General features: G+C 67.1%; 47 protein-coding genes, 2 tRNA genes and 1 other RNA gene (2 of these 50 cut by a window edge). 20 read left to right on the top strand and 30 right to left on the bottom strand.

The features are described 5' to 3' along the window. On the top strand, positions 1–1152 hold the 3' portion of the coding sequence (gene sepH, locus ABD115_RS06515) for a septation protein SepH (protein WP_343959408.1). The gene continues 267 nt to the left of window position 1, outside the view; the window shows 1152 of its 1419 coding nt (coding positions 268–1419); its start codon lies beyond the left edge, outside the window; it ends in the stop codon at positions 1150–1152. Here sepH and ABD115_RS06510 read toward each other — a convergent pair. After that, on the bottom strand, positions 1149–2408 hold the full coding sequence (locus ABD115_RS06510) for an alkaline phosphatase family protein (protein WP_343959405.1): 1260 nt from the start codon (positions 2406–2408) through the stop codon (positions 1149–1151). The genes sepH and ABD115_RS06510 overlap by 4 nt on opposite strands. A 9-nt stretch (positions 2409–2417) precedes the next feature. Here ABD115_RS06510 and ABD115_RS06505 point away from each other — a divergent pair, with 9 nt between their 5' ends. Next, complete coding sequence (locus ABD115_RS06505; RefSeq protein ID WP_343959403.1) at positions 2418–4889, top strand: DNA gyrase/topoisomerase IV subunit A; 2472 nt, start codon at positions 2418–2420, stop codon at positions 4887–4889. Positions 4890–5009: 120 nt separating this feature from the next. Here ABD115_RS06505 and ABD115_RS06500 read toward each other — a convergent pair whose 3' ends face one another. From ABD115_RS06500 to ABD115_RS06490, 3 genes are all read right to left on the bottom strand, one after another. Next, positions 5010–5933, bottom strand: a complete 924-nt coding sequence (locus tag ABD115_RS06500; protein WP_343959401.1) for an ankyrin repeat domain-containing protein — start codon at positions 5931–5933, stop codon at positions 5010–5012. 793 nt (positions 5934–6726) lie between these two features. Further along, positions 6727–7632, bottom strand: a complete 906-nt coding sequence (locus tag ABD115_RS06495; RefSeq protein ID WP_343959399.1) for an EamA family transporter — start codon at positions 7630–7632, stop codon at positions 6727–6729. Between the two features lie 11 nt (positions 7633–7643). Beyond that, entirely contained in the window at positions 7644–9737 is a 2094-nt protein-coding gene (locus ABD115_RS06490) for a DNA gyrase/topoisomerase IV subunit B (protein WP_343959397.1), read from the bottom strand. A gap of 199 nt (positions 9738–9936) precedes the next feature. Here ABD115_RS06490 and ABD115_RS06485 point away from each other — a divergent pair, with 199 nt between their 5' ends. Further along, positions 9937–10158 carry a DUF7455 domain-containing protein gene (locus ABD115_RS06485; protein ID WP_343959395.1) on the top strand — a complete coding sequence of 74 codons (222 nt, stop codon included), beginning with the start codon at positions 9937–9939 and terminating at the stop codon, positions 10156–10158. 156 nt (positions 10159–10314) lie between these two features. Here ABD115_RS06485 and ABD115_RS06480 read toward each other — a convergent pair whose 3' ends face one another. Further along, the gene (locus tag ABD115_RS06480) at positions 10315–11565 is read right to left on the bottom strand and encodes an RNA polymerase sigma factor (RefSeq protein WP_343959393.1); all 1251 of its coding nucleotides are present in this window, start codon (positions 11563–11565) and stop codon (positions 10315–10317) included. A 112-nt stretch (positions 11566–11677) separates the two neighbouring features. Then, on the bottom strand, positions 11678–12610 hold the full coding sequence (locus ABD115_RS06475) for a proteasome assembly chaperone family protein (RefSeq protein ID WP_343959391.1): 933 nt from the start codon (positions 12608–12610) through the stop codon (positions 11678–11680). 165 nt (positions 12611–12775) lie between these two features. Here ABD115_RS06475 and lpdA point away from each other — a divergent pair, with 165 nt between their 5' ends. Both lpdA and sucB read left to right on the top strand, forming a co-directional pair. After that, positions 12776–14149, top strand: a complete 1374-nt coding sequence (lpdA, locus tag ABD115_RS06470; RefSeq protein WP_343959389.1) for a dihydrolipoyl dehydrogenase — start codon at positions 12776–12778, stop codon at positions 14147–14149. 49 nt (positions 14150–14198) lie between these two features. Next, positions 14199–15914, top strand: coding sequence for a 2-oxoglutarate dehydrogenase, E2 component, dihydrolipoamide succinyltransferase (gene sucB, locus ABD115_RS06465; protein WP_343959387.1), 1716 nt, complete (start codon positions 14199–14201; stop codon positions 15912–15914). Between the two features lie 4 nt (positions 15915–15918). Here sucB and ABD115_RS06460 read toward each other — a convergent pair whose 3' ends face one another. After that, positions 15919–16521, bottom strand: a complete 603-nt coding sequence (locus tag ABD115_RS06460; protein WP_343959385.1) for a hypothetical protein — start codon at positions 16519–16521, stop codon at positions 15919–15921. A gap of 186 nt (positions 16522–16707) precedes the next feature. Between ABD115_RS06460 and ABD115_RS06455 the strand changes: the two genes are divergently transcribed. From ABD115_RS06455 to glnA (ABD115_RS06445), 3 genes are all read left to right on the top strand, one after another. Then, positions 16708–17397, top strand: a complete 690-nt coding sequence (locus ABD115_RS06455) for a DUF4191 domain-containing protein (protein ID WP_343959383.1) — start codon at positions 16708–16710, stop codon at positions 17395–17397. Positions 17398–17408: 11 nt separating this feature from the next. Further along, positions 17409–17825 (top strand): RDD family protein, encoded by a 417-nt coding sequence (locus tag ABD115_RS06450; RefSeq protein ID WP_343959381.1) that lies wholly within the window; start codon positions 17409–17411, stop codon positions 17823–17825. Between the two features lie 167 nt (positions 17826–17992). After that, positions 17993–19417, top strand: coding sequence for a type I glutamate--ammonia ligase (gene glnA / locus ABD115_RS06445; protein ID WP_343959378.1), 1425 nt, complete (start codon positions 17993–17995; stop codon positions 19415–19417). 124 nt (positions 19418–19541) lie between these two features. Here glnA (ABD115_RS06445) and ABD115_RS06440 read toward each other — a convergent pair whose 3' ends face one another. The 4 genes from ABD115_RS06440 to ABD115_RS06425 form a co-directional block, all read right to left on the bottom strand. Beyond that, positions 19542–19781, bottom strand: coding sequence for a hypothetical protein (locus tag ABD115_RS06440; protein ID WP_343959376.1), 240 nt, complete (start codon positions 19779–19781; stop codon positions 19542–19544). A gap of 214 nt (positions 19782–19995) precedes the next feature. Continuing rightward, a complete protein-coding gene (locus tag ABD115_RS06435) occupies positions 19996–23016 on the bottom strand; it encodes a bifunctional [glutamine synthetase] adenylyltransferase/[glutamine synthetase]-adenylyl-L-tyrosine phosphorylase (protein WP_343959373.1) in 3021 nt (1006 codons plus the stop codon). A gap of 9 nt (positions 23017–23025) precedes the next feature. Further along, the gene (gene glnA / locus ABD115_RS06430) at positions 23026–24363 is read right to left on the bottom strand and encodes a type I glutamate--ammonia ligase (protein WP_343959371.1); all 1338 of its coding nucleotides are present in this window, start codon (positions 24361–24363) and stop codon (positions 23026–23028) included. 106 nt (positions 24364–24469) lie between these two features. Continuing rightward, positions 24470–24673 (bottom strand): methionine aminopeptidase, encoded by a 204-nt coding sequence (locus ABD115_RS06425; RefSeq protein ID WP_343959369.1) that lies wholly within the window; start codon positions 24671–24673, stop codon positions 24470–24472. A gap of 94 nt (positions 24674–24767) precedes the next feature. Between ABD115_RS06425 and map the strand changes: the two genes are divergently transcribed. Next, entirely contained in the window at positions 24768–25637 is an 870-nt protein-coding gene (map, locus tag ABD115_RS06420; RefSeq protein ID WP_343959367.1) for a type I methionyl aminopeptidase, read from the top strand. Positions 25638–25653: 16 nt separating this feature from the next. Here the strand turns inward: map and rnpB are convergent. The 6 genes from rnpB to ABD115_RS06390 form a co-directional block, all read right to left on the bottom strand. Continuing rightward, positions 25654–26034: RNase P RNA component class A (gene rnpB / locus ABD115_RS06415), an RNA gene on the bottom strand. A gap of 50 nt (positions 26035–26084) precedes the next feature. Then, on the bottom strand, positions 26085–26813 hold the full coding sequence (locus ABD115_RS06410) for a zinc ribbon domain-containing protein (protein WP_343959365.1): 729 nt from the start codon (positions 26811–26813) through the stop codon (positions 26085–26087). Positions 26814–26822: 9 nt separating this feature from the next. Beyond that, on the bottom strand, positions 26823–27692 hold the full coding sequence (locus ABD115_RS06405) for a Nif3-like dinuclear metal center hexameric protein (RefSeq protein ID WP_343959363.1): 870 nt from the start codon (positions 27690–27692) through the stop codon (positions 26823–26825). A 27-nt stretch (positions 27693–27719) separates the two neighbouring features. Then, positions 27720–28379, bottom strand: a complete 660-nt coding sequence (locus tag ABD115_RS06400) for a methionine ABC transporter permease (protein WP_343959361.1) — start codon at positions 28377–28379, stop codon at positions 27720–27722. Continuing rightward, entirely contained in the window at positions 28379–29407 is a 1029-nt protein-coding gene (locus tag ABD115_RS06395) for a methionine ABC transporter ATP-binding protein (RefSeq protein ID WP_343959359.1), read from the bottom strand. Before ABD115_RS06395 ends, ABD115_RS06400 begins: the two co-directional genes overlap by 1 nt. Before the next feature lie 163 nt (positions 29408–29570). Next, positions 29571–30479 carry a MetQ/NlpA family ABC transporter substrate-binding protein gene (locus tag ABD115_RS06390; RefSeq protein ID WP_343959357.1) on the bottom strand — a complete coding sequence of 303 codons (909 nt, stop codon included), beginning with the start codon at positions 30477–30479 and terminating at the stop codon, positions 29571–29573. Between the two features lie 238 nt (positions 30480–30717). Between ABD115_RS06390 and ABD115_RS06385 the strand changes: the two genes are divergently transcribed. The 3 genes from ABD115_RS06385 to ABD115_RS06375 are packed head-to-tail and all read left to right on the top strand — an operon-like array spanning position 30718 to position 33713. Beyond that, positions 30718–32157 carry a glyceraldehyde-3-phosphate dehydrogenase gene (locus tag ABD115_RS06385; protein ID WP_343959355.1) on the top strand — a complete coding sequence of 480 codons (1440 nt, stop codon included), beginning with the start codon at positions 30718–30720 and terminating at the stop codon, positions 32155–32157. A 42-nt stretch (positions 32158–32199) separates the two neighbouring features. Then, entirely contained in the window at positions 32200–33051 is an 852-nt protein-coding gene (locus ABD115_RS06380) for a universal stress protein (protein WP_343959353.1), read from the top strand. A gap of 8 nt (positions 33052–33059) precedes the next feature. After that, the gene (locus ABD115_RS06375; RefSeq protein ID WP_343959351.1) at positions 33060–33713 is read left to right on the top strand and encodes an MBL fold metallo-hydrolase; all 654 of its coding nucleotides are present in this window, start codon (positions 33060–33062) and stop codon (positions 33711–33713) included. 20 nt (positions 33714–33733) lie between these two features. Here the strand turns inward: ABD115_RS06375 and ABD115_RS06370 are convergent, their stop codons facing one another. Both ABD115_RS06370 and ABD115_RS06365 read right to left on the bottom strand, forming a co-directional pair. Then, positions 33734–34225 (bottom strand): flavin reductase family protein, encoded by a 492-nt coding sequence (locus ABD115_RS06370; RefSeq protein ID WP_343959349.1) that lies wholly within the window; start codon positions 34223–34225, stop codon positions 33734–33736. 54 nt (positions 34226–34279) lie between these two features. Further along, a complete protein-coding gene (locus tag ABD115_RS06365; protein WP_343959347.1) occupies positions 34280–35617 on the bottom strand; it encodes a DUF998 domain-containing protein in 1338 nt (445 codons plus the stop codon). 68 nt (positions 35618–35685) lie between these two features. On the opposite strand from ABD115_RS06365, the gene ABD115_RS06360 reads away from it, so the two are divergent. Together ABD115_RS06360 and ABD115_RS06355 are read left to right on the top strand one after the other, a co-directional pair. Further along, positions 35686–35761: transfer RNA gene (locus ABD115_RS06360), tRNA-Val, on the top strand. A gap of 177 nt (positions 35762–35938) precedes the next feature. Then, positions 35939–37909 carry a BCCT family transporter gene (locus tag ABD115_RS06355; protein WP_382389171.1) on the top strand — a complete coding sequence of 657 codons (1971 nt, stop codon included), beginning with the start codon at positions 35939–35941 and terminating at the stop codon, positions 37907–37909. Between the two features lie 115 nt (positions 37910–38024). Here the strand turns inward: ABD115_RS06355 and ABD115_RS06350 are convergent, their stop codons facing one another. Further along, entirely contained in the window at positions 38025–38486 is a 462-nt protein-coding gene (locus tag ABD115_RS06350) for a peroxiredoxin (RefSeq protein ID WP_343959345.1), read from the bottom strand. 251 nt (positions 38487–38737) lie between these two features. On the opposite strand from ABD115_RS06350, the gene aceE reads away from it, so the two are divergent. The 6 genes from aceE (at position 38738) to ABD115_RS06320 (ending at position 46441) form a co-directional block, all read left to right on the top strand. After that, the gene (gene aceE / locus ABD115_RS06345; protein ID WP_343959342.1) at positions 38738–41464 is read left to right on the top strand and encodes a pyruvate dehydrogenase (acetyl-transferring), homodimeric type; all 2727 of its coding nucleotides are present in this window, start codon (positions 38738–38740) and stop codon (positions 41462–41464) included. A gap of 12 nt (positions 41465–41476) precedes the next feature. After that, positions 41477–42691: a PucR family transcriptional regulator gene (locus ABD115_RS06340; protein WP_343959340.1), complete on the top strand. Its 1215-nt coding sequence runs from the start codon at positions 41477–41479 to the stop codon at positions 42689–42691. A gap of 79 nt (positions 42692–42770) precedes the next feature. After that, a complete protein-coding gene (locus ABD115_RS06335) occupies positions 42771–43688 on the top strand; it encodes an ACP S-malonyltransferase (protein WP_343959338.1) in 918 nt (305 codons plus the stop codon). Between the two features lie 12 nt (positions 43689–43700). Beyond that, positions 43701–44708, top strand: coding sequence for a beta-ketoacyl-ACP synthase III (locus ABD115_RS06330; protein ID WP_343959872.1), 1008 nt, complete (start codon positions 43701–43703; stop codon positions 44706–44708). 108 nt (positions 44709–44816) lie between these two features. Further along, entirely contained in the window at positions 44817–45065 is a 249-nt protein-coding gene (locus tag ABD115_RS06325) for an acyl carrier protein (RefSeq protein WP_010157098.1), read from the top strand. A gap of 134 nt (positions 45066–45199) precedes the next feature. Next, positions 45200–46441 carry a beta-ketoacyl-[acyl-carrier-protein] synthase family protein gene (locus ABD115_RS06320; protein WP_343959335.1) on the top strand — a complete coding sequence of 414 codons (1242 nt, stop codon included), beginning with the start codon at positions 45200–45202 and terminating at the stop codon, positions 46439–46441. 105 nt (positions 46442–46546) lie between these two features. On the opposite strand, the gene ABD115_RS06315 is transcribed toward ABD115_RS06320, so the two are convergent. The 10 genes from ABD115_RS06315 to pyrR all read right to left on the bottom strand — a co-directional run. Next, positions 46547–46620 (bottom strand) — tRNA-Ile (locus ABD115_RS06315). A 226-nt stretch (positions 46621–46846) separates the two neighbouring features. Continuing rightward, the gene (locus ABD115_RS06310) at positions 46847–47839 is read right to left on the bottom strand and encodes a DMT family protein (protein ID WP_343959333.1); all 993 of its coding nucleotides are present in this window, start codon (positions 47837–47839) and stop codon (positions 46847–46849) included. A gap of 66 nt (positions 47840–47905) precedes the next feature. Continuing rightward, positions 47906–48808: a guanylate kinase gene (gene gmk, locus ABD115_RS06305; protein ID WP_343959331.1), complete on the bottom strand. Its 903-nt coding sequence runs from the start codon at positions 48806–48808 to the stop codon at positions 47906–47908. A 97-nt stretch (positions 48809–48905) separates the two neighbouring features. Next, entirely contained in the window at positions 48906–49778 is an 873-nt protein-coding gene (gene pyrF / locus ABD115_RS06300) for an orotidine-5'-phosphate decarboxylase (RefSeq protein WP_343959329.1), read from the bottom strand. Positions 49779–49783: 5 nt separating this feature from the next. Further along, entirely contained in the window at positions 49784–53095 is a 3312-nt protein-coding gene (gene carB, locus ABD115_RS06295) for a carbamoyl-phosphate synthase large subunit (RefSeq protein ID WP_343959327.1), read from the bottom strand. A gap of 6 nt (positions 53096–53101) precedes the next feature. Next, positions 53102–54310, bottom strand: a complete 1209-nt coding sequence (gene carA / locus ABD115_RS06290) for a glutamine-hydrolyzing carbamoyl-phosphate synthase small subunit (protein WP_343959325.1) — start codon at positions 54308–54310, stop codon at positions 53102–53104. Next, entirely contained in the window at positions 54307–54849 is a 543-nt protein-coding gene (locus tag ABD115_RS06285; RefSeq protein WP_343959324.1) for a PH-like domain-containing protein, read from the bottom strand. The genes carA and ABD115_RS06285 overlap by 4 nt, the downstream gene beginning before the upstream one ends. After that, positions 54846–56261, bottom strand: a complete 1416-nt coding sequence (locus ABD115_RS06280; protein WP_343959323.1) for a dihydroorotase — start codon at positions 56259–56261, stop codon at positions 54846–54848. Before ABD115_RS06280 ends, ABD115_RS06285 begins: the two co-directional genes overlap by 4 nt. A 10-nt stretch (positions 56262–56271) precedes the next feature. Further along, entirely contained in the window at positions 56272–57240 is a 969-nt protein-coding gene (locus tag ABD115_RS06275; protein ID WP_343959321.1) for an aspartate carbamoyltransferase catalytic subunit, read from the bottom strand. Next, positions 57237–57671, bottom strand: the 3' portion of a protein-coding gene (gene pyrR / locus ABD115_RS06270) for a bifunctional pyr operon transcriptional regulator/uracil phosphoribosyltransferase PyrR (RefSeq protein ID WP_343959319.1). 90 nt of this gene lie beyond the right edge of the window; only the last 435 of its 525 coding nucleotides appear in the window; its start codon lies off the right edge, out of view; the stop codon is at positions 57237–57239. Before pyrR ends, ABD115_RS06275 begins: the two co-directional genes overlap by 4 nt.

The raw sequence follows: 57671 nt of genomic DNA, 5'->3' as shown, positions 1-57671 counted from the left end.
CGCTACATGCTCGACCTCGCACACGCGGTGAGCGTGCGCACCGAGCCCGGCTACCCGGGCGACACACAGTCGGCGAACGACGACGAGCAGCGCTTCGGTCAGGTCATCTCCGAGCGCCTGATCGGCCTCGGCAACACGGTCAATATTTGGCGCTCCTGGCGAGACGAAGAGGCGGGGTGGCTCATCGGCCTCGAGTTTGACTCCCGCGACGGCGATCACGACGCTGTGTGGAGCTTCGACCACAAGAAGCGCGTGCTCAGCCCGCTCACGCCAGACGCAACGAACCTCTCAAAGCTCGGCGACGTCGGTGATCGGCTCATTCCGAAGCTGCGCGCCGTCGACGCAGAGTCACCGGCGCGCAGCGAGCCAGAACCGTTCGATCCCGACGCACTGCTCGCGCCAACCGCCGAGGTGCAGCCGCTGACACCCGAGCAGGCCCCCGCGGGTGCCGGCGACGATCTGCTGCTGAACCCCGACGCCGAATACGAACGCCGGCGCGACATCGACCACCTCGCTGTCAACACGCCAGACGAGGGCGAAACTGACCTCAGCCAAACCGCTGACCTGCTCGACGCACTGCGCCGCCGCCGTGGCGAGCGCTCGCTCGCGGCCGAGGCGCTCGGCGGCGAGGCACCAGAGCCAGGCGAGGGCGGTGCTGAGCACAGCAGTGGCGGATCCGAGGGCGACGACGCGACCGAGCTGCTGCACGACCTCGTCGACCCTGGCCCGCGCACTCAGCCGGTCAAGCGCTCCGGCGCTGCCGCGAATATCTGGGGCACAGCCGGCGTGTCGGGGGCGAACCCCGCTGCGGGGGGTGCACCGCTCGAATCACCCGCCCCTGCGGATGCCGCAGAGCGCGCGACTGACGGCAGCGCTGGCGCGGAAGCGTCATCACAGCGCCCCGAGGCCGCCCGCGGCGCAGCAGCGCGCGGCTCGCGGTTGCGGGCAGTGCTCGGCGACCTGGGGGCAGGTGGCGCGCAGCCGTCAGAGGAGGCTGGCGGAGGGCAGTCGGGTCAAGATGCCCATACGACCCAGGCACAGGACACGCCGAAGCGCCCGGAAACGAAGCGCGAAGCAAAGCGTGGTCGCTCCTCGATTCCGAGCTGGGACGACATCCTGTTTGGCACGCGCAGCGACGACGACCCGGCCTAGCTCGCGGTCGCAGCTGCGGCCACGAGCTCCACTGCCTTCGCAAAGCCCGTGCCCGCCAGCGCGCCGCCGAGCAGCAGCGGAATTCCCCGCTCCTCGTCTGTCCATGAGCCGTGCTGCCCCACGAGTTCGAAGGAGCTCTGCTCATCGCTCGTCGCGTAGTAGGCACACTGGGAGCGCGCGGCGAGCAGCACGTCTCCGACCCGCTCCCGCACGCCCGGGCTCACCCGCGTGCCGAAGAGCCCAGCCGCGAAGACTTCGTCTCGGGTTGCGACCCAGGCGCGCCTCCCTTCCAGTGCGCGCAGCCGTTCGGCGAAAGCCCTCGGATCCGCCTCGGGCGTGAGATAGAAGCTGCGAAAGCGCGGTTCGCCCCCGAACGCGCGCACCTCGGCAAACTCGGGCGCCCCGAGATCGAACACGATGTGCTGGTGCGCGGCGACGTCGACCATGCCGTGGTCAGCGGTCACCACGAGACCCGTTTCGCTCGGCAGCCCCGTCATGAAATCAGCGAGCGCCAAATCGAGCTGTTCGAGCCGAGACGACCAGGCCTCGCTCTGCCAACCGTGCTGGTGCCCGGCGCGATCGAGCTCGTCGACGTAGAGGTACGCGAGGGTCGGTTCGCCTCCCGCGAGGTCGCGCCGCGCCGCGGCGAAGCGCTCAGCGATTCGGTCGCCGCCGGAGTAGTCTGCCCCGCGGAGAATTGCCCGCGTGAGGCCGCTCTCGGCGTGCGCGGGCCTGCCGTACGCGCGGGCGCGCAGCCCGAGCGCCTCGGCGTGCTCGAACAGCGGCGCGGCCCGCTGCCACTCCCGCGTGTCGCTGATGCCCTCCCAGTCTCGCAGGGGCGAAAGCAGGCCGAGCTCAGGGTGCATGATGCGATAGCCGATGAGCCCGTGCTCCGCAGGCAGGCGCCCCGTCGTGAGTGTCGTCAGCGCCGCGGCGGTTGTCGAGGGGGTGACCGTCGTGATGCGCCGCTGCTGCAGCGACGAGACGGTCGGCGCGTGCCCGGCGCGTGCCTTCAGGTTCGCGCTGCCCAGGCCGTCGACAACGACCACGACGAGGGAGTGCAGCGCTGGAATGAGTGGGAGAGCCGCTGCCACTTCGTTTGGCCCGGCTGGCAACCCGGGAGCCAGCCCGGCTGCAGCGATGAGCGCGTCGTGCGCGGCCTGTGGTGAGCGGGCGTTTCCCAGCGCGAGCGCGGCGATGCCAGTCGGCAAAATCGCGGCAAGCCTCCCGCCGTTGTCGGTGGCAGTCGGTAGCATGATTCCATTATGGCCGACGTAACCGACATGGATACCTCCGGAGCAGCCCACGAGGCAGCCGGGGAACGCATCGAAGACATCGACATCTCGCACGAGATGGAGGGTTCGTTTCTTGAGTATGCGTATTCAGTGATCTATTCGCGCGCACTGCCCGACGCCCGCGACGGGCTGAAGCCGGTGCAGCGCCGCATTCTCTACATGATGACCGACATGGGCCTGCGCCCCGACCGCGGTCACGTGAAGTCGGCGCGCGTCGTTGGCGAGGTCATGGGCAAGCTACACCCGCACGGCGACTCGTCGATTTACGACGCCCTCGTGCGGCTCTCGCAAGATTTCGCGATGCGACTCCCCCTCGTCGACGGGCACGGCAACTTCGGTTCGCTCGACGACGGGCCCGCCGCTTCGCGGTACACCGAAGCGCGGTTGGCCGGTGCGGCTCTCGCCATGACCGAGTCGCTCGACGAAGACGTCGTTGACTTCATTCCCAACTACGACAACCAGTTGCTGCAGCCCGAGGTCTTGCCATCTGCGGTTCCAAACCTGCTCGTCAACGGCGCAAGCGGCATCGCTGTCGGCATGGCAACGAACCTCGCCCCGCACAACCTCATCGAGGTCGTCGAGGGCGCCAAGCACCTCCTATTTCACCCGAACGCCACGGTCGAAGAGCTCATGGAGTTCATTCCCGGCCCAGACCTGCCCGGCGGCGGCACGATCGTGGGGCTCGACGGCATCACCGACGCCTACCGCACTGGGCGCGGCGCATTCCGCACGCGCGCACGGGTCGCAGTGGAACAGCTCGGGCCGCGGCGCACCGGCCTCGTGATCACCGAGTTGCCCTACCTCGTGGGGCCCGAGCGCGTCATCGACAAGATCAAACAGGGCGTCGAAGCCAAGAAGATCACTGGCATCACCGATGTCGTCGACCTCACCGACCGCAAGAACGGGCTGAAGCTCGTCGTTACCCTAAAGACGGGCTTCTCGCCCGAGGCCGTGCTCGAGCTGCTCTACCGCTACACCCCGCTTGAAGACTCCTTCAGCATCAACTCCGTTGCGCTCGTCGACGGGCAGCCGCAGACGCTCAGTCTGCGAGAGATGCTCGCCGTCTTCTTGAAGCACCGTGTCGCCGTCGTGACTCGCCGCAGCGAGTTCAGGCTGCGCAAACGGCGCGAGCGACTGCACCTCGTCGAGGGCCTGCTCATCGCGATCCTCGACATCGACGAGGTCATTCAGGTGGTGCGCACGAGCGACGACGCCGACGAGGCGCGAACGCGACTGCAGCAGGTGTTCGATCTCTCTGAGCTGCAGGCCGAGTACATTCTCGAGCTGCGGCTGCGCAGGCTCACGAAGTTCTCGCGCGTCGAGCTCGAGGGCGAACGCGATGCGCTACAGGCAGAGATCGCTGCGCTCCTCGAGATTCTTGGCAGCAAAGAAAAGCTGCGCGGCGTCGTTGCGAGCGAGCTCGACGAAGCCGCAACCGCCTACGGCACCCCGCGCCGCACCATTCTTACCGGCGCCGTTGCGCGGCCCTCCCGGGCTGCCGTCTCCCCCGACGCGATGCAGGTCGCAGACACGCCCTGCACGCTCATGCTCTCGGCAACCGGGCGCGCGCTGCGCATCGACCGAGACCCCGAGGCTCCAGACGCACCCCGCGCCGCCCCGCGGGCGACCAAGCACGGCGCGGTTGTCGCCCGCGTCGAGACGAGCGTGCGTGCAGAGCTCGGAGCGTTGCTGTCTGACGGCACGCTGCACCGTTTCACCCCGGTCGACCTGCCGCTCGTGCCTGCCGCATCAATCGCGTTTTCCGCGGGCGTCAAGCTCGCCGAGTACATCGGCCTCACCGACAAGAAGCTGAAGATCGTCGGCGTCGTTCCGCTTGACACCGAAACCCCGATCGGTCTGTTCACCGCGCAGGGCATTGTCAAGCGCGTCGTGCTCACCGATCTGCCCGCCCGCCCGTCGTTCGAGGTTATTTCGCTGAAGGCGGGCGACTCCCTCGTCGCGGCGTTTGAGGCACAAGACGACACCGAGATTGCCGCTGTTTCGAGCGACGCGCAGCTGCTGCGGTTCTCGGCCGCGCTCGTGCGGCCGCAGGGCCGGCCAGCCGGCGGCATGGCCGGTATGAAGCTCGGCAGCGATGCCCGCATTATCTTTGCCGGCGCGGTCTCAGCTGGGGCCGAGGCCCGGGTCGCCACGGTCGCTGAGGGCTCCGACGAAAATGCGCTGCTCGCGCAGAGCGTGAGCTCGGCCAAGGTCTCTGACTGGGCTGACTTCCCCGCGAAGGGCCGCGCGACCGGCGGTGTTCGTGCCCAGCGCTTCCTCAAGGGCGAGAGCCAGCTGGTGGCGGCCTGGGTTGGCACGGGCGAGCCCCGCGCGCTCGGTGGCGACGGCGCCGCACGGAAGCTCCCTGACGAACTCGGCAAGCGAGACGGCTCGGGCGCACTGCTCGAACAGCCGATCGCGTATATCGGGGAGGCGCCCTAGCCGCTGAGGGTGGTACCGGCGGGCCAGGCGAGGCTCGGCTCGGCTTTGCTGGGCTCGGCTTTGCTGGGCTCGGCTTTGCTGGGCTCGGCTTTGCTGGGCTCGGCGCGGCCGGCCCAGGGTCTACCCTCCGAGGGCTCGGATAACCTGGGCGGCAGCCGCAGCGCCCGCGTGCTCTGCGAGCTCGCGGGCTGTGGCGCCTGAACTGTGTTTCGTCGCGGGGTCGGCTCCGGCTCTGAGGGCGATTGCAACGGCGTCGGGGTCGCCCGACTCTGCGGCGGCGAGCAGGGCTGCAGCAGGGTCTGCTGGGAGCGGCGTGCTCGTGAGCGTTCGCAGCACTGCCGCCGACCCCGCGAATCCGCGCTGCTCGGCCATTTGCAACGGGGTGAGCCACTGCACCGTCGACGGCGTGTCGAAGGCGGCTCCGCCGGCTACGAGCACGCGAAGTGTCGCGTGGTAGGTCGGGTCGTCGCGCCCGAGCCACACCGCCTCATGGATCGCTTGAAAGCCCAGGTTGTTGACGTGATCGACCGAGACTCCCGCGCGAAGGAGCGCCCCCGACACGTCCCAGTGGCCGCGCTCGGCCGCGCGAATCAGGCCGGTTCCGTGCCAGCTATCGAGCGCGTTGACGTCGGCCCCGTGGTCGAGGGTGAGCTGCAACAGCTCCGTTCTACCCTCGCTGGTCGCGATGAGGTAGGCCGACTGAACCGTCTCGTCTGTCGCGTTGACGTCTGCGCCCCAGGCGATGAGCTGCTCGGCACCCGCAACGTCGTTCGCCCACGCGGCGTCGCGCAGTCGCCGATCGAGTTCGGCCTGGTCAATGTCGGGCTTCGCCGCTGTCGCCGGGTCTGGCCGTGCGGGGTCGGTCACCGTTGATTCAGGGGCTGAGGGGTCGAGGCCTGGCGCTGACGTGCGGGGCGAGCCACCGGGCTCGCTGCGCCCGGGCTGCGCACTCGGGCCTCCCGGCTCGGGCGCGCAACCGGAGAGCCCGATCGCTAGCGCAGCGATGCACGCCGTCGTTGTCAACGCGGTTCTGGTTCGCCTCATGCTTGTGCTCCTCGAATGCTGCTGGTGTGTGCGTGACGCCCGTGCTGTGCCCGCTTAGGCCCCAACTTGCCGGATTGCCCCGCCCGGCTTGGGGTAGCCCGCCTGGCTTGGGGTAGCCCGCCTGGCTTGGGGTAGCCCGCCTGGCTTGGGGTAGCCCGCCCGGCTTGGGGTAGCCGACCCGGCTTGGGGTACCCGACCCGTTTCGAGGCCGGTTCGGCCCTTGACTCTCGGGTGGCTGCGTCTCTTGCAGCTGAAACCTATCAGCATGAGCCTCAGGCATGCTGCGAGGCAGGGGCAGCGGGGCTCGGGGCTCCCGGCTCCGGGCTCGCGGCTCCGGGCTCGCGGCTCCGGGCTCGCGGCTCCGGGCTCGCGGCTCCGGGCTCCCGGCCCGGGGGTCAGGGGTTGGGGCCCGTCTGAAGGCACGATCGTGCGCCGCCACTAGGGCGCCGTTCTGCAGAAGATAGGCGATCGACCTCACCAGGGTCGCGCGCGCCGGTATTTGCCCTGTGACGTGCAGATCTCGCCCGCGGCTGCAGCGCGCAAACCTGTCGAACTGGCTGCCCGCGCGCCTCAGTATCTGCGCTCGATATGCGATCTGCACTCACAGGGCTCCCCCGGGCGGTGCACGACCTACGCACCGCAGTTTTGCCCCTCGGGCGCAGCGGGCGCACCAGGCGCAGCGGGCGCACCAGGCGCAGCGGGCGCACCAGGCGCAGCGGGCGCAGCGGGCGCAGCAGACCCCGCGGGCGCAGCGGGCGCATCGGGCGCAGCAGCCCGAGCGGCTCGAGCCCCGCTACAGGCCGATGAGCGTGACACCCGCGACAACGATCACCGCGGCCGTGAGCCGCAGCGCAGGGTTGCTCTCGCGGTAGCGAATCACGCCATACAAGCCGACGAGCACAACGCTCGTCTCGCGCATGGGTGCCACGAGCGAGAGCGGTGCGATCGTGGCAGCGGTGAGCACGAGAATGTATGACAGCGGTGACATTACGCCGAAGGCAAGGAGGCTGCGCCAGTTCGTGCGAAGCTCGCCCCGCAGCCGCCGCGCCGGCGACCCGCCACGCAGCCCATCTGCCCCGAGCATGCCGCCGAAGATCACCGCCTCGGCGGCGCTAGTGCCGACCATAAAGGCCACCGGCGCGAGCCCGAGCGAGTTCACCATCGATACATCCCACACCGTGTAGGTGGCGATCGCAACACCGGTCAGTAGGCCGAAGACGATCGACGGATCCCAGCGCCGCCGGGCCTCACCGCCCGAGCGCACTGCGGGCCTGCCGCGTCGGCCGATGAGCCCGAACGCGGTCACCCCCACCACCACGAGGGCGACGCCTGCGAGCGAGAGCGGTGTGGGCCGCTCCCCCAGCAACAGAATCGAAACGATCACGGTGAGCACCGGGCCGCTGCCTCTGGCCGTGGCATACACGGTGCTGAGATCGCCGGCGCGGTAGCCGCGCTGCAGCACGAGCATGTACAGCACGTGCAACAGCCCCGACACGACCACCGCGAGCACGAACAGCCCGAGACCCGCATCGCCGAAGCCCCCTGTGAACGGAATCGCGATCGCCCAGACAGCAACGCTGACCACGGCTCCCCAAAAGAGAAATGGGATGCCGGATCGGCTCGACTTTGCCGCGAGGATGTTCCAAGCGGCGTGAGCGACGGCGGCCGCGAGTACGAGGCCGAGTGCGGTTGCTGACACGTGAACTCCGGTTAGGCGTCGATGCGCTCTCGATCAAGGTCATCGGCGTTTTCGATGATGAACTCCTTGCGAGGCGCAACATCGTTGCCCATGAGCAGCTCGAACATCTGCGCAGCGGCGTGCGCATCCTCGAGGCGCACGCGCCTAAGCGTGCGATGTTCACGATCCATCGTCGTCTCGGCCAGCTGATCGGCATCCATCTCGCCGAGGCCCTTGTACCGCTGAATAGGCTCCTGGTACTTCTTACCGCGACGGCGCAGATCGCTGAGCAGAGTCTGCAGCTCTTTCTCGCTGTAGGTGTAGATCACGTCGTTGGGCTTGCGCCCCGAGTTTTGCACGATCACGCGGTGCAGCGGCGGCACCGCGGCGTAGACGCGCCCTGCCTCGAGCATCGGCCGCATGTACCTGAAAAACAGCGTCAGCAGCAGCGTGCGAATATGCGCCCCGTCAACGTCGGCGTCACTCATCAGAATGACCTTGCCGTAGCGGGCAGACTCCAGGTCGAAGTCGCGACCAGAGCCGGCGCCAATCACCTTGATGATCGCGCCGCACTCCGCGTTCGAGAGCATCTCGGCGAGCGACGCCTTCTGCACGTTCAGAATCTTGCCTCGAATCGGCAACAGGGCCTGGTACTCGCTGTCGCGCGCTGGCTTCGCGGTGCCGAGCGCGCTGTCGCCCTCGACGATAAACAGCTCCGAGTTCGCAACGTCTTTCGAACGGCAATCGATGAGCTTCGACGGGAGAGAGGAGCTCTCGAGTGAGCTCTTGCGCCTCGCGGTGTCGCGCTGCGTGCGCATCGCGATGCGAGACTTCATCTCGGAAACCATCTTCTCGAGCAGCGTGCTTGTCTGCGCCCGGTCGTGTTTCTTCGTCGACTCGTAGCGCTCGGTGAGCGCCTTCGTCACCGACTTCGAAACGATCTGGCGCACCGCCGCCGTGCCCAGCACCTCTTTCGTCTGACCCTCGAACTGGGGCTCGGGCACCCGCACAGTCACGACCGCGGTGAGCCCGGTGAGAATATCGTCTTTGTCGGGCTTGTCTGAGCCGGCCTTCAGCTTTCGCGCGTTGGTCTCGATCTGTTTGCGGAAGAACTTCGTGAGGCCCTGCTCAAAGCCCGCAAGGTGGGTACCGCCCTTCGGCGTAGCGATGATGTTTACGAAGCTCTGGATCTCGGTGTCGTACCCCGTGCCCCAGCGCAGGGCTACATCGACCTCGCACTCCCGTTCAACCTCACGCGAGACAAGGTGCCCCGTTGCCTCGTCCATCACCGGGACGGTCTCGGTGAACTTCCCTGAGTCAGTGACACGCCAGGTGTCGGTGACCGGGGAGTCGACGGCGAGGAAGTTCACAAACTCCGCGATACCCCCGTCATAGCTGAAACGGTGAATCTGTGGCGCCCCTGCCTCATCGAGAGACTCGGGTCGCTGGTCTTCGATCTCAATCGCGAGACCGGTGACGAGGAACGCCGTCTGACGCGCCCGGGCGACGAGCGCATCGACCTCGAACCGGGCAGTGGCGAGAAAGATCTGCGGGTCGGCCCAGTAGCGAACGCGGGTGCCTGTCACCCCCTTCTTCACTTTGCCGATCGCCTGAATACCGGTCGCGCGATCGAACGGTGTGAACTCGCTGTCTGGCCCGTCACCGGAGAACACGCCGGGCTCACCGTGGCGAAATGACATCGCCCAGGTCTTGCCGTCGCGATCGACCTCGACGTCGAGCCGCGACGACAGCGCGTTGACGACCGAGGCGCCGACGCCGTGGAGGCCTCCCGAAGACGCGTAGCCGCCGCCGCCGAACTTACCTCCGGCGTGAAGCTTCGTGAACACCAGCTCCACGCCACTCAACCCGCTGCGGGGCTCGATATCTACGGGAACACCGCGGCCATCGTCTGCGACCGTCACGCTCCCGTCGGCGTGGAGCGTGATGCGAATACTGCCGCCGTAGCCCGCGAGCGCTTCATCGACCGAGTTGTCGATAATTTCCCACAGACAGTGCATGAGCCCACGCGAGTCGGTGGTGCCAATGTACATGCCCGGGCGCTTGCGCACGGCTTCGAGACCCTCGAGTACGGTGAGGTGCCTGGCGGAGTAACTGGATTCGGCCACGTGAAAGAACCTGCTTTCTTGGAGACTCCACCACCTTAGGGCACACCGCCGACACGGAGGGTGAGCGCGCCCGGCGATTGGCGACGGAGCGAACGAAAAACGCGCCACGGTACGCGGTCAGCGAAACGGGGCGGCGTAACAGCGCATCTCGGGCCAAGGGGTGATTGGATAGTGGTAATTGAACTACCGGGAGGTGGCCATGAGCACACTCGAACACACCGCTGAAGCGGATGTCACTGCAGCGGACCGTCCGCTCAGTGGCTTGGATCGCTGCGATAGCTGCGGCGCACAGGCATACGTGCGCGCAGTGCTGAACGGCAGCGAGCTCCTGTTCTGCGCGCATCACGCAACCAAGCACGAGGCAAAGCTTCGCCCGCTTGCAGAGGCGTGGCACGACGAGAGCCACAAGCTCAACGCATAGCCAGCACACGGTATGTAGAGCGGGCCCCGGGAGTGATCCCGGGGCCCGCTTGTTGCGTTGCGCGAGCCAGACGAACACGACAGCGCGCCAGGCGAACACGACAGCGGGGCGCGGAGGAAAACCTCCGCGCCCCGCTGTCGCACAACCGATCGAGCCCTAGTCGAGGTAGTCGCGCAGCTGCTGGCTGCGCGAGGGGTGGCGCAGCTTCGCCATGGTCTTCGACTCGATCTGGCGAATCCGCTCGCGGGTCACTCCGAAGGTGTCACCGATCTGGTCGAGGGTCTTCGGCATGCCGTCACCGAGGCCAAACCGCATCTTGATGACCCCGGCCTCACGCTCCGACAGAGAGTCGAGCAGCTGCTCGAGCTGCTGCTGCAGCATGGTGAAGCCGACAGCGTCGGCCGGAACGATCGCCTCGGTGTCCTCGATAAGGTCACCGAACTCGCTGTCGCCGTCTTCGCCGAGTGGCGTGTGCAGCGAGATCGGCTCGCGGCCGTACTTCTGCACCTCGATGACCTTCTCTGTGGTCATGTCGAGCTCGCGGCTCAGCTCTTCGGGCGTGGGTTCGCGCCCGAGATCCTGCAGCATCTGGCGCTGCACGCGCGCAAGCTTATTAATGACCTCGACCATGTGCACAGGAATGCGAATCGTGCGCGCCTGGTCAGCCATCGCACGGGTGATCGCCTGGCGAATCCACCACGTCGCGTATGTCGAGAACTTGAAGCCCTTGGTGTAGTCAAACTTCTCGACGGCGCGAATCAGGCCGAGGTTGCCCTCCTGAATGAGGTCGAGGAATTGCATGCCGCGCCCGGTGTAGCGCTTAGCGAGAGACACCACAAGGCGCAGGTTCGCGCCGAGCAGGTGGCTCTTCGCACGCTGGCCGTCACGCGCCACCCATTTCAGCTCGCGCTCGAGCTTCTTCGGCAGGCCCTTCTCGGTGCCGAGCTTCTCTTCAGCGAAAAGCCCAGCCTCGATGCGCATCGCAAGCTCAACTTCTTCGGCGGCGTTGAGCAGCGCGACCTTACCGATCTGCTTCAGGTAATCCTTCACGGGGTCGGCGGTCGCACCGGGGATGGCCGTCGTCACCGTCGGCACATCTTCTTCGTCGCCGGCCTTGAGCACGATGGCGCCCGTAGGCAGGGGCTCGCGGTGCTCGACGACGGGCTGATCTTCGTCAGGCTGCTCGTCACCCTCTGGGGTGTCTACGTCTTCCGCCGAATCGAGAACCTCGTCCTCGACCTTCTTGGCACGTGTGGTCTTCTTGGCCGGCGCTTTCTTCGCCGGAGCCTTGGCGGCTGCGGCGGTCTTCTTCGCCGGAGCCTTCTTCGCGGGAGTTTTGGCCGCGTTGGGCTCTTCGCCCTCGGCTGCTTCCGCCGCGCGAGTCGTGGTCGTTGTCGCTGCTGCCACGCAACTTCCTCTCAGATCTCTCGGTGCGCGTCCGAAAAACTGCGCACACCATGAAAACCCATGTCAAGCCCGCAGTATTCCCGCGACGATTGAAATGGGTTCGTAGGGACTATTATTGCATGCCCGAGCCGTCGCTCGGTTCAGGCCCCTGGTTACGCTCGGCAAGAAAGCGCTCGAGCTCGCTGGCGAGCTGATCGGCGGTCGGCATAGCGCCGTCTTCGCCGAGCAGGGAAACGCGCTCACCCTGGGCCTCGACGTACTTATCAAACCTGCGTTCGAGGTTGACGAGCATCTCGCGAGATTCTTCATTCTCCGAGATTTGCCGGTCGACCTGCGCCCTGAACTCGCGTGCACGCTCACGCGGCTCGTCAGTCGCAAACAGCAAACCGGTTGCGGCCATGATGTTGTCGAGTGCGGCGCTCAAAAGCTCCGGGTACTCGTTGTTTGCGAGATAGTGCGGCACCATGTGCGCGAATCCGACGACCTCCTCGCCGACGCCGTGGAGTCGGTACTCGAGCAGGTGCACGATACTCGCAGGCAGCCTTGTCGTCGGTTTCCACGCTGAGCGCTCGATGAGGTCTTCGCGCGTGCCGCTCACCGTACCAACGATGGGTCGCGTATGGGGCACCGGCATGGGGATGGCCTGCACCCAGGTGGTAACTGCAACCTCAAACTCATGCACGAGCAGCAGCACCGCGTCTACGAACGCCTCCCACTTGAAGTCGGGCTCGAACCCAGAGAGCAGCAGAAATGGTGCGCCGAGGTCATCTTGCGCCAGGCTCAGGGTGAGCTCCTCAGGGCTGTAATCGGTGAAGTGGTCTTCATCGAATGTGATGAGCGGCCGACGGGAGCGATAGTCGAGCAGCTGGTCGGTGTCGAAGCGAACAATTTCTTCGGGTTTGCACCGCTCCCAGAGGTACTGTTCGAGCTGCGACACGGCGTTACCGGCGTCGCTCGAGCCAGAGAGCGCGACGACGAGCGGAAGGCCCTTGGCGACACTCGCACGGCGTTCCGCGTACACGGCTGAGAAGAGAGAATCGGTCACAATTTCATTGTACGAAATTCCCTGAGGATCGGGCCGAAATGCGCGACTAGCGAACACCGAAGGTAACGCTCCGGGAGATTCCCAGAAGTAGTAGGCTAAACGATGCGCACCGCAAACCTGCGCGGATCAAGGCGTACGCAGACATATAACCGAGGGAGACCCCACTTGGCCGAGCACCAGTTTGACATCGTAGTTCTTGGTGGCGGGAGCGCCGGATACGCGACCGCAGTCCGAGCGACACAACTCGGAATGACCGCAGCGATCATCGAGAAAGACAAGCTCGGTGGTACTTGCTTGCACCGTGGGTGCGTGCCAACGAAGGCGCTGCTCCACTCAGCCGAGGTTGCCGACGTCGCCCGCGAAGGCGCGACCTACGGCATCAACTCCAGCGTTGAATCGATCGACATCACCGCCGTGAACGGCTTCCGCGAGAAGCTCGTGGCGAGCAAGTTCAAGGGCCTGCAGGGCCTGATTAAGGCGAACGGCATCACCGTCTTCGCCGGCGAGGGCCGCCTGGCCGCGGCAAACACCGTGCAGGTCGGCGACGACACCGTCGTCGGCAAGAACGTCGTGCTGGCCTCGGGCTCGTACTCGCGCTCCCTTCCCGGCCTCGAGATCGGTGGCCGCGTCATCACGAGCGAGCACGCCCTTGAGCTCCAGGAGATCCCGGCCAAGGTCATCGTGCTCGGCGGCGGCGTGATCGGCGTTGAGTTCGCGAGCGTTTGGCGCTCGTTTGGCGCCGAGGTCACCATCGTAGAGGGCCTTCCCCACCTCGTTCCCAACGAGGAGGAGTCGGTCTCGAAGCAGCTCGAGCGCGCATTCCGCAAGCGCGGCATCGACTACAAGCTCGGCGTTCGCTTCCAGGGCGTCACGCAAGATGCCTCGAGCGTCACGGTCACCCTCGAGGACGGCACTGAGCTGTCTGCCGACTACCTGCTCGTCGCTGTGGGCCGCGGCCCCGCGACCCAGGGGCTCGGTTACGAAGAGGCCGGCATCGAGATGGATCGCGGTTTCGTGCTCACCAACGAGCGCCTCGCAACGAACGTTGCTGGCGTCTACGCTGTCGGCGACATCGTTCCGGGTCTGCAGCTCGCGCATCGCGGCTACCAGCAGGGCATCTTCGTCGCCGAGGAAATTGCGGGCCTCAACCCCGTGGTCGTCGCAGACGTCAACATTCCGAAGGTCACCTACTGCGACCCCGAGATCGCATCGGTCGGCCTCACCGAGGCCAAGGCAGCCGAGAAGTACGGCGCAGAGAACATCACCGCGTACGAGTACAACCTCGCTGGCAACGCCAAGAGCTCGATTCTTGGCACCGCTGGCACGGTGAAGGCGGTTCGCCTGAACGATGGCCCCGTGCTTGGCGTGCACATGATCGGCGCTCGCGTTGGCGAGCTCGTCGGCGAGGCCCAGCTCATTGTGAACTGGGAGGCCTACCCAGAAGATGTAGCGCCGTTCATTCACGGTCACCCGACGCAGAACGAGACCATCGGCGAGGCCATGCTCAAGCTCGCCGGCAAGCCGCTGCACGCCATCTGAGCCGGCGTCACAAGCTAACTACGTAGAGAATTCTAGAAGGAGAATCACGATGAGTGAATCGGTAGTCCTCCCCGCGCTGGGCGAGAGCGTCACCGAGGGGACGGTGACCCGCTGGCTGAAGCAGGTGGGCGAGACCGTGGCGGTCGACGAGCCGCTACTCGAGGTCTCGACCGACAAGGTAGACACCGAGGTGCCGTCACCGATCGCCGGTGTCGTCGAGCAGATCCTTGTGCAGGAAGACGAGACCGCCGAGGTCGGTGCGGTGCTCGCGATTATTGGCGATGGCAGCGGATCCGCGGCGGCTCCCGCAGCACCGGCTGCAGCACCCGCTGAGCCCGAGGCTGTACCCGCAGCCGAGCCCCAGCCCGCTGCCGAGCCCGAGGCTGCACCCGCAGCCGCTGCTCCGGCGGCAGCCGCTCCAGCGGCGGGCGGCGACAGCCAGGACATCGTGCTGCCATCGCTCGGCGAGTCCATCACCGAGGGTACGGTGACGCGCTGGCTCAAGCAGATCGGCGAGACCGTCGAGGTTGATGAGCCACTGCTCGAGGTATCGACTGACAAGGTCGACACCGAGGTTCCCTCCCCCGTCGCTGGCGTGCTGCAGGAGATGCTCGTTGGCGAGGACGAGACCGTCGAGGTTGGCGGCGTACTCGCGCGCATCGGCAGTGGCGCGGCGCCCGCCGCCGAGGCACCGGCCGCCGCAGCACCGGCTGCACCCGCAGCACCAGCTGCACCGGCTGCACCGGCCGCACCCGCCACCCCTGCGCAGCAGGCTCCCGCTGCACCCGCAGCCCCAGCGCAGCCCGCACCCGCTGCCCCCGCTCAGCCGGCCCCGGCAGCCCCTGCAGCCCCTGCCGGCGAGGCTGGCGGATACGTCACCCCGATCGTGCGCAAGCTTGCGAACGAGCGCGGCGTCGATCTCGCCACCGTCACCGGCACCGGTGTTGGCGGCCGCATCCGCAAGGAAGACGTGCTCGCTGCTGCGACAGCAGCGCCGGCGGCTCCCGCGGCAGCCGCGACCCCGGCGAAGGCCGAGCGCGTTGTTTCCGAGCTGCGCGGCACCACCCAGAAGATGAGCCGCCTGCGCAAGGTCGTCTCGGAGCGCGCCGTCGCCTCGATGCAGCAGACCGCACAGCTCACCACCTTCGTGAAGGTTGACGTGACTCGGGTCGCGCAGTTCCGCCAGGCGAAGAAGGATGAGTTCTTCGCGAAGACGGGCTCGAAACTCTCGTTCCTCCCGTTCTTCGCGGTCGCCGCAGCCGAGGCGCTGCAGTCGTTCCCGATCATCAACGCGACGGTTGAGGGCGATTCGATCGTCTACCCGGCCACCGAGAACATCAGCATCGCGGTCGACACCGATCGCGGCCTGCTCGCGCCCGTGCTGCGCGATGCCGGCGCGAAGAACATCGCGCAGATCTCGGCCGAGGTCGCAGACCTCGCTGCCCGCACCCGAGACAACAAGCTCACCCCCGATGAGCTTGGCGGCGGCACCTTCACGCTGACGAACACGGGCTCGCGCGGCGCGCTGTTCGACACGCCGCTCGTGTTCCTGCCGCAGTCTGCCATTCTCGGCACGGGAGTGGTCTTCAAGGAGGCCGGCGTCGTCTCGACTCCCGAGGGCGATTCGATTGGCATCCGCTCGGCGGTGTACCTGGCGATCTCGTACGATCACCGCATCATCGACGGCGCCGACGCGGCCCGCTTCCTCGGGCAGATCAAGCAGCGCCTCGAGGAGGGCGACTTCTCGGCAGATCTGGGCATTTAGCCCATCACGGGCGCTCACCATGTGACGCTCGCGTATCGCCTGCGGGTCTGCGGCCACTTGGCCGCAGACCCGCTTTGCGTATCACCGAGAGCGGGGTGATGCGCCCACGAAGCGAATGCTCCACTGCTTCCCGTGCGAGCTCGGCAGCCCACGCGTCTGCGCGAACCACGCGCGGCGCTGCCTCGCGGAAGCCGTCGTGCACATACGCCGCGACCCCCGGGGAGAGCGCCCACGCCTCACCGACGCGCGCGAGCTCACTCAGAGCGATGCCGAAACCGTAACACCCCTCATCGTGGCCACCGCGGGCGTGCTCGACGGCGAACGCGCGCTGTCGGTGCCGCAGCCTGCCCGCTGCCGGGGGCTCCTCAACGACCGCGAACTCCAGTGACGCCGCGTTCGTGCGCGCGTAGTGGCCGGCAGCCGGCAACACAATGCGAAGCCGGCGCGCGAGGTCAGTGCCGAGGCACAGCCCCCTGGCGCGCACCGCGAACCCGAGTTCACTGACCCGGAGCATCGCGCCCGCGAGCTCGCCTGCTCCCAGAGCATAGCGCCGCGGGCGCGCGCCCTGCAGAGGTGTGTTGCCGGTTGAGCCGCTGACATGTTTCATCCTCTCAGGATCCGGCTCGCGACGGCGTGGCACCCCGGCGCCGAGGCAAATGTGCCGCGCGGGCCACGGCCCCCGCGCGGGGTGGGCCTGTGGAGGGCGATTGGAGGCGCCGAGCACCGCGCTCCGCTTCCCGCGAACGCGGCCGAGTGTGTCACTCGGGGCGGCAAGACGCGGTACGATGGGGGTATGGCAGAGGCGAAGCAGAAGTCACCGGGTCGAATCAAGCAGATGGTGCAGGTGTACAAGAACACCCGCACCCATGATCGTTTGCTCACCCCGCTCATGCTGCTTTCGTTCCTCGGCCCGATCATCGTCGCGATATTGCTCGCGTGGCTGCTCCCCGGCAACTGGTTCAGCTGGATCCTCTGGCCGCTCACCGGCATTCTCGCCGGCCTGCTCATTGCTATGATCGTGCTCGGCCGCCGCGCCGAGGCCGTCGCCTACAGCCAGATTGAGGGGCGCCCCGGCGCCGTGGGCGCCATCGTGCAGAGCGCGCTCAAGCGCAGCTGGCGCGGTTCAGAGGTGCCCGTTGCGATGACGCGCCAGCAAGACGCCGTGTACCGGGTCATCGGGCGCGGCGGCGTGGTGCTCATCTCTGAGGGGTCGCGACAGCGCACCCAGCGCATCGCGCTTGACGAGGAGCGCAAGCTCAAGCGCGCCATCTCCAACGTTCCGATCACTCACCTCTACGTCGGCCCCGACGAGGGCGCCGTCGCGCTCCCCCAGCTCTCGAAAGAGCTGCAGAAGCTCAAGCGCGAGCTCAACCGTAACGAGATCGCTGCGGTGTACAACCGCCTCTCGTCGCTGCAGGCGAGCCCCGTTGGCATTCCCAAGGGCATCGACCCCAACCGTGTTCGCGCCCAGCGACCGCGCTAGACGCCTGCCCCATGACGCAAAAGTTTGGTGACCTCGCCCCGAGTCTGTACCCGGGAGAGCGCCTCGGCCTGCCCGAAGAGGGCCCGCGGTCGGTCGCGCGCGTCGGCAGGCGCCTGCTCGCCATCTGCATCGACTGGGCGCTCGCGTGGCTCCCGGCCTACCTTCTCATCGGCGGCCCGCACGCGATGTGGTGGCACTCGCTCTCGTTCTGCGTGCTGCAGATTATCTTTATTCCGACGATTGGCGGCTCGCTTGGCCACCGCATCGTCGGCCTCCACGTCGTGCCCATCGCCGGCGGCTGGGTCGGCGTCTGGCGCCCCATCGTACGCAGCGTGCTCGTCACCCTGGTTATCCCCGCTCTCGTCTGGGATTCCGATCAGCGCGGGTTCCATGACAAGATCGCCGGGACGGTGCTTATTCGCGCCTAGCGCGTCGCCGCCATGCTTCGAACACGCTCCGTCACCGCCGACACGTGTGTTTGCTGCGCCGCAACACGTAACACGCCTGAAACAGTGCTTCCATGCCCCCGAAATGCTGGAAGCATAGGCTAGACCTACGAAGCGGCAGCCAGCCGCACCGAAAAGTGAGGATCCCGATGTTCAAGAGTCCCCAGGAAGTCATCGACTACATCCGCGAAACCGACGTCAAGTTTCTCGACATTCGGTTCACCGATCTCCCCGGCGTGCAGCAGCACTTCAACATTCCGGCGTCGACGGTTGATCTCGAGTTCTTCGAGGTCGGGCAGATGTTCGATGCGTCCTCGATTCGCGGGTTCGCCACGATCGCCGAATCAGACATGCAGCTCATCCCCGACGTGACGACCGCCTATATCGATCAGTTCCGCGCGGAGCGCACGCTCATCATGGTGTTCGACATCTACAACCCCCGCACGGGCGAGATCTATTCGAAAGATCCGCGCCAGGTTGCGAAGAAGGCCGAGCGCTTTCTCGCCTCGACGGGCATCGCTGACACGGCGTTTTTCGCCCCTGAGGCCGAGTTCTACATTCTCGACTCGGTGCGCTACGAAACCACGCCGCGCCGCACGTTCTACGAGATCGACTCCGAAGAGGCCCACTGGAACTCGGCGACGGAGTACGAGGGCGGCAACCTCGGCAACACGACGCCACTCAAGGGCGGCTACTTCCCCGTCTCCCCGGTCGACAAGCAAGCAGACCTGCGCGACGACATCTCGCTGCGCCTCATCGAGGCCGGCCTGCACCTCGAGCGCGCCCACCACGAGGTCGGCGCCCCTGGCCAGGCCGAGATCAACTACCGCTTCGACACGATGGTCGCCGCCGCCGACGACGTGCTGAAGTTCAAGTACATCGTGAAGAACACCGCCGAGCTCTGGGGCAAGACGGCGACCTTTATGCCGAAGCCCGTCTTCGGCGACAACGGCTCCGGCATGCACACCCACATGTCGCTCTGGCAGGGCGGCGAGCCGCTGTTCTACGACGAGAACGGCTACGCCGGGTTGTCTGACACGGCACGCTGGTTCATCGGCGGCATTCTCAAGCACGCTCCGTCGCTGCTCGCGTTCACGAACCCGACGATCAACAGCTACCGCCGTCTCGTCAAGGGCTACGAGGCACCGGTGAATCTCGCGTACTCGGCGGGCAACCGCTCCGCGGCGATTCGCATTCCGCTCACCGGCTCGAACCCGAAGGCCAAGCGCATCGAGTTTCGCGCCCCAGACGCTTCGGGCAACCCCTACCTCGCGTTCGCAGCGCAGCTGATGGCGGGCATCGACGGCATCCGCAACCGAATCGAGCCCGGTGAACCGATCGATAAAGATCTGTACGAGCTGCCGCCCGAGGAGGCCGCGAGCATTGCGCAGGTGCCCGGTTCGCTCGCGGAGGCCCTGAGCGCGCTTGAGGCAGACCACGCCTACCTGCTTGAGGGCGGAGTGTTCACCGAGGAGCTGATTCAGACGTGGATCTCGCTGAAGCACGACACCGAGATCATGCCGATGGCGATTCGCCCTCACCCGTTCGAGTTCGAGCTCTACTACGGCGTGTAGCTCCCGAAGGGTGACACCCCGCTGAGCGAACCCCAGCGCAGTGGGGGTGTCACCCGGGGAGCGCACGAGAGGGGCCCCGACCTTGCTGTTGCCTGGTCGGGGCCCCTCTCGTGTATGGTCGCGGCTACTTGCGCTTGCCGATTCCCAAATCGCGCGCCGTGCTCTTATCTCCCGTGAATGAGTTCCGAAGCGCGAGCGAGCGAACGATGCCGTCGGCAATCTGCCTCGCGCGGTCTGCCGCGGTCGGGCCCTCAACTGGGGCTTCTTCGGTTTTCTGGAATCCGACTCGGATCTCCTCATCCAAACCATCAAGAACTGACTGCTGAATGTGGGCCGGGAGACGGGTAAAGCTTTCGCTGGACATAGATTCAATAGTAGAGCACTCGAGCGGCGTTGCCGTGCTCGCGCGCGGGTCGGCCTAAGAGTCGATGTCGTCTTCGAAGTCGAGATCTTCTCCTGTGAAGATCGCTTCGAGTACCAATGCAAGATAATTCATGCTGTCAGGCTACGCCGCCCGTGGGGCAAAAACTAGACCCTATAACGAAATGGTCACGAAGAATTCACCTTCGGCCAACGGGCTACGCCTGCACCTCTGGGAACAGCGCATCCTCCCGGTAACCGAAGAACTCGCGCTCGAAAACCGCGCGAGCACGCCTGCTCACGCTGTGCCAGCGCTCGATAAGATCGCTCGTGCGGTCGCGCGGCTCCCCGAGCACCCCGGCAATGCCAGCCAGGTCGCGCCAGTCCCGCGGCAGCGCGTCAGTAGCGCGCCCGTTCCAGAGCCGCAGGGCCGAACGCAGTGTGCTTGCGAGCCGCCAGGCCTCCTCGAGCGTCTCGGCGTCTTCCGCGGCGATCAGGCCGAGCTGCGCGGCTGCCTCGAGAGCGGCGAGCGTCGACACGGTGCGCAGCTGCGGGTGCTCAGCAGCGTGCTGCAGCTGCAGCAACTGAATCAGCCATTCTACGTCGCTGATGCCGCCCGGCCCGAGCTTGAGGTGCATGCTGGGGTCTTGACCCTGGGGCAGCCGCTCGTTCTCGACGCGCGCTTTGATGCGCCGCACCTCGCGCAACTGTGACTCGCCGAACTCCGCCGGAAACCGGATGGGGTCGGCCATGGCGAAGAACTCCTCGCTAAGCGCGGTGTCACCCGCCGCGTGGCGCGCGCGCAGCAGCGCCTGCGCCTCCCACGTCACCGACCACCGCTCGTAGTAGCTGCGGTACGATTCAAGGCTCCGCACGAGCGGCCCGTTTTTACCCTCCGGGCGCAGGTCAAAGTCGAGGTCTACCGGAAATCGCGGATCCGACACGAGCGAGCGAAGCTCGGTGACCATCCGCACCGCCGGCGACACCGCCGCGGAGGCGGCCGCTCCCCCGCGCGTCACCGCAATGAGATCGATGTCGGAGGCGAAGCCGAGCTCTCCGCCGCCGAACCGCCCCATTCCAATAAGCGCGAGCTCGGGCGGCTCCGCCTCTCCGGCGTGGTGGGAGCGAATCGCGATGAGCATCGCGTCGAGCATCGCCGTGTGCGCTCCGTCGAGGCCGCGGGCGACGTCGGTGTCGTCGAGCACACCGACGACGCGCCCCATCGCGAGCCGCAGAATCTCCCTCCGGTGCACGCCGCGCAGCCGCTCGGCGGCAGATTCGAGCGAGCTGCGCCGCGAACCGAGCGATCGCATCTCGCTGAGTAGCGCCTTCGGGTCGCGGGGCGCGAGATCGTCGTCGCGCTCGAGCCAGGCGACCCCCTCGGGGTGGCTCTCGAGCAACCCGGCAGCGAACCTCGAGTTCGCGAGCAGCTTCGTGAGCCGCTCGGCGGCAAGCGAGCCGTCGCGCAGCAGCCTGAGATACCACGACGAGTTTCGGTTGGCCTCGCTGACCTTTCTAAACGCGAGCAGCCCGAAATCAGGGTCGGTTCCCTCCGCGAGCCACTGCAGCAGCACCGGGCTGAGGTTGCGCTGAATCTTCGCGCTGCGCGACGACCCGCTCGTGAGCGCCGCCAGGTGCCGCGTGGCGCCCTCGGGGTCGACGAAGCCGATGCTCGCCAGCCTCGCCTTCGCGGCCTCCGTGCCGAGCACGAACTCTTCGTCTGGCAGCGCAGCGACCGCGCTCAGGAGCGGCGCGTAGAAGATCTTCAGGTGCAGCTCGCGCACCTCCCGGCGCACCGTGTCCCACAGCGTGGTGAGCTCGGCGGCGTTTCTGGCGAGGCCCGAGGCTCTGGCAAGCACGCGCAGCCCCTCCTCGTCGCGGGGCATGAGGGCCGTTCGACGCAGCTCGCGCAGCTGCATGCGGTGCTCGAGCACCCGCAGGGTGCGGTAGTGCTCGCCGAGCCGTTCACCGTCTGTCCTCGCGATGTACCCGTCTTCGACGAGGGCGCGCAGCGCTGGCAGCGTGCCCCGCAGCTGCAGGTGTTCATCGTGCTGGCCGTGCACGAGCTGCAACAACTGCACGCTGAACTCGATATCTCGCAGCCCGCCGGGGCCCAGCTTGATTTGGTACGGCACGTCGTCTTGCGCGATGTGCTCCGTGACGCGCTCGCGCATGCGTTGCACCGACCCGACGAAGTCTTCTCGGTTCGACGACGCCCAGACCAGCGGCCGGGTCGCCGCGACGAACTCCTCCCCGAGTTGCAGGTCGCCCGCGCTCGCCCGCGCTTTGATCAGGGCCTGAAACTCCCAGGCCTTCGCCCAGCGCTCGTAGTAGTGCAGCATGGACCCCAGCGTGCGCACGAGGGGCCCCTGGCGGCCCTCCGGGCGCAGGTTCGCGTCGACCTGCCAGAGCGGCAGCTCGAGCGACGGGTCGTGGATCGCTCGCATGACCTCGCGCGCGAGCGCCGTCGCCGCTCGTTCGTCGCCGTCGGCGATGAACATCACGTCGACGTCAGAAACGACGTTCAGCTCTTCAGCACCGCACTTGCCCATCGCGATCACCGCGAACCGCAGGTCCGCAAGCTTGTCGGGCGCGACGCGCGGGGCGGATCCCTCGGCAAGCAGAGTCGCCCGCCCCACGGCAATTGCGGCCTCCAACGCTGCATCGGCGAGCGCAGACAGGGCCGCGGCGACGGCTTCGAATGCCGGGCGCGCGTCGGGCATTTCCTCGTGCGAACCCGCGCTCACGAGGTCGAACAGCGCCACGCCGGCGAGCAGTTCGCGATACTTCACGCGCAGCGCATTCCACCCGGCCTCACCCGCGAGCGCCTCCCCCCGCGGTGCGACCGCGGCGAGCAGCTCAGCGCGAGCCTCTTCGCCGCTGGGGAGGCGACCGTCGCGCGCGACCAGGCCGGCGATCAGCCCGGGGTGGCGCAGCAGAAACACCCCGAGCGCCGGCGAGGCGCCCAGCAGCAGGCACAGGCGCCGCCAACCGAACGCGTCGAGCAAGACGAGGCGATCAGCATCGGTCTCAGCGAAGCGCAGGAGCAGCATCAGCACAGCGTCGGGGTCGGCGGCAACCGCGAGCCCCTCGAGCAGCGCAGCCGGCTCGCAGTCGCCGAGTCGCTCAGCGAGGGCCCCGATCCCGTCGCGCGCCGCCGTGAGATGCTGGAAACCGGCGCGCGCGTAGGCGCTGAGTTCGCCCCGCCGCCCACCCGGCGCTGTTCCGGTTGCCGCCATCGTCGCGCGCTAGATCGTGTCGAGCATCGAGTTGAGCTCGAAGGGGGTCACCTGGCTGCGGTATTCGTCGACCTCGCGCCTGCTATCGCGAATGAGGTAGGCAAACACCTGCTCGCCAAGCGTTTCGGCGACGAGTTCGGAGCGCTCCATGACCGCGAGCGCGTGCTCGAGGCTCTGCGGGAGCGGGTCGAAGCCCATGGCCCGCCGCTCGCCGTCGCTGAGCGCCCACACGTTGTTCTCTGCCTCGGGTGGTAGCTCGTATTCCTCTTGAATGCCCTTCAGGCCGGCTGCGAGCAAGACCGAGAAACCGAGGTACGGGTTCACTGCGCTGTCCATGCCGCGGTATTCGACCCGCGCCGCTCCGCCCTTGCCTGGCTTGTACATCGGCACGCGCACGAGCGCTGAGCGATTGTTGTGGCCCCAGCTCACGAACGAGGGCGCCTCGTCGCCGCCCCACAGCCGCTTATATGAGTTTACGTACTGGTTCGTGACCGCGGTGAGTTCGGGAGCGTGGCGCAGCACCCCCGCTACGAAGCGGCGAGCGGTCACCGACATGTGGTACTTCGCGCTCGGGTCGTAAAACGCGTTCTCCTCACCCTCGAAGAGCGACACGTGCGTGTGCATACCGGAGCCCGGGTGCCCCGCGAGCGGTTTTGGCATGAACGTCGCGTGCACGCCCTGCGCAATCGCGACCTCTTTCACGACCGAGCGGAACGTCATGATGTTGTCGGCCGTCGCGAGGGCGTCGGCGTACCGCAGGTCGATCTCGTTTTGGCCTGGGCCAGCCTCGTGGTGGCTGAACTCGACCGAGATGCCGAGCTCCTCGAGCATGTTCACGCTCTCCCGGCGGAAATCGTGGGCGGTGCCGCCCGGCACGTTGTCAAAATACCCCGCGCGATCCACCGGAATCGGCCCCTCGGGGCCGAGCTCCTTCGATTTGAGAAGGTAGAACTCGATTTCGGGGTGCGTGTAGAACGAGAAGCCCATATCGGCTGCCTGCGCGAGGGTGCGCTTCAGCACGTTTCGCGGGTCAGAGACGGCTGGCTCACCGTTGGGCGTGCGAATGTCGCAGAACATGCGGCCAGTCGGCTCGCTTTCGCCGCGCCAGGGCAAGATCTGGAAGGTCGACGGATCGGGCACGGCGAGCAGGTCGGACTCGTACGCCCGGGTGAGGCCCTCGATCGCGGAGCCGTCGAAGCCGATGCCCTCGCTGAAGGCTCCCTCAACCTCGGCCGGGGCAAGCGCGACCGATTTCAGCGCTCCAGCGACGTCGGTGAACCACAGTCGCACGAATTTTACTCCGCGCTCCTCGATCGTTCGAAGCACGAAATCTCTCTGCTTGCTCACGCGGCAACTCCTCTCGGGGCGCTGTAATACGCCGGGCCCGGCGCAGGTTTCAGCCTACCGGCTCTGGGTTTGCATCGGCCGCCGGCAGACTGACAGACCTCGCGGCCTAGTATTCTTCTTCGTCATCTTCGTTCCACTGCCTAGCGCGCTCTGCGAGCAGCCCGGGGGCGTGAAGCGCCTCCTCGCGCGTCTTGAACGGGCCGACCCGGTAGACGGCAAGCGACTGCGGCCCCTCCTCGACCTCGCCGGTCTTGGTGTTGAACCAGTAGGTCTCCTCGGGGTCGTTGATTCCCCAGTCTCGTTTGCTCATGGGCTTCCCTTTCCGTCGCTTGGTGACCGGGCGAAGCGTCGCGATCCGGTCTCGGGTGAGCGCGCCAACCTCGCCTTGCTCCTAGACTAGACCCATGCCTTTCGATGATCACGGCAATCTTGTCCCAGGTGTTTTGCCCGCCCAGCGCACAGTTCCGCGCAGCATCGCGCGGCCGCCCTACGTCGGGCTGCAGGAGCCGCCAGCGTACACGGGCGACAACACTTACACCGAGGCCGAGATCGCGAAGATTCGCGCAGCTGGTCGCATTGCCTCGCGCGCGCTCGACGCCGTCGGCGCCGCGGTCGCGCCCGGTGTCACAACCGCCGAGCTTGATCGCATCGGCCACGAGTTCGTCGTCGGCGCCGGCGCTTACCCCTCGACACTCGGGTACCGCGGCTACCCTGCGTCGACCTGCACATCGGTGAACGAGGTGATCTGCCACGGCATACCCGACGACACCGTGCTGCGCGATGGCGATATCGTGAACGTCGATATCACCGCGTACCTCGACGGGTTCCACGGTGACACGAACCGCACCTTCAGGGTCGGCGAGGTCGCTGAAGAGGTTGATCTACTCGTCGAGCGCACCCACGAGGCGATGATGCGCGGCATCAGGGCCGCGAAGCCCGGGCGCGAGGTCAACGTCATCGGGCGTGTGATCGAAACCTACGCGAAGCGATTCGGCTACGGCGTGGTGCGCGATTTCACCGGTCACGGCGTCGGCTCGTCGTTTCACACGGGCCTCATCGTGCCCCATTACGACTCCGCCCCACGCTTCAACGACGTGATCGTGCCTGGCATGGTGTTCACCGTCGAGCCGATGCTCACGCTCGGTACCCACGAGTGGGATATGTGGGCAGACGATTGGACTGTCACGACCCGCGACAAGTCGATCACAGCGCAGTTCGAGCACACGCTCGTGGTGCGCGAGAGCGGGTTCGAGCTGCTCACGCTGTCGGAGTAGCGCTCAGCGCAGCGGGCGGAATGGGCCGGCTGTACGCCGGGTTCTGTCCCACCGGCCGAGGCCGGCTTAGACGGTCATCTCTCTCGGGGCACTGTTGCCAGTACCCTCTAGCGGCCTACCCGCAGACTCGGCGGGGCGCGTCATCGTCTGCTGTCTGGCCTTGCTCCGAACGAGGTTTACCTGGCCGCTCGTGTTACCACGAACGCCGGTGGGCTCTTACCCCACCCTTTCAGCCTTACCCGCCGTGGCGAACCACGGCTGGCGGTCTACTCTCTGTTGCACTTTCTCGCGGGTTACCCCGGGTGGGTGTTACCCACCGTTCTCCCCTGCGGAGCCCGGACGTTCCTCGGCACGTCGCCACCGAGGTGACGCGTGACGCAACCGTCCACCGGCCCATTCCGCTCTCAAGTCTAGCGGAGCGGCAGCAGCGCTGCCGCGAAGCGCGGCCTATTCGTCGATCACCCGCACGAGAATCGCGCCGGTTTCGGGGCAGAACACGATCTCGTCCTCGGGAGCCGCCTTGATCGTCGACAGATCGGCAGGGCTCAGCGCCATGCCGCTTGCCTCAGACACCCCAGCTCGCAGACGTGCGGCCCCGATGCCCACCTGGGCGCGGGTCTTCTCGTAGAGCGCCAGCAGGTCGCCCCGCACCTCTGCGGCAAGGCCCGCGCGCTCGGTCTCTGCCGCGCCGCGGTCGCTTTCGGTTTGCGCCTCGGCTGCCGCGATGCGCTCGTTGATGCCTGCCCGCCGCTCGTCGACTCCGGCGAGCACCCGCTCGGCTTCGGAGAACACACCCTCGGCCGCCTCGGCGACCTCCATCGCCTCAAGCTGACGTTCTTCGAGCTCGCCCTTGCGGCGCCCGAGCGTGTCGAGCTCAGACTGCAGCGCGACGGCCTCTTTACTCGACGTGCTCGCGGCGAGCATCTCGTTGTCGCGCGCAACGCGCTGCTCAACAACCTCGACATCCGATTCGATGCGCGTGAGCTCGAGCCTGCGCGCGTCGAGCTCCCGCTGCGCGTCCATGTACGTGTTGCGCACCTGCTCGCGCTCAGTCTCGAGCGCGGTGAGTTCAGCCCGCTCCGGGAGCTGCTCGTTGCGCTTGCGCAGCCGGGCGAGCGTGTGGTCGAGCCGCTGGAGGTCGAGCAGCATGAGCTGCTGGCGAGGGGTAGCCTTCATACAACCAGCTTACTCTGCGCCGACCGCGCTTCCCGGGCGAGCCCCGACAGAAAAGCTCCACGGGTCGGTACAGAGCTCGCTCACGCGGAACTCGACCCCGGGAAGCCGCGAACTCAGCTCGTCGGCAGCGCCGCGCAACCACAGCGACTCGCTCGCCCAGTGGGCCACATCGATGAGGGCTGGGCCGCCAGCGACGGCGGCGAGCTCGAGCGCCTCCTGCGCCGGGTGGTGCCGCAGATCAGACGTTAGGTAGACATCTGCCGCGCGAACGGCCGGGTGGTCAAGCAGGCTGTCGCCCGCACCGCCGAGCAGGGCGATCGACCGCACCTGCCGATCCGCCTCCCCCGCCACGCGCACGCCGCTGACGGTCGCGGGCAGCATGGCCGCCACGAGCTCGGCGAACTCGCGCAGCGACATCGGGCGCGGCAGCGTGCCGACCCGGCCAATTCCGATCGCGGCGTCGCTCGCGTGCGGCACGATCGGGGTTGCGCCCTCGAGCCCGAGCCTGTTTGCGATCACGTCAGAGACGCCGCCCGCGGGCTGATCGGCGTTGGTGTGTGCGGCGAGGAGCGCGCAATTCGCGCGAATGAGCGACGCGAGCAGCGCACCCTTTCCCGTGTCCTCGGCGACCGTGTGGATCCCCCGAAGCAGCAGCGGGTGGTGCGTGATGAGCGCGTCGGCCTGCCACGCAACGGCCTCACCCACCGTCGCCTCGACCGCGTCGACGGCGAGCAGCACGCGCCTGAGCGGCGCGTCGTTGCGGCCCGTCACCAGCCCGACGCGATCCCACGACTCTGCGGTGTCTACGGGCCACATGGCCTCGGTTTCGCGGCGAAGATCGGCGAGGGTGTGTGGCGTCAATGGCGTCGATGGCGTCATGCGACCAGCGTATCGCCTGCTTCGGCGCTACCGCCGCAGCAGCCGGCGCGACACCAGGTTGCCGACGAGCTGCGCGAGCTGCACCAGAATGATGATGAGCAGCACAGCCGACCAGGTCACCCACGGATTGAACTGCCTGAAGCCATACTTCAGCGCGAAGTCGCCGAGGCCTCCTGCGCCGACCGCTCCCGCCATCGCCGACATGTCGACGACCGCGATAAAGGCGAAGGTGTAACCGAGCACGAGCGGGCCAAGCCCCTCGGGAATGAGCACCGTTGTAATGATGCGGAACGGGCCAGCCCCCATGGCTCGCGCGGCCTCGATCTGCCCGGGCGGCACAGTGAGCAGGTTTTGCTCGACGAGGCGAGCGATGCCGAACGAGGCCGCGAAGATCAGGGTGAAAATGAGTGCCGGATCGCCGATGCCCGTGCCCGTAATGAGTCGCGCGAGCGGCATCAGGCCGACGACCAGAATAATGAACGGGATCGGCCGGAAGAAGTTCACGAGCACGTTGAGCACCCAGTAAGTCGGCTTGTTCTCGAGCAGCCCACCCGTTCGCGTCGTGGTGAGCAGCACCCCGATGACCAACCCGACAACCCCGCCGATGAGCATCGCCAGGCCGACATACAGCAGCGTTTCGAGCGCGGCCTGGCCGAGCGCCGGCAGAAGTTCGATGAGACGATCCATTATGCGAGTACCTCCAACTCGGCGTGCTGCGCGAGCGCGGCGATCGCGTGCTCGACCTGCAGCCCCTCGCCAATCAGCTCGAGCGTAAGTTTGCCGAACGAACGCCCGCCGACATCGGTGATGCCGCCGTGCACGATACTCACGCCAACGCCACGGTCTGCGAGCGTCTGGAACACGACCGGCTGGTCTGCGCTGCCGTCGCGGAACGTGAGCGTCACGAGCTTGCCGCGGTGCTTTTCGCGCAGCTCGCGCAGGTGCGTCGCGCTCGGCTCCGTTGGCAGGGCTGTCGAGACGAACCGGCGGGTGGTGTCGGTCTGCGGGTTCGAGAACACTTCGAAGACCTCGCCCTGTTCGACGGCCCTGCCGCCCTCCATAACGGTGACCCGCTGCGCGATCTCGCGCACGACGTCCATCTCGTGGGTGATGAGGAGAATCGTGATGCCGAGCTCGGAGTTCACCCGGCTGAGCAGCTGCAGCACCTCGCGCGAGGTGTCGGGGTCGAGCGCGCTCGTCGCCTCGTCGGCGAGCAGCAGCCCGGGGTTCGTCGCGAGCGCGCGGGCGATGCCGACGCGCTGCTTCTGGCCACCCGAGAGCTGTTCGATGTGAAAGTCGGCGTGGTCGGCAAGCCCGACAAACTCAAGCAGCTCGCGCACCCGCCCGGCCCGCTCGGCCCGCGGCGTGCCGGAAACCGCGAGCGGGTATTCGACATTTTTCGCGACCGTCTTTGAGTGGAACAGGTTGAACTGCTGAAAGATCATGCCGATGCGCGAACGCACGGCGCGAAGCTGCCCCTCGGAGTAACCGGTGATGTCTTCGCCGTCGATGATCACGCGACCGCTCGTGGCGCGCTCGAGGCCATTCACGAGCCGCAGCAGGGTGCTCTTGCCCGCCCCCGAGTAGCCGATAACCGCGTGAATCTCGCCCGAGGCTACCTCGAGGGTCACGCCATCGACGGCGGTAGTTTCAGATCCGGAGCGGCCGCGCGCGGGGTATCGCTTGCCGACCGAATGGAGTTCAACGCGGGTCATGAGATTCGAGCTTACTTGTTAGTTGGTATGAGCTATGACGGGAGGGGCGCGAGCGGGGCGGGGCGAACACACCCCGGGCATACACCACAGGCCGGGTCGCGCCGCTGCGGCTGCAGCGTCACGACCCGGCCCTGGGTCTTATGCTCGTGAGTGCCCGCCCCGACTACTTGGTTGCGCGGTAGCTCTCTTCGGCCTCGGCGAGGGTGTCGGCGAGCTCTGCCTGGGTAAGCTTTGCGAGCACCGCGCCGTCGCCGACGTAGTCCTTGAGCGCGGCCTGCACCTTCTCGTTCGTCTGGTAGATCTCGACGAGCTTGAGGTAGGTCTTGTTGTCTTTGTCTTCGGCGCGGGCGGCGAAGATGTTCGTGTACGGCAGCACCGCGGGGTCGTCTGCGCTGTCGGAGCCGAGCGAGTCTGCGAAGTCGAGGCCCGCTGGCTCGACGTAGTCGTTGTTGATGACGCCGGCGTCGACGTCGGGCAGCGACGCTGGAATGAGCTCGGCGCCGAGTTCGGTCACCTTCACGCGGGAGTTCTCGGCGACGATGTCGCTCGCGTCAGAGGTTGCGCTGCCGCCGTCTTTCAGCTCAATGAGGCCGAGCGACTGCAGTACAAGCAGCGCACGAGCGCGGTTCGACTCGTCGTTCGGAATCGCGACGGTGCCGCCCTCGGGGATGTCTTTGATGTCGTCGTACTTCTCGGAGAACACGTTGAGCGGGTACACGACCGTCGAGCCGAGCGCGACGAGATCATCGTTTGCCTCGACGTTGTGGTTCGCCAGGTAGATGATGTGCTGGAACTGGTTGAGATCGAGGTCTCCGGCCGACAGAGCGGGGTTCGGCTGCGGGTAGTCGTTGAAGTCGACGATCTCGACCTCGATGCCCTCGGCAGCGGCCTCCTCAACGAATACCTCCCAGTAGGGCTGCCCGCCGGGAACGACGCCGATGCGCACGGGGCCCTCGGAGGTGCCGCCGTCGCCGCTCGAGGCCGGCTCCGAGGCGCAGCCGGTGAGTGCGGTGGCGGCGATAGCGAGGGCCGCAATCGAAGCGGCGATAACGCCGCGCTTCTTCAGAGACATGATGTTCCTTTGGGGTTGTTGCTCGGAGACTGGGAGGGATGTGGCAGGAATCTTGCGCCGTGGCAAGAATCACTATGTGCCATCCGTTACTAGACAATCCTCACCGGAACTCGCCAAATCCCCCAATCGGAGCGTCACATAGCGTCATGCGCATGGGATACTGAGGGCGAATCACTCAGCAAGTCGGGGGCAAAACACATCGGCGCCCGATTGACGTCGGAAGGAACCGTCGGTTCACATGAATCAGCCCACCACTGACCACCTCGAAGCCTGGAACACAAAGCAGGCGCTGGCGGAGCGAATGATTCCGCTCATCGGTCAGTTGTACCGCGAACACGACATCGTCATGTCGGTGCACGGCCGCAGCCTCATCGGCCGTTCGGCAATCGACATCATTCGCGCCCACAGCTACGCGCGCAAGATCGACGACGCCGAACTGTCGATCGCTGAGACCTCGGCGATCGTCGAGGCACTCACCGCGATCCAGCCCGGCCCGGTCTCGCTCGACCTTGCACTGCTCGCGAATGGCTTCCGCGCTTCCTCCTCAAGCGACCTCGAGGGCTACCTGCGCACCGAGCTGGCGCCCGCACTCGACGCAAAGCCGGCCTCGGGCCGCGATGTCGTGCTCTACGGCTTTGGTCGCATCGGCCGCCTGCTGGCCCGCATCATGATCGAGCACGCCGGCAGCCACAACGGCCTGAACCTGCGCGCCATCGTTGTGCGCAAGAACGGCGAACACGATCTCGTCAAGCGCGCCAACCTGCTGCGCCGCGACTCCGTGCACGGCCCCTTCAACGGCACCATCAAGGTACTCGAAGACGAGAACGTCATTCTCGCCAACGGCGTGCGCATTCAGGTGATCTACTCGAGCGACCCCGCCGACGTCGATTACACGAGCTACGGCATCGAAGACGCCATTCTCGTCGACAACACCGGCCGCTGGCGCGATGCCGAGGGGCTCGGCCAGCACCTGAAGAACTCGGGCGTCTCGCGCGTCGTACTCACCGCACCGGGCAAGGGCGACCTGCTCAACGTCGTCTACGGCGTGAACAACGACAAGATCACCGACGCCGACACGATTCTCTCGGCCGCGTCGTGCACCACGAACGCGATCACCCCCGTGCTCAAGGTCATGAACGACACCTTTGGCGTCACGCAGGGTCACGTCGAGACCGTGCACTCGTACACGAACGACCAGAACCTCATCGACAACTTCCACTCGGGTGACCGCCGCGGGCGTTCGGCAGCGTTGAACATGGTGCTCACCGAGACCGGGGCGGCGAAGGCCGTGGCGAAGGCCCTGCCAGAGTTCGAGGGCAAGCTCACGGGCAACGCGATTCGCGTGCCTACGCCCAACGTGTCGATGGCCGTGCTGAACCTGCAGCTCGAGCGCGAGACCACCACCGAGGAGCTGAACGCGCTGCTCGAGCAGGTGTCGCTCACCGGGAGCCTGCGCACCCAGATCGATTACGTCGAGTCACCCGAGATCGTCTCGACCGACTTCGTCGGCTCGAACCGCGCCGGCATCGTCGACGGCCTCGCAACGATCGTCACGGGCAAGACCGCAGTGCTCTACGTCTGGTACGACAACGAGTACGGCTACAGCTGCCAGGTCGTTCGCGTCATCGAGCAGCTTGCGGGTGGCCACCCGCTCCAGCTTCCGGTACTTTCCAAGTAGGCGGAACACAGAACATCCACCCGAAACAGGAAGGAACTCGCCATGTCCGAGAAATACCTCATTGGCGTTGATGGATCAGACCACAGCCGGGCCGCACTGAAGTGGGGTCTGGCCCGCGCGACAGAGCGCGGGGCGACGGTCGAGCTCATTCACGTTGCAGACGACTCCTTCCTCTCAGAGAGCGTTGCGTTTCTCTCTGAGGCGCAGGCCGCCTCGGAGCAGATGCTCGCTCACGAGATCGAGCGCGCCCGCACCGAGCTCGGGTTTTCGGGCGAGATCTCGGGGTCGGCCGTCGTCGGGCACCCGATCGCCGAGGTCGAGGCCGCCTCGAAGCACGCCGATCTGCTCGTGCTCGGGGCGCACACCGGCGGCAAGTTTGCCGGCTCGGTGTTCGGCACCCGCGCGGTGAAGATCGCCGCGGTCGCGCACTGCCCCGTCGCGGTTATTCCCGCCGAGCAAGGGGCGGCTGGCTCAGGCGTCGTCGTGGGCGTCGACGGGTCTGAGGCCTCGAAGCGTGCCATCGCGTTCGCCGCCGAAGAAGCGTCGTTCCGTGGCGTGCCGCTCGTGGCCGTCTACGCGTGGATGCCGCCGCTCACCCCGGGCCTCGAGTACCTCTGGAGCGAGGAGCTCGTCACCGCGCAGCAGTCGGCCGCCGAGGAGTCGATCGCGATCGGCACCGCGGGTCTCGCGGAGCGCTACCCCGACCTCGAGGTGCGACGCGAGATCGTGCAGGCTCCCCCGGTGACCGCGCTGCTCCAGGTCGCTGAGAACGCGGAGATGGTCGTCGTCGGCAGCCGCGGGCGCGGTGGCTTCTCGCGTCTGCTCCTTGGCTCGGTCAGCCACGGGGTGCTCAACGCGCTGCCGTGCACCACCGTGGTCACCCGCGCGGAGTAGTCGCGGGTATGACCGACGAGCTGCAGATTCACCGGGTCGTCACGTCTGGGGTACTCGGGGCAGGCCGCCCCGAGTACCCGCCGGGCGGGGTGCCGATCGAGAACAACGTGTTCGTCGTCGGCGACGACAGCTCGGCGCTCATCATCGATGCAGCGCACGACGCCGAGGCCGTCGCTGCCGCCGTTGGAGCGCGCGATCCGCTCGGCATCCTGCTCACCCACGGCCACGAAGATCACGTGAACGCGGCAATCGCGCTCGCCGATCGGCTCGACACACACCTCTACCTGCACCCCGCAGACCTGTTTCTCTGGGAAGAGACGCACGGCGTCGATCGCCTGCCTGATTTTGAACTCGCCGATGGCGCCGTCTTTTCGGTCGGTGGCCACGAGCTCGCGACACTCCACACCCCGGGGCACACCCCGGGGTCGGTGTCGTTCTATGCCGGCTCGATCGCGACGCTCTTTTCGGGTGACACCCTGTTTGAGGGCGGGCCAGGCGCGACCAGGTGGGAATACTCCGATTTTGCGCAGATCATCGAGTCGATCAACACCCGGTTGCTGACGCTGCCCGCCGTGACGACCGTGCACCCCGGCCACGGCGCAGCGACAACCGTAGGCGCCGAGTCGCCGCAGATCGCCGCCTGGCTCGAGCGCGGCTGGTAGCAGGGCCCGCCCGCGCCCCGCTAGATCGTTTCGCCGAGCCCGCGGAACGTGCGGTCGATGTAGCTCATCGGCTCGGCGGTTTCGCCGAAGTGCGCGTCGAGCACGCCCGCGACGACGATAACCGAGGAGCCGACCTCGAGCTGGTGCAGCGACCGGCACCTGAGCGCGACGCGCACGCCTCGCAGCAGCGGCTCCCCCGTCGGCAGCGTCTCCCACCCCTGCTCCTCGGTAAACCGCTCCGTGCCCGACACCGCGAACGTTTGCGCGATCTCGGCGTGGCGCGCATCGAGCAGGTGCACCACAAAGGAGTCGGCGTGGAGCACACCACCGGCGCTTCCGGTCGCCCGCGTGACAGAGAACGACAGCGCTGGCGGATCCACCGCGACCGATGCGACGCTCGACACGGTGAGCCCCACCGGCCCGTCGGGCGTCTGCGCCGTGATCAGGCCGACGCCCGCGGGGTGATCTCGAAAGGCCCGCTTCAGGGCATCGCCCGCTTCAAACTCGTTCATACAGGGTCGCCGCCGTTCTCGCGTTAGTTGTCGCGCGACCGCACTCGGCCCGCCTCACTCCCCAACCGGGCCACGCGCCCGGCTATTCCCGCGGGCGGCGTTCGGCCCCGCGAGCGCCCCGCCAGCAGCCCCGCCAGCAGCCCCGCCAGCCGCCTCGTGTGGCGCGATCGCGTACGCCCCAATCGTGCGCACGAACACCATCAGCCAGGCGAACAGCAGCGCGGCGGCCATGAACTCCGTGCCGGTGAGATTGTAGTAGCCGAACGGCACCCACAGCAGCACGGCGATGACGATGCTAACGACGACAATGAGCGAGAACACGACGAGCTCGCGCGGCACGTCTTCGATGCGCGCGAGCGATACCCACACGAACGCGCCGAACAGCACGAGCATGCCGCTCGCGGATCCCACGTGCACGACGATGTTCTCGGCATCCGGCACCGACCCAGCGATCGCCATGCAGAGACCAATGCCGGCGAACAGCCAGCAGAGCGCCCGCACGAGCCGCGGCTGCTCGACGCCGCGCGCGCGGAGCCCGCGGTGAACGTCGTTGCCGATGTAGTTTGCGAGCACCGTCAGCGCGAGGCCTGTGATGATCAGCGACACGTTGAAGCGATAGCCCGCGGCGCCGCCCTCGTTGCCGAGCTGCGAGAAGTGCAACTGCCACCACGAGGTGTCGGGAGAGGTGACCATGCTCGCCATGGTGCCGAAGAAGAGCTGCATTGTCGCGAGCAGCGCGACCGATTCAGCGGTGACGCGCGACCCGGCGAGCGCACCAAAATAGGTCATGGCAGCAGCAGCAGCCCCCGCGAGCACGCCGCCGCCGAGCGGGTCGACCGTGAGGCCGGTGAACCCGAGCGCAAACAACTCGGCGATTGCCATAATCGCAAGGTACGAGAGCATGCCGAAGGCGACCGTGAGTACCACGACGTCGAACGCCTGTTTCGCTCGCGGCAACCGTCTGCGCCATGCGGCTCGCCCACGGTGGGCCTCAAGAAGGAACGACACCGCAAATGCGCTCCCCGCGGCCGCGCCCGCGCACCAGGCGCCGATGCTCCCGAGCGAGCCCTCGCCCGCGAGGGGCACCCTGCCGCCCGAGATGAGGGCAGCCGTGAGCAGCCCTGCGATCGCGAAGGCAGCGACCGCGAACCGGGTAGCGCGCGATTCGATCGTTGCGGATCCGCTGCCGGCCCACGCGCCCGCGCCACCACGGCTGGCGGCCTGTCCCGTGCCGAGCGATGCCGCGCCACGCCCGCGCGCGCCCCGAGCCTCAGCAGCAATTTGCGGCGCGGACTCTGAGCGATCTCCGGTGGCGGCGCCCGCCGATCGCAACGGTGGCATAGGGTCTTGCGGGAACGCTGGCACGTCGACTCCGTTCGTTTGTGGCAACACGCGCGCTCCCGAATTCGTTTGCTGCGCGATTCCACACTAGACTGGTGGAGTTCGCTTACGCGAGCGGAGGGCCTGTAGCTCAGCTGGTAGAGCGCCACGTTTACACCGTGGATGTCGTCGGTTCGATCCCGGCCGGGCCCACCAAAATTTTCACTCACGCAGTCGCGCAGGGCTTTGCGACCCGCTAAGACTGTGCAAAGATAGTGCACTGCCTCGCCTTAGCGAGCAGCAATTTACCTCATCACAGTTGCGCATCAGGGGAAACTTCTTGAGGGAACTGCCCCGGTGTGTCACCCGACCCACCTTGACGGAGCTGATTCCGTGAGCTCAACAGAGCACACCATCCCAGACAATCTCGATCCGACAGCCTCGGGCCCGCATCTTGGCGACGGCCACCTCCCCACCGACGGCCAACCGCCACCGGCAGACGGGGCTGGGATCGAGCCACCGACCGCGACCGGCTCGCTCCTGCTTGAGCCGGGAGATCTCGAGCTCCCCGACACGGTGCACCTCCACGAGGCCGTGCAGATCAACGACGACGACAGTGACGAGCGAATCACTGCCAAGCTGCGCACTCACGGCGTGCGCATCGGTAGGGGAATGATCTCACCCAGGGTCTTCTGGCCCGCGCTGCTCATCATCCTCGCACTCGTCGCATACGCGGTGGTCTGGCCGAACTCCGCCGAATCGACATTCAGCGCGGTGCAGGGGTGGATCGTCAGCAATCTCGGCTGGTACTACATGCTCATCGTCGCAGCGTTTATTGCGATCGCAGCGACGCTCGGATTCTCACGGCTTGGCCGTATCAGGCTCGGCCGCGATGACGACGAGCCCGAGTTCGGCCTGCTGTCGTGGTTCTCGATGCTGTTCGCGGCCGGGATGGGCATCGGCCTGGTGTTCTACGGCGTCGGCGAGCCGCTCACCTACGCGACCGTCGACCCGAAGCCGGGCTGGGAGGGCAACCAGGCGCAGATTGCCGGCCTGGCGATGGCTCAGACATTCGTGCACTGGGGCATTCACCCCTGGGCTATCTACGCCATCATCGGCCTCTCAATCGCCTACGCGATTCATCGCAGGGGCCGGCCCGTCTCGATTCGCTGGGCGCTCGAACCGCTGTTCGGCGAGCGGGTCAAGGGGTGGACCGGCGATGTCATCGACATCCTCGCCATCCTCGGAACGGTGTTCGGCGTCGCGACGTCGCTCGGGCTCGGCGTGCAGCAGATCTCGGCCGGCATGCTCGAGATCGGCATCGTCGATCGCGTCGACAACACCACCCTCGTTGTGCTCATCATCGCCGTGACCCTCATCGCCATGATCTCCGTGATCAGCGGAATCGGCGCCGGCATGAAGTGGCTGTCGAACATCAACCTATCGCTCGCGGGCGCGCTGCTCATCTCCCTGCTGCTGCTCGGGCCAACGCTCTTCCTGTTCCAAAACCTCACCGAGTCCATCGGCTTCTACCTCGCAAACTTCATGCAGATGACGTTCGACGTCGGCGCGTTCCAGCGGGGCGAGGGAACGAGCTGGTTCGCGAACTGGACGATCTTCTACTGGGGGTGGTGGATCTCGTGGTCGCCGTTCGTCGGCATCTTCATCGCGCGCATCTCGCGCGGGCGCACGATCCGTGAGTTTGTCGCCGGGGTGATGCTCGTTCCGACGTTCGTCGGCATTCTCTGGTTCTCCGTGTTGGGCGGCAGCGGCCTGTTTCGGCAGTTCTTTGGCGCGGGCGACCTCGTCGAAGACGGGGAGCTCAACGTCGACAGCGTGCTGTTCAAGATACTCGGCGACCTGCCGCTCGGCACCGTGTTTTCGGTCGTCGGCATCCTGCTCGTCGCGATCTTCTTCATTACTTCGTCAGACTCGGGCTCGCTTGTCGTCGACATGCTCGCCTCAGGGGGCCACCCGAACCCGCCGACCTGGTCGCGCGTGCTCTGGTCGGTGATCGAGGGGCTCGTCGCGATCGCGCTGCTCCTCGCGGGCGGGCTGAAGTCGCTCCAGGCTGCGGCGCTGGCCACCGCGCTGCCGTTCAGCGTCATCCTGCTCCTCATGGCGTTCGCAACGATCCGCGCGCTGCGCATCGACGATCGCGTGCTCGAGCGCGCGGAGCGAACTGAGCGAATCGAGCGCCTCACCGAGCACATGACCACTCAGCTCGCCGAAAACATCGGCGAGCACCCCGCCATCGAAACCTACGTCGACGACAGAATCGACTACCGCATCTCGCGCACCCGCGCGGTGTTCCCGCCGCGCCGCTCGGCCCAGGGCCACCAGGGCAGGCAACAGAAGCAGTAGGCGCACGCCCGAACGCAGGCGCGGCCCACACCGAACTCGTGTCGGTGTGGGCCGCGCTGTGTATTGCGGGCGCCGCGTGTTGCTGGCGCCGTGGGCGTTCGCTCCGCCGCCGGCGCTACGCGATCGCCGCGATCGCCTCGCGGTAGGCGCCGAAGTCGCGCGCCTGGCCTGGGGCGGTCTCGAAGGACGCGAGCACCTTACGGCCCTCACCGATCACGAGGGTCGCGCGGGTGGCGATGCCAGCCTCTTCGACGAACACGCCGTACTCCTTCGCGACGGCGCCGTGCGGCCAGAAGTCGGAGAGAATCGAGAACTCGTAGCCCTCGGCCTCGGCCCACGCCTTCAGCGCGTACACGGAGTCGACCGAGACACCGACGAGGCGCACCTTGCTGTCTTCGAAGATCTGCAGGTTGTCGCGGAGCTCGCAAAGCTCGCCCGTGCAGATGCCCGAGAACGCGAGCGGGAAGAAGACGAGCGCCACTGGCCCCTCCGCAACGAGTTCGCTGAGCGTAAGCTCCTCACCGTGCTGGTCGGAAAGCGTGAAGTCGGGCGCGACCGCGCCAACTGCTAGAGCCATGTTCCATCAACCTTTCGAGCGCGCTGGCGCCCCTTCGCGAAAATCGTTCGCCCCCAGACTAGCGCCGCGCCGACCTGAAGATTGTTCGAGAATGACGAAGACACCCAATAGATTCGTCGATTGGTCGTGGATATTCGCTAGTCTGGGAGGTGCCCGCTAACCTGCGGGGCGTTTTATGAGTTGCGTGCTCAACAGGGGCTGAACCCACATGCCCATGCTTTGTGCGCGTGGTGGCGAATGGAGCACTTTCCGTGGCTGTGAACACACAAGATCCTTACTCCCAGGATCACGAAGACATGGATCCCGCCGAGACCGCCGAATGGCGCGAGTCACTTGACGGCGTTGTAGAGACGCACGGCCCAGGCCGAGGTCGCGAGATCATGACGAGCCTGCTCGAGCGTTCGCGCGAGCTGCACCTGAGCGTGCCGATGGTTCCGACAACCGACTACGTGAACACGATTGCGTCGGAGAACGAACCGGAGTTCCCCGGTGACCACGAGACCGAGCGGCAGTACCGCTCGTGGATTCGCTGGAACGCGGCAATGACCGTGCACCGTGCGCAGCGCCCGGGCATTGGCGTCGGCGGCCATATCTCGACGTACGGCTCAGCAGCATCGCTCTACGAGGTTGGCTTCAACCACTTCTTCCGCGGCCAAGACCACCCCGGCGGCGGCGACCAGATCTTCGTGCAGGGCCACGCCTCCCCCGGCATGTACTCGCGCGCCTTCCTCGAGGGGCGGCTCACCGCCGATCAGCTCGACGGCTTCCGGCAAGAGAAGTCGCACGCCCCCAACGCACTCCCGAGCTACCCGCACCCGCGGCTCGCGCCCGAGTTCTGGCAGTTCCCGACGGTGTCGATGGGCCTCGGCCCGATCAACGCTATTTACCAGGCTCAGGTGAACAAGTACCTCACGAACCGGGGCATCAAAGACACCAGCGACCAGCATGTCTGGGCGTTCCTCGGCGACGGCGAAATGGACGAGGTCGAGAGCCGTGGCCAGCTGCAGGTCGCGGCGAACGAGGGCCTCGACAACCTCACCTTCGTGGTCAACTGCAACCTGCAGCGCCTCGACGGCCCGGTGCGCGGTAACGGCAAGATCATCCAGGAGCTCGAGAGCTACTTCCGCGGCGCCGGCTGGAACGTCATCAAGGTCGTCTGGGGCCGCGAATGGGACGACCTGCTCGCACGCGATTCGAGCGGCGCGCTGCTGAACCTCATGAACACCACTCCCGACGGAGACTTTCAGACCTACAAGGCCGAGAGCGGCCTCTTCGTGCGCGAACACTTCTTCGGCCGCGACGAGCGCGCGCTCGACCTTGTCAAGGATTACACCGATGACCAGATCTGGGGCCTGCGCCGCGGCGGGCACGATTACCGCAAGGTCTACGCCGCGTACAAGGCAGCCATGGAGCACAAGGGTCGCCCGACCGTCATTCTCGCGAAGACGATCAAGGGCTACGGCCTCGGCCCGCACTTCGAGGGCCGCAACGCGACCCACCAGATGAAGAAGATGACGCTTGACGACCTCAAGCTGTTCCGCGACACCATGCACATCCCGATCACCGATGCGCAGCTCGAGGAGAACCCGTACCTCCCGCCGTACTACCACCCGGGCGAGAACGACCCGACGATCCAGTACATGCACGAGCGTCGCCGCGAGCTCGGCGGTTACCTGCCCGAGCGCCGCACGAAGCACGTCGACCTCGCCGTACCCGAGGCCAAGAGCTACGCGATCGCCGCGAAGGGCTCGGGTACGCAGGAGGCCGCGACCACCATGGTGTTCGTGCGCCTGCTCAAGGACCTCATGCGCGACAAGAACATGGGCGGCCGCTTCGTGCCGATCATCCCCGATGAGGCACGCACCTTCGGCATGGACTCCTACTTCCCGACGTCGAAGATCTACAACCCGCACGGCCAGAACTACACCTCGGTCGACCGCGAGCTGCTCCTCGCCTACAAGGAGAGCCCGCAGGGCGTGCTGCTGCACGTCGGCATCAACGAGGCGGGAGCGGCGGCCGCGTTCACGAACGTCGGTACGAGCTACTCGACCCACGGCGAGCCGCTCATTCCGATCTACATCTTCTACTCGATGTTCGGCTTCCAGCGCACCGGCGACGCGATCTGGGCGGCGGGCGATCAGATGGCGCGCGGCTTCATGATCGGCGCGACGGCCGGCCGCACGACGCTCACGGGCGAGGGCCTGCAGCACGCAGACGGCCACTCGCTGCTGCTCGCCTCGACGAACCCTGCTGTCGTCTCCTACGACCCGGCCTACGGCTATGAGATCGGGCACATCATGCGCTCGGGCATCGAGCGCATGTACGGCGGCGAGCACGAAGACCCGAACGTCATGTACTACCTCACGGTGTACAACGAGCCGATGATTCACCCCGCCGAGCCCGAGAACGTTGACGTCGACGGCATCGTACGCGGCCTGCACCGCGTGAGCGAGGCGAAGGCAGGCACGCACCGCGCGCAGATCCTCGCCTCCGGCGTCGCTGTGCCGTGGGCAATCGAGGCGCAGGAGCTCCTCGCGAAAGACTGGGACGTTGCCGCTGACGTCTGGAGCGTCACGAGCTGGGGCGAGCTCCAGCGCGACGGCCTCGCCGCCGAGCAGCACAACTTCGACAACTTCGGTGGCGAGCAGCGCACAGCGTACCTCACGGAGAAGCTCGCGAACGCTGAGGGCCCGAAGGTCGCTGTCAGCGACTGGACGCCCGAGGTGCCCGAGCAGATTCGCCCGTACGTTCCCGGTGACTACTCGGTGCTCGGCGCGAGCGGTTTCGGTTTCTCCGACACGCGCGCTGCCGCCCGTCGCTTCTTCAAGATCGATCGCGAGTCGCTCGTCGTGAAGGTGCTGCAGCGCCTCGCCGTCGAGGGGAAGATCGACAAGAGCGTCGCGGTCGAGGCCGCAGCGCGCTACCGCCTCGACGACGTGAACGCCGGCTCGACCGGCGGCGCGGGCGGAGACGCGTAACCAAGCGCTCGAATGAGTACACATAAAGATCAGGAACTCGCCTGGCTGCGCACGATTTCGGGCGAGCTGGCAACGCTGACGGTGACGCGGCTCGAGGACACGCTCCCCTGGTACGGGAGCATGCCCCCGAGCCGCCGCTCGGCCGTCGGTCTCGTCGCCCAGACCGGAATCAGCTCGTTCATTCAGTGGTACGAGAACCCCGGGTCGACGCCGTGGATCGCCTCCGACGTCTTCAGTTCTGCGCCGCGAGAGCTGCTGCGATCGATCAGCCTGCAGGAGACGCTGCAGCTCATCAGGGTCGTTGTCACGGTCGTCGAGGAGCGCGTCGCGCCGCGCAGTGACTCACTGCGCGAGGCAATTCTGCACTACTCGCGCGACGTGGCGTTCGCCGCGGCAGATGTGTACGCCAGGCAGGCTGAGGCCAGAGGCCTGTGGGATGCGCGGCTCGAGGCGCTCGTTGTCGATTCGATTCTCACGGGCGAATCCGACGACGAGCTGCCGAGCCGCATCGCCGCCCTCGGCTGGCACGGCGAGGGCGAGGCCGCCGTGCTGGTCGGCAGCGCCGAGCGCTCCGTCGATGTGGATCAGCTGCGTCGCACGGCCAGACACGCCGGCGCCGACGTGCTCATCGGCCTGCAGGGCACGCGGCTCGTGCTCGTGCTCGGCCGAATGGCGCCCCAGGCGAAAGACGCCGCGGCGGCAACGCCCGCTGTTCCCGAGGAGCCGCACAGGAGCTTCTTGCAGATCGCTGCAAAGCTCGCTGACGGTTTCGCAGACGGCCCGCTCGTGCTCGGGCCGACGGTCGACAACCTCATCGAGGCCTCCCGCAGCGCCCGCGCGGCGCTCGCCGGCGTGGCCGTCGCGCGTGCCTGGCGGCACGCCCCTCGCCCAGTGCTCGCCGACGATCTGCTGCCCGAGCGTGCACTCGCGGGCGATGGCCTCGCGCGGCGCACCCTCATCGAGCAGATCTACGAGCCCCTGCTGTCGCACTCGGCAGAACTCATGGAAACGCTCTGGTGCTACCTCGACAACGGCCGGTCGCTCGAGGCGACGGCCCGAGAGCTATTCGTTCACCCCAATACCGTGCGGTACCGCCTCAAGAAGGTGTCGGAGGTCATCGGCTGGAACGCAACTGGCGCGCGCGAATCGCTCATTCTGCAGTCTGCGCTCATCGCCGGTTCGATCGCCCAGCAGGGCGGCCGGCGCCCACCAAAACGAGGTTCATAGCAAGTTTCTACAATGGATCTTCGAATTTATCGTGGACTATATGCAGACACTTCGCGCCCCATCTGAGAAACTAAATGACGTGATTGTTATCGCCTGCCCGGGCCAGGGCTCCCAAACACCAGGTTTCCTCTCCGAGTGGATCGAGGATGCCGCGTCGCGCAGCTTCCTCGAGGCCGCGTCAGAGGCCTCCGGCGTCGATCTGCTGCTCCACGGCACCCAGAGCGATGCCGACACGATTCGCGCGACCGAGATTGCGCAGCCGCTCATCGTGGCCGCCTCGATACTGTCGTGGCGCGCGCTCGCTGCGCGAGCAGATCTGTCGACCGCTGGCGTCGCGGGCCACTCCGTCGGCGAGTTCGCCGCCGCCGCGATCGCCGGCGTGCTCACCGAGACTGACGCAATGCGCCTCGTCGGTGTGCGCGGTCGCGCGATGGCCGAGGCAGCGGCCGCGGAAGAGACCGGCATGTCGGCCGTCGTCGGAGGCATCGAGAGCGACGTACTCGTGGCTATCGAAGCCGCAGGCCTCACCCCGGCGAACCGCAACGGCGGCGGCCAGATAGTCGCCGCCGGCTCCCCCGCCGGGCTCGCCGCGCTCGCCGAGAACGCTCCGCGCGGAGCGCGGGTTATTCCGCTGCAGGTCGCGGGCGCATTCCATACGCCGTTCATGGCATCGGCGGTGCCCGTGCTTGCTGAGGCAGCTGCTGCAGTCGAGCTGAATGACCCGACGCGCAGGCTCTGGAGCAATGCAGACGGCGCGCTCGTGAGCTCCGGTGCCGCGTTTCGCGACTCGCTCGTCTCTCAGATCGCGAACCCGGTGCGCTGGGACGCCTGCATGGAATCGTTCACGTCAGCGGGCATCACCGGGCTCATCGAGCTCACCCCGGCCGGCGCACTTTCGGGCATCGCCAAGCGCGGCCTGAAGGGCGTGCCAACCGTCGCTGTTAAGACTCCGGCCGATCTCGAGGCTGCCGTGCAGCTCCTCGCAGACGCGGCCTGATCGAAAGGATTTATCGTGGCAACCCTCGTACAGCCCACCGGGCCGGCGCACACGCGCGTGCTCTCTGTCGGAGCCGCCCGCGGCGATCTCGATGTACCCAATGACGACCTCGTCGGCCCGATCGACTCGTCTGACGAGTGGATTCGTCAGCGCACCGGCATCGTGCAGCGGCGCAGGGCAAGCAAGGGCCTGAACGCCGTCGATCTCGCAGTCACTGCTGGCCGCGAGGCGATTGAGCGCTCTGGTCTCGCCCTCGAAGATATCGACGGCGTGATTATCTCGACGATCTCGAACGTCGCGGTGACCCCGTCGATGGCGGCACTCGCCGCGCACCAGCTGGGCCTCACGCCAGCGGCGGCCTTCGACATCTCTGCGGCATGCGCCGGCTACGTCTACGGCGTCGGCCAGGCCGATGCGCTCGTGCGCTCCGGTGTCTGCAAGAACGTCTTGGTCATTGGCGCCGAGAAGCTCTCCGACGTCGTCGACCCGACCGACAGGTCGATCTCGTTCCTGCTGGGCGACGGCGCAGGCGCTGTCGTCATCGGCCCGAGCGACCACACCGGCATCGGCCCGACAGTGTGGGGCTCGGACGGCGAGAAGTGGGACACGATCAGCATGACCTCGACGTTCGAGGAGTACCGCGAGGCTCCCGGCGTTGTCGCGTGGCCGACGCTGCGCCAAGACGGCCAGACGGTGTTCCGCTGGGCCGTGTGGGAGATGGCGAAGGTCGCCCGCAAGACCCTCGAGACTTCTGGCATCGAGCCGGGCGATCTCGCGGCGTTCATTCCGCACCAGGCCAACATGCGCATCATCGACGAGCTGGCGAAGCAGCTGAAGCTCCCCGAGACGGTCGCCATCGCGCGCGACATTGAGCTCCAGGGCAACACCTCGGCTGCCTCGATTCCGCTCGCGATGCACGCCCTGCTCGCCGAGCGCCCCGAGCTCTCTGGCGGGCTCGCCCTCACCATCGGTTTCGGCGCCGGGCTCGTCTATGGCGCGCAGATCATCGAGCTTCCGTAGCAGTCCGCTCTCGGCTCGCCCCGCGCGCCCTGTCGACTTCCCCGGTGAAGTTGCGAGAAACTACTGCACGAGGTTTACTACAAACCCCCATCAAATAAGGAGAATCCAATGGCATTCAGCAACGAAGAGGTCCTCGCTGGTCTCGCCGAGCTCGTCAACGATGAGACTGGGATCGCGGCCGACGTTGTCGCCCTCGACAAGTCGTTCACCGACGACCTCGACATCGATTCGATCTCGATGATGACCATCGTCGTCAACGCAGAAGAGAAGTTCGACGTAAAGATCCCCGACGAAGAGGTCAAGAACCTCAAGACCGTCGGCGACGCAGTCGACTTCATCGTCAAGGCCCAGGCCTAAGCGAAGCTTCCGCGGCGGGGTGGGGCGAGCTGCAGACGCAGCGCCCACCCCAGCCGCACGCTTCATCACACAGACTTTTTGGGACGCAGGCCCCACAAGGGCGGGTCCCCAGAGCCACGCGGAGAGCGCAACACATGAGCAAGAAGATCGTCGTCACCGGTATCGGTGCTAGTTCGCCACTTGGCGGAACCGCGAGCGAGAGCTGGGAGGCCCTGCTCGCAGGCGAATCTGGCGTGCGCACGATCGAGGCCGACTGGATCGAAAAGTACGATCTTCCCGTCTCGTTCGCCGGCCAGGCCCGCGTGCACCCAACCGAGGTACTCGAGCGCCCAGTCGCCAAGCGGCTCGACCCGTCGAGCCAGTTCGCCCTCGTCGCCGCGAAGGAGGCGTTTGCCGACGCTGGCTCGCCCGATGTGCACGCTGAGCGCCTAGGCGTCGATTGGGCGACCGGCATCGGCGGCATCTGGTCACTCCTCGATGCCTGGGACACCCTGCGCGAGAAGGGCCCACGCCGCGTTATGCCGCTCACGGTGCCCATGCTCATGCCCAACGCGCCGTCAGCCGCGATCTCGATGCACTTCGAAGCACGGGCGTTCGCCCGCACCGTCGCATCGGCGTGCGCGTCGAGCACGGAGTCGATTGCGAACGCCTACGAGCATCTTCAGCTTGGGCTCGCCGACGTCGTGATCGCGGGCGGATCCGAGGCCGCGATCCACCCCGTGACGCTCGCGTCGTTCTCGTCGATGCAGGCGCTCTCCCGGCGCAACGACTCCCCCGAGACCGCCTCGCGCCCATACAACACCGACCGTGACGGCTTTGTGATGGGCGAGGGTGCGGCAGCACTCGTGCTCGAGACCGAAGAGCACGCGCTCGCGCGCGGCGCGAAGATCTACGCCGAGATCGCTGGCGGCGGCGTCACCGCAGATTCCTACCACATCACCGCGAACGACCCCGAGGGCCACGGCGCGATTCGCGCGATGAAGCTTGCGCTGTCGCAGGCCGGGGCCCACCCCGAAGACGTCACTCACGTCAACGCCCACGCGACCTCGACGCCCGTCGGTGACATCAACGAGTACACCGCCCTGCTCGGCGTGTTCGGGGATCGCGCGCGCGAGATTCCCGTGTCGGCTACGAAGGCCGCGACCGGGCACCTGCTCGGCGGCACCGGTGCGCTCGAGGCGCTGTTCTCGGTGCTCGCGGTGCACCACCGCGTCGCTCCCCCGACGATCAACCTCGTCGACCAAGACCCCGAGATTCCGCTCATGGTCTCAGGCGGGCCGCAGCCGCTCCCCGAGGGCCCGCAGCTGGCAATCTCGAACTCGTTCGGGTTCGGTGGGCACAACGCGGTCGTAGCGATTCGCTCGTACGACTCCTAGCCTTCAAGCGAACGGCGTGTGGCCCGGTACCTTCGAGGTATCGGGCCACACGCCGTTCAGGGTTGGGCTGCGTGCACAACGAGAGCGCAGCTGCGACGAAAGAAGTAGGGCGTGCGGGGCTTGAACCCGCGACCGACGGATTATGAGTCCGGTGCTCTAACCAACTGAGCTAACGCCCCTCGGCAACCGCTCTAGTCTACTGGGTCTCAGGCGCCATCGCGTAGCGCGCCACCCCGTGGCCGGGCGCAGAGCTCCGTCGGGCCGGGCCCGCATCACAGAACGATTACGTTCCCGGCACGCGGTCGGCGCAGGCGATAGGGTTTCGGGCAGGGCTGCTGACAACGGCGTCGCCAGTCCGCCCTCTCCTGCAGTGCACGCCTGCCGCCCTCCGCGAGCAGCGGCGCGCTATTCTCGGTCGTCGATGGGAGTGACAACGGGCATCTTGCCCGTGTGCTCGAGCACCGACTTGCCGGTCTGCGGGTGAAACCGAGAGATGCCAATTACCCCGACCATCGCGGTGACGCCGGTGACGACGAACACCGCCGAAACCCAGAGCGGCGCGTGCGCGGCCTCGCCGAGGATCAGGATGCCGATGAACACGGCGACCATCGGGTCGATCACCGTCAACCCAGCGACGACGAGATCGGGCGGGCCAGAGGAGTACGCGTTTTGCACGAAGAGCATGCCGAGCAGCGCTCCTGCCGCGAGGGCGGCAACGCACAGCCAGGTCAGCCACTCGAAGTCGCCCTGCTGCAGGCGGCTGATCACGACCTTCGCAAACGTCGCGACAAAGCCGTACAGCACGCCGGCGCCGACAATGTAGATAAGCGCGATGCCGCGGTGCCGGTAGAGCACGAAGAGCGCGACCGCGAGCAGCAGCACCACGGCGAACGTGATGAGAATCGCGATGAGCTTCGCGTCAGTAACGACCTGGTCAGACACGTTGGTCGCGGCCACAAACACGAACACCGCAATGCTCACAACCGCGAGCGCGATCGAAGCCGTGACGCGCTTGCCGAGGCGCACCCCCGAGACGCGCGAGTTGAGCACCGAGGTGATGATGAGCCCGACTACGCCGATCGGCTGCACGATCGTAATCGGCGACAGTGCGAGCGATCCGAGCTGAAACACGACGGCAAGGCCGAGCAGCACAGTGCCGACAACCCACGATGGCCTGCGCAGCAGGCTGAGCATGTGTCGGAACGACAGTCCCGCGTGGGCGCTCGCCCCGACGATGCGCTCGACCTTGTTCAGCCCCCGCGACTGATACTGGGCGCCAAAGGCGAGCAGGGCAGCGCCGACGAGCGCGAGCGGAATGCCCCAGAATTGCCGCGGGTCGAGCGCACTGGCCGCAGCGATCTCCTGGAAGAAGCCGCCGGCCCCGAATACATCAGTCACCCTGTAACGGTACCCGACGCGCGGGCAGCGCGGGGCGCGCCGCGCGTGAATACTGGGGGCGAGTCGCTACTCCGCGCCCCGCATGAGCTGCACCAGCCGCTCAGCCGCGAGCTCGACCTCGTCGTTGACGATGATCTCATCGAACTCGTCTGCCGCGGCGAGTTCGATCTTCGCGGTTGCGAGGCGCCGAGCACGCTCCTCCTCGCCCTCGGTGCCGCGCCCAACGAGGCGCCGCACGAGCTCGTCCCAGCTCGGCGGTGCGAGGAAGACGAGCCGCGCATCAGGCATGCTCTGGCGCACCTGGCGGGCACCCTGTAGGTCGATCTCGAGGAGCACAACCTCGCCGCGCGCGCTGGCGTCAACGACCGGGCCGCGGGGCGTGCCGTAGCGGAACTTATTGTGCACGGTCGCCCACTCGAGCAGCTCGTCGGCGGCAAGCATGCGGTCGAAGTCTTCATCTGAAACGAAGAAGTAGTGCACGCCGTCAATCTCGCCCGGTCGCGGAGGGCGCGTCGTCGCAGAAACTGACAGCCGCACATCGGGGTGAGTATCGCGCACGTGCGTCGCAACGGTCCCCTTGCCGACGGCGGTCGGGCCAGCGAGCACCGTCAGCGGTGGTCGCTCCCCGCGTGGCAGCGCGCCGGAGCGCTCGCGCACGAACGATTCGAGCCGCTCGCGCTGGAGCGCCCCCAGACCCCCGAGACGCTTGCGCTCAGAGATCTGCAGGTCGTCGCGAATGCGCTCGGCCTTTACCTGCCCGATCGAGGGGAACGACAGCAGGTAGTCAGTGATGCGCAGGCTTGCAGCCGCGTGGCCCGGCACCTTCGAGTACTCGAGCACCTTCAGCGGCGAGATCTCGCCGCTGCGGAGCTTCCGCTTGAGCTCCGCGCGCGCCTGCCTCGCGGCGACCGCAGCGCGGTTGGCTGCGACCCTGTCTACCTCCGGCATTGCTGCCTGCTGATTCGTCATGATCTCCCGTATCGCACTCGTCGTGATGCGCCGTCAGTGTGTGAGCCCTGCTCGAGCGCGCCCCGACTCATGGGGCCCGCTCTGAGAGCACGCGCCGCTAGGCCCGCAGCGCCTCGGCAATTAGCGTAGCCCGTTCGCGAATGCGACCGGCGAGAAGCTCGCTGCCTCCCCCAAGGATACTGCGCGATTCATTGGCAAGCACTGCGTGCCCGATTCCGCCGAAGATCTCGGCGGCGTCTTCGATGCGTGCCCCCTGGTGCCCGAAGCCCGGAGCGAGCACCGGCAGTGCGGGCGACACGCGTGCTGCGGTGTCGATCCCGAACTCGTCGAGCGCGAGGGTCGCGCCGAGCACGACGCCGACGGAGCCCACCGGATCCGCTGCGTGTTCGCGCGCGTTCCACTCGTTCGCGGCCGCGACCATCGATGCAGCGAGCGTCTGCCCGTCGCCGCGCACCGCGGTCTGCACCGCGCGCGCCTCGGGGTTCGACGTTGCCGCGAGCACGAACAGACCCTTGCCGTGCTCGCGCACGTACGGGAACGCCCCGGAGAGCGTCTCGAAGCCCATGTAGGGCGCGACGGTCATCGCGTCGACTTCGAGCGGTGACCCCGAAGCGAGCCAGGCGTCGGCGTAGGCGGCAAAGGTCGACCCGATATCGCCGCGCTTCACATCGCCGACCACGAGCACGCCGGCAGCGCGCGCGTCTGCGAGCACCCGCTCGAGGGCCGCGAACCCGGCGGAGCCGAAACGCTCGTAGAACGAGATCTGCGGCTTCAGCGCTGCCGCGACGCCGGCGGAGGCCGCGACGACGTCGCGCCCCATCCGCTCGGCGCCCTCGGCCGAATCTGGCAGGCCCCACTCGGCGAGTAGCCCCGGGTGCGGATCGATCCCGACGCACAGGTGCCGGCCCGCGGCGAACTCCGCCGCGAGCCGGGCCCCAAAGCTTGGGGCGGGTACCTGGTCAGCGTTCACGGTGCCTACTTCGCCGCCGCGAGTGCGGCCTGGCGGTCTGCCTCGTACTCCTGCAGCGACTTCACATCGAAGCTCTGCTGGAGGGCCGACAGCGCACCGACGGCCGCCGAGAGCTCAGACACGGTCGTGAAGATCGGCTTGTCGGCAGCGACTGCCGCCGCGCGGATCTCGTAGCCGTCGGCGCGAGCCGAGCTGCCCGAGGGCGTGTTCACGATCATGTCGATCTCGCCGCGGTTGATGAGGTCGACGATGGTGTCGCCCTCGGCCTGCAGCGAGTGCTTGCGCGCGGTCTCAGACGCGATGCCGTTGCGGGCGAGCACCACCTGCGTGCCCTGCGTCGCGAGAATGCGGTAGCCGAGCTCCTGGAGGCGCAGCGCGGGCTGCACGACGGAGCGCTTGTCGCGATCCGCCACCGAGAGGAACACGGTGCCCGATTTCGGCAGCGAGCTACCCGCGCCGGCCTGGCTCTTCGCGAACGCGGTCGGGAAGTCGCGGTCCATGCCCATGACCTCGCCGGTCGAGCGCATCTCGGGGCCGAGCAGCGAGTCGACGACGAGGCCCTCGTTCGTGCGGAAGCGCTTGAACGGCAGCACGGCCTCCTTCACCGCGATCGGGGCGTCGATCGGCGCGCGCGAGCCGTCGCGCTCGGGCAGGAAGCCCTCCGCGATCAGCTCGGCGATGGTCTCCCCCGCCATCACCCGCGAGGCGGCCTTCGCGAGGGGAATACCGAGCGCCTTCGACACGAACGGCACCGTGCGCGACGCGCGCGGGTTGGCCTCGAGCACGTAGAGCACGCCCTGGCCGATCGCGAACTGCACGTTGAGCAGGCCGCGCACGCCGATACCCTCGGCGATGCCAAGCGTCGCCTCGCGCACCTGAGCGATCTGGTCGTGGCCGAGCGTCACGGGCGGCAGGGTGCAGCTCGAGTCACCCGAGTGCACGCCAGCCTCTTCGATGTGCTCCATCACGCCGCCGACGTAGAGCTGCTCGCCGTCAAAGAGCGCGTCGACGTCGATCTCGATCGCGTCGTCGAGGAAGCGATCGACGAGCAGCGGGTGGCCGGGGCCGACGAGGGCGTGGCCCTCGATGCGCTCGAAGTAGCCGTGCAGCGACTCGGTGTCGTACACGATCTCCATGCCGCGGCCGCCGAGCACGAATGAGGGGCGCACGAGCACGGGGTAGCCGATCTCCTCGGCGACGCGGATCGCGCCCTCCTTGTCGATCGCGGTGCCGTTGCGCGGGGCGGTGAGGCCCGCGCGCTCGAGGATCTGGGCGAAGGCGCCGCGCTCCTCGGCGAGGTCGATCGCCTCGGGCGTGGTGCCGAGGATCGGGATCCCCGCATCCTTCAGCGGCTGCGCGAGCCCGAGGGCGGTCTGGCCGCCGAGCTGCACGACGACGCCGAGGAGCTCGCCCGACGCCTGCTCGGCGTGGATGACCTCGAGCACGTCCTCGAGCGTGAGCGGCTCGAAGTACAGGCGGTCAGACGTGTCGTAGTCGGTCGACACGGTCTCGGGGTTGCAGTTGATCATGATCGTCTCGTAGCCCGCGTCGCTCAGCGCGAACGAGGCGTGCACGCACGAGTAGTCGAACTCGACGCCCTGGCCGATGCGGTTCGGGCCCGAACCGAGGATGACGACCTTCTTTCGGTCGCTCGGCGTGACCTCGGTCTCGAGATCGTACGACGAGTAGTGGTACGGCGTGAGCGCGGGGAACTCGCCCGCGCAGGTGTCGACGGTCTTGAAGACGGGGCGGAGGCCGAGGCCGTGGCGCAGGCCGCGTACCTCGGACTCCGAGATGCCGCGGATGGCCGCGATCTGGGCGTCGCTGAAGCCGTGATCCTTCGCCTCGCGGAGCACGTCGAGCGAGAGCTGCGACGCGGCCTTCACGGTCTCCGCGACCTCGTTGATAAGCACGATCTGGTCGAGGAACCACGGGTCGATCGAGGTCGACTCGAAGACCTGCTCGATCGACGCGCCGAGGCGCAGCGCCTGCTGCACGTCGACGATACGTCCGTCGGTGGGGCGCTTGATCGATTCGAGCAGCTCGGCGACGCGCGCGTCAGCGGCCACGTCTGCAGGCAGCGCGTTCCAGTGGAACGAGGTGCCGCGTTTCTCGAGCGAGCGGAGCGACTTCTGCAGCGCGGTCGTGAAGTTGCGGCCGATGGCCATCGCCTCGCCGACCGACTTCATGGTGGTGGTGAGCGTGTCGTCGGCTGCGGGGAACTTCTCGAACGCGAAGCGCGGGGTCTTCACGACGATGTAGTCGATCGCGGGCTCGAACGAGGCCGGCGTCTTCTGCGTGATGTCGTTCGGGATCTCGTCGAGCGTGTAGCCGATCGCGAGCTTCGCGGCGATCTTCGCGATCGGGAAGCCGGTTGCCTTCGACGCGAGCGCCGAGGAGCGCGAGACGCGCGGGTTCATCTCGATGACGACGACGCGGCCGTCGGCCGGGTCGATCGCGAACTGGATGTTGCAGCCGCCCGTGTCGACGCCAACGCGGCGGATGATGTCGATCGAGATGTCGCGCAGGTTCTGGTACTCGCGGTCGGTGAGGGTGAGCGCGGGAGCGACGGTGATCGAGTCGCCGGTGTGCACGCCGACGGCGTCGACGTTCTCGATCGAGCAGACGACGACCGCGTTGTCCTTGGTGTCGCGCATGAGCTCGAGCTCATACTCCTTCCACCCGAGGATCGACTCCTCGAGCAGCACCTCGGTGGTCGGGCTGTAGTGCAGGCCATCGGTGACGATGCGCACGAGCTCTTCCTCGGTGTAGGCGAAGCCCGAACCGAGGCCACCCATGGTGAACGACGGGCGCACGACGAGCGGGTACCCGAGATCGTTGGCGTACTCCTTCGCCTGCTCGAGCGTGTGCGCGACGTACGACTTCGCGACGCCAGCACCCGCGGCGATCGCGATGTCCTTGAAGAGCTGGCGATCCTCGCCCTTCTGAATCGCGTCGACCTTCGCGCCGATGAGCTCGACGTTGTACTTCTCAAGGATCCCCTGCTCGTGCAGCTCCATGGCCGCATTCAGCGCGGTCTGGCCGCCGAGCGTCGGGAGAATCGCGTCGGGCTTCTCCTTCTGGATGATCGTCTCGATGACCTCGGCGGTGATCGGCTCGACGTAGGTCGCGTCGGCGAAGTCGGGGTCGGTCATAATCGTTGCCGGGTTCGAGTTCACGAGGATGACGCGCACGCCCTCCTCGCGCAGCACGCGGCACGCCTGGGTTCCCGAGTAGTCGAACTCGCAGGCCTGGCCGATGACGATCGGGCCTGAGCCAATGACGAGGACAGAGTTAATGTCTGAACGCTTGGGCATGTCTGGTTAAGCTCCCTGAGTGGTGGTGTCGGCGGCTGCGGCGCGGTTTTGGACCAGAGCGCGGAAGCGGTCGAACAGGTAGAAGGCGTCGTGCGGGCCGGCGGCCGCCTCGGGGTGGTACTGCACGGAGAACGCTGGAATGTCGAGGCACTCGAGGCCCTCAACAACCTGATCGTTCAGGCTGACGTGGCTGACCTGTACGCGGCCGAAGCCGGCGGGCGACTCGAACTCGCCGTCGATCGGGGCGTCGACCGCGAATCCGTGGTTCTGCGCGGTGATCTCGACGCGGCCGGTGCGCTTGTCGAGCACGGGCTGGTTGATGCCGCGGTGGCCAAACGGCAGCTTGTAGGTATCAAGGCCGAGGGCGCGGCCGAGCAGCTGGTTGCCGAAGCAGATGCCGAAGTAGGGCAGGCCGTCGCGGAGCAGCTGCGCGAGCAGCTCGACCTGGGCCTCGCTTGCTGCGGGGTCTCCCGGGCCGTTTGAGTAGAAGACGGAGTCGGGCGCGAGTTCGCGGATCTCCTCGAGCGTCGTCGAGGCAGGCAGCACCGTCACATCGAAGCCGTGCTCCGAGAGGTACTGCACGGTCGCGCGCTTGATGCCGAGATCGAGCACAGCGATCGACCCGACGCGCTCGACGCCCTCAGCTACGGGAACGTCGTAGCGCTCGGGCGTGGTCACGGCCTCCGAGAGATTCTTGCCGGCCATGCCGGCCTGCTCGCGAACGAGGGCGAGCTGCTCGTCGTCCGAGAGTTCGAGGTCGGAGCCCGAGAAGACGCCCGAGCGCATCGCGCCTGCCGAGCGAATCTTGCGGGTCACCGCGCGCGTGTCGATGCCGGAGATGCCAACAACACCATCGCGCACGAGATCCTCATCGAGGGAGCGCTCGGCGCGGAAGTTCGAGACGCGGCGCGCTGGGTCGCGCACAACGAAGCCCTCGACCCAGATCTTGCGAGATTCCATGTCGGTGTCGTTCACGCCCGTGTTGCCGATGTGCGGCGCGGTCATGAGCACGATCTGGCCTGCGTAGGAGGGGTCGGTGAGGGTCTCCTGGTAGCCGGTCATGCCGGTCGAGAACACGATCTCGCCGAGCGAGCGACCGGTGGCGCCGTAGGCGCGGCCGGCGTACCGGGTGCCGTCTTCGAGTACGAGCACAGCAGCTCCTGTGGGGAGTGCCGATGCTGGTGGCACCGTCACTTCGTTCGTCGTGGTGGTCACGCGTCCTCCTGGCTCGTGTGGGTGTTCTGTGAAACGTTGTTGGAAGTCGATGTCGCGACCCGGCTTGCGACATCGACGAATCGTCGATGCTCGGCCGGGGTGGCGAATCGGAAACTGGATTCGAGGTCGCGGCTGCCCGCGGCAACGCTCTCCCACTGCAGCAGCGCGAGCCCGTCGCGCTCGACGACCTTGCCGATGCGGCGGCCCGCGGCGTCGGTTCCGCGCAGCTGCGCGGCCGGAATCTCGACGGGGCGTTCGCCCTGCACGGCGATCTCGACGCCGTCGCGGCGCACGGTCACGTCTGCCCAGCCCTTGAAGGTGAGGCCCGGGATCGCGACGCGTTCGAGCGGGGACCCGATCGGCGTGGTCGAGACGTAGCCGACGTGGGTAAACGCTGCGAGCACGTCACCCGCAAGGTTCGCGTCAGGCAGCGCGAGCCCCGCGTCGCGTCGCTTACGCGCGCGCCAGGCGATCGCCATGAAGGTGAGAATGCCTGCGGCGATGATGAGCCAGATGATGAGGAACATCGTGCGGGTCATGCGGATACTCCGTTCTGTGTTGCGTTCGCTGCGGCCGCGGCGGCCACCGTCTCGGCAGCGACGAGCTCGCCGCCGTCGAGGGTGAGGTACCCGCGGCGGATCGTGTGGGTGACGCGACCGGGCAGCTCCATGCCAAGGAACGGCGAGTTCGAGCTCTGGCCGTGGAGACGGTCAAGGTCGAACACGCTCGCGCCCTGCGGGTCGACGAGCACGATGTCTGCTGGCTGCCCCTCGGCGAGCTCGCTCGGGTGCACGCCCGATTCGCCGACTGCGAGGCGGCCGATCTCGGCGGGCTTCTGCGAGAGCAGCGTCTCGAGCTCGGCCCAGCTCGCGTGGCCCGGCTCGATGAGCGAGATCAGCGCGATCGGGAGGGCGGACTCGAGCCCGACCATGCCGAACGCCGCCGAGTCCCACTCGCACTCCTTCGACTCAACGGGGTGCGGGGCGTGGTCGGTCGCGACAATGTCGATGAGCCCGTCTGCGACGGCCTGGCGCAGCGCGTTCACGTCTTCGTCGCGGCGCAGCGGCGGGTTGACCTTGTAGCGCGCGTCGTAGCTGCGGGCGAGCTCCTCGGTGAGGATGAGGTGGTGCGGGGTGACCTCGGCGGTGACCTGGATGCCGCGGGCCTTCGCCCAGCGAATCACCTCGACGGAGCCCGCGGTCGACAGGTGGCAGATGTGAAGCCGTGCACCAACGTGTTCGGCGAGCAGCACATCGCGAGCAATGATCGACTCCTCGGCGACCGCCGGCCAACCCTTCAGCCCGAGCTCGCTCGACAGCGCGCCCTCGTTCATCTGGGCGCCCTCGGTGAGGCGCGGATCCTGCGCGTGCTGTGCGATCACCCCGTCAAACGTCTTCACGTACTCGAGCGCGCGACGCATGAGCAGCGGGTCGTGCACGCACTTGCCGTCGTCGGAAAAAACCCGCACCTCGGCGCGCGACTGCGCCATCGCGCCGATCTCGCTGAGCTTCAGCCCCTCGAGGTCTTCGGTGACGGCGCCGATTGGGCGGACGGTGGCGTAGCCCGCGGCGTCACCGAGGGCCTGCACCTGTTCGACGACCCCAGCAGTGTCCTGCACCGGGAGGGTGTTGGCCATCGCGAACACGGTCGTGAAGCCGCCGGCCGCCGCCGCGCGGGAGCCCGTGAGCACGGTCTCCGACTGTTCGAAGCCCGGCTCGCGCAGGTGCGTGTGGAGGTCAACGAAGCCCGTGAGCGCGACGAGCCCGTCGGCTTCGATGACGCGCTCTCCGTCGCGCGGCTCGAGACGGGGCGCCCCTGCGACTCCCCCACGCTCGACGATGCGGCCCGCGGCGACGCGGAGATCAACCTGCGGTGCGCCGGCGATGTCTGCGCCGCGCTCGGTCAGGCTGGCAGCGAGCCGAGCCCCGCGAATGAGAATTCCTTCAGACATTACTTCTCCTTCAGCCTTCGGTTCGTTCACTCTGTTGGCGCTCGCCAGACAGCAGCAGGAACAGGCACGCCATGCGCACGGACACGCCGTTCGCGACCTGTTCGAGCACGGTCGAGCGCGGCGAGTCCGCAGCCCCCGACGAGATTTCGAGGCCACGGTTCATCGGGCCGGGGTGCATCACGATCGCACGCTCAGTCAGCGTCTGCAGCCTGGTGTCGTCAAACCCCCAGTTGCGCGCGTATTCGCGCTCGTTCGGGAAGAACGCGGCGTGCATCCGCTCGGTCTGAATCCGCAGCATCATCACGACGTCGGGGCGTTCCTCGCGCAGCGCGTCGTCGAGCGAGTGGTGGATCGTGACGGGCCAGTCGCGCACGCCAAACGGCAGCAGCGTCTCGGGGGCGACGAGCGTCACCTTCGCGCCGAGCGCGTTCAGCAGCCACAGGTTTGACCTGGCGACCCGGGAGTGCGCGATGTCGCCGACGATGACGACCGAGACCCCTTCGAGATCCCTCCCGCGGCTCCCCTCGCCGTGCAGCCTGCGCCGCATCGTGAACGCGTCGAGCAGCGCCTGGGTCGGGTGCTCGTGCATGCCGTCGCCGGCGTTCAAGACGCCGGCATCGATCCACCCGCTCGACGCGAGCCTCGCGGCCGCACCGCTCGCCGGGTGGCGAATGATGACGCCGTCGGCGCCGATCGCCTGCAGCGTCTGCGCGGTGTCCTTGAGCGACTCGCCCTTCGACACCGAGCTGCCCTTCGCGCTGAAGTTGATGACGTCGGCCGACAACCGCTTCGCGGCCGCCTCGAACGAGATGCGCGTGCGCGTCGAATCCTCGAAGAAGAGGTTCACCACGGATTTGCCGCGAAGCGTCGGGAGCTTCTTCATCTCCCGCTGCTGCGTGGCCGCCATATCTTCGGCGGTGTCAAGGATGAGGACCGCGTCGTCGCGGCTGAGCGTTCGCGTATCGAGCAGGTGCCTCATGAGATCGTCACCGAGTCCTCCCCGTCGTGCTCCGTGAGCCGCACCGAGATGCGCTCCTCGCGCGAACTCGGCAGGTTCTTGCCGATGTAGTCGGCGCGAATCGGAAGCTCCCGGTGCCCGCGGTCGATGAGCGCTGCGAGCCGCACCGCCTTCGGGCGGCCGTGGTCGCCGAGCGCGTCGAGCGCTGCCCGCACCGTGCGACCGGAGTAGAGCACGTCGTCGACGAGCACGACCGTGACACCGTCGACGCTCGCTGGCATGTCGGTCGGGTGCGGCGTGCGCGTCGGGTGCTGCGCGAGGTCGTCGCGGTACATCGTGACGTCGAGGCTGCCGACGGGAACGTCGACGCCTTCGATGCGCGAGATGTTGTCCGCGATCCTGCGTGCGAGCATCGACCCACGCGTGGGGATGCCAACAAGCACGAGGTCGCG

Source organism: Leucobacter albus (assembly GCF_039528015.1).
Classification (GTDB): domain Bacteria; phylum Actinomycetota; class Actinomycetes; order Actinomycetales; family Microbacteriaceae; genus Leucobacter; species Leucobacter albus.
The sequence above is the reverse complement of the archived record's forward strand: the minus strand, read 5'-3'. Positions and strand labels throughout refer to the sequence as shown.

Bases quoted from the DNA above. Each gene is read 5' to 3' on its own strand.
- ABD115_RS06500 (WP_343959401.1), bottom strand. From the start codon at position 5,933: ATGAGGCGAACCAGAACCGCGTTGACAACGACGGCGTGCATCGCTGCG.
- ABD115_RS06450 (WP_343959381.1), top strand. From the start codon at position 17,409: ATGACGCAAAAGTTTGGTGACCTCGCCCCGAGTCTGTACCCGGGAGAG.
- gmk (WP_343959331.1), bottom strand. From the start codon at position 48,808: ATGACGAATCAGCAGGCAGCAATGCCGGAGGTAGACAGGGTCGCAGCC.
- ABD115_RS06370 (WP_343959349.1), bottom strand. From the start codon at position 34,225: ATGAACGAGTTTGAAGCGGGCGATGCCCTGAAGCGGGCCTTTCGAGAT.
- ABD115_RS06380 (WP_343959353.1), top strand. From the start codon at position 32,200: ATGTCCGAGAAATACCTCATTGGCGTTGATGGATCAGACCACAGCCGG.
- ABD115_RS06455 (WP_343959383.1), top strand. From the start codon at position 16,708: ATGGCAGAGGCGAAGCAGAAGTCACCGGGTCGAATCAAGCAGATGGTG.
- ABD115_RS06390 (WP_343959357.1), bottom strand. From the start codon at position 30,479: ATGTCTCTGAAGAAGCGCGGCGTTATCGCCGCTTCGATTGCGGCCCTC.
- ABD115_RS06505 (WP_343959403.1), top strand. From the start codon at position 2,418: ATGGCCGACGTAACCGACATGGATACCTCCGGAGCAGCCCACGAGGCA.
- ABD115_RS06285 (WP_343959324.1), bottom strand. From the start codon at position 54,849: ATGACCCGCACGATGTTCCTCATCATCTGGCTCATCATCGCCGCAGGC.
- ABD115_RS06350 (WP_343959345.1), bottom strand. From the start codon at position 38,486: ATGGCTCTAGCAGTTGGCGCGGTCGCGCCCGACTTCACGCTTTCCGAC.
- ABD115_RS06375 (WP_343959351.1), top strand. From the start codon at position 33,060: ATGACCGACGAGCTGCAGATTCACCGGGTCGTCACGTCTGGGGTACTC.
- ABD115_RS06485 (WP_343959395.1), top strand. From the start codon at position 9,937: ATGAGCACACTCGAACACACCGCTGAAGCGGATGTCACTGCAGCGGAC.
- ABD115_RS06385 (WP_343959355.1), top strand. From the start codon at position 30,718: ATGAATCAGCCCACCACTGACCACCTCGAAGCCTGGAACACAAAGCAG.
- ABD115_RS06320 (WP_343959335.1), top strand. From the start codon at position 45,200: ATGAGCAAGAAGATCGTCGTCACCGGTATCGGTGCTAGTTCGCCACTT.
- ABD115_RS06325 (WP_010157098.1), top strand. From the start codon at position 44,817: ATGGCATTCAGCAACGAAGAGGTCCTCGCTGGTCTCGCCGAGCTCGTC.
- ABD115_RS06275 (WP_343959321.1), bottom strand. From the start codon at position 57,240: ATGAGGCACCTGCTCGATACGCGAACGCTCAGCCGCGACGACGCGGTC.
- ABD115_RS06440 (WP_343959376.1), bottom strand. From the start codon at position 19,781: ATGTCCAGCGAAAGCTTTACCCGTCTCCCGGCCCACATTCAGCAGTCA.
- sucB (WP_343959387.1), top strand. From the start codon at position 14,199: ATGAGTGAATCGGTAGTCCTCCCCGCGCTGGGCGAGAGCGTCACCGAG.
- ABD115_RS06410 (WP_343959365.1), bottom strand. From the start codon at position 26,813: ATGAAGGCTACCCCTCGCCAGCAGCTCATGCTGCTCGACCTCCAGCGG.
- ABD115_RS06340 (WP_343959340.1), top strand. From the start codon at position 41,477: ATGAGTACACATAAAGATCAGGAACTCGCCTGGCTGCGCACGATTTCG.
- ABD115_RS06280 (WP_343959323.1), bottom strand. From the start codon at position 56,261: ATGTCTGAAGGAATTCTCATTCGCGGGGCTCGGCTCGCTGCCAGCCTG.
- ABD115_RS06405 (WP_343959363.1), bottom strand. From the start codon at position 27,692: ATGACGCCATCGACGCCATTGACGCCACACACCCTCGCCGATCTTCGC.
- map (WP_343959367.1), top strand. From the start codon at position 24,768: ATGCCTTTCGATGATCACGGCAATCTTGTCCCAGGTGTTTTGCCCGCC.
- ABD115_RS06510 (WP_343959405.1), bottom strand. From the start codon at position 2,408: ATGCTACCGACTGCCACCGACAACGGCGGGAGGCTTGCCGCGATTTTG.
- ABD115_RS06395 (WP_343959359.1), bottom strand. From the start codon at position 29,407: ATGACCCGCGTTGAACTCCATTCGGTCGGCAAGCGATACCCCGCGCGC.
- glnA (WP_343959378.1), top strand. From the start codon at position 17,993: ATGTTCAAGAGTCCCCAGGAAGTCATCGACTACATCCGCGAAACCGAC.
- ABD115_RS06425 (WP_343959369.1), bottom strand. From the start codon at position 24,673: ATGAGCAAACGAGACTGGGGAATCAACGACCCCGAGGAGACCTACTGG.
- carB (WP_343959327.1), bottom strand. From the start codon at position 53,095: ATGCCCAAGCGTTCAGACATTAACTCTGTCCTCGTCATTGGCTCAGGC.
- ABD115_RS06400 (WP_343959361.1), bottom strand. From the start codon at position 28,379: ATGGATCGTCTCATCGAACTTCTGCCGGCGCTCGGCCAGGCCGCGCTC.
- ABD115_RS06435 (WP_343959373.1), bottom strand. From the start codon at position 23,016: ATGGCGGCAACCGGAACAGCGCCGGGTGGGCGGCGGGGCGAACTCAGC.
- ABD115_RS06460 (WP_343959385.1), bottom strand. From the start codon at position 16,521: ATGAAACATGTCAGCGGCTCAACCGGCAACACACCTCTGCAGGGCGCG.